This is a genomic window from Streptomyces sp. NPDC058671 (genome assembly GCF_042716475.1).
Lineage (GTDB): Bacteria > Actinomycetota > Actinomycetes > Streptomycetales > Streptomycetaceae > Streptomyces.
Window position 1 is genome coordinate 1 of sequence record NZ_JBHXSA010000003.1, and the last position, 52,747, is coordinate 52,747.

Consider the following 52,747-nt stretch of genomic DNA (forward strand, 5'->3'; position numbering starts at 1 on the left):
CTTTTTTAAAAAAAATTATTTTGGTGGCCTGGTTATTTTTTTTATAAGATCCGGGCGGGGCGCGGGGGCGGGTTTGTACCGCTATATCACGTCCACCCGGCGGCCGGGGGCCCCCGCGCGGGGGGCACCGGGCCTCGGTGATCAGCTACGAGCCTCGGTGATCAGCGATCACCGGTCGGCGTCAGTGCGAGTGGCCGTGACCGTGACCGTGGCCGTGGTCCGCCGGCTCCTCTTCCTTCTTCTCCACCACGAGGGTCTCGGTGGTGAGGAGGAGGGAGGCGATCGAGGCGGCGTTCTCCAGGGCGGAGCGCGTCACCTTCACCGGGTCGATGACGCCGGCCTTGACCAGGTCGCCGTACTCGCCGGTCGCGGCGTTGAAGCCCTGGCCCTTGTCGAGCTCCGCCACCTTCGAGGTGATGACGTAGCCCTCGAGGCCGGCGTTCTCGGCGATCCAGCGCAGCGGCTCGACGGCGGCGCGGCGGACGACCGCGACACCCGTGGCCTCGTCGCCGGTCTTGCCGAGGTTGCCCTCGAGGACCTTGACGGCGTGGACGAGCGCGGAGCCACCACCGGAGACGATGCCCTCCTCGACCGCGGCGCGGGTCGCGGAGATGGCGTCCTCCAGACGGTGCTTCTTCTCCTTCAGCTCCACCTCGGTGGCGGCGCCGACCTTGATCACGCACACGCCGCCGGCCAGCTTCGCGAGGCGCTCCTGCAGCTTCTCGCGGTCCCAGTCGGAGTCCGTGGACTCGATCTCGGCCTTGATCTGGTTGACGCGGCCGTGCACGTCCTCCGACTTGCCGCCACCGTCGACGATGACGGTGTCGTCCTTGGTGATGGTCACGCGGCGGGCGGTGCCGAGCACGTCGAGACCGGCCTGGTCGAGCTTGAGGCCGACCTCCTCGGCGATGACGGTGGCACCGGTGAGGGTGGCCATGTCGCCGAGCATCGCCTTGCGGCGGTCGCCGAAGCCGGGGGCCTTGACGGCCACGGCGTTGAAGGTGCCACGGATCTTGTTCACGACCAGGGTCGACAGGGCCTCGCCCTCGACGTCCTCGGCGATGATCAGGAGCGGCTTGCTGGCGCCGGCCTGGATGACCTTCTCCAGGATGGGCAGCAGGTCCTGGATCGAGGAGATCTTGCCCTGGTTGATCAGGATGTACGGGTCGTCGAGGACGGCCTCCATACGCTCCTGGTCGGTGACCATGTACGGGGACAGGTAGCCCTTGTCGAAGGCCATGCCCTCGGTGAAGTCGAGCTCCAGGCCGAAGGTGTTGGACTCCTCGACGGTGATGACACCGTCCTTGCCGACCTTGTCCATCGCCTCGGCGATGAGCTCGCCGACCTGCTGGTCCTGCGCGGAGAGCGCGGCGACGGCGGCGATGTCGGACTTGTCCTCGATCGGGCGCGCGGTGGCGAGGAGCTCCTCGGAGACGGCCTTGACGGCGGCGTCGATGCCCTTCTTCAGGGCGGCCGGGGAGGCGCCGGCGGCGACGTTGCGCAGACCCTCGCGGACCAGGGCCTGGGCCAGCACGGTGGCGGTGGTGGTGCCGTCACCCGCGATGTCGTTGGTCTTGGTCGCCACCTCCTTCACCAGCTGGGCGCCGAGGTTCTCGTACGGGTCGTCGAGCTCGACCTCGCGGGCGATCGTGACACCGTCGTTGGTGATGGTGGGGGCGCCGAACTTCTTGTCGATGACGACGTTGCGGCCCTTGGGGCCGATCGTCACCTTCACCGTGTCGGCAAGCTTGTTGACGCCGCGCTCAAGGGCGCGACGGGCGTCCTCGTCGAACTTCAGGATCTTCGCCATGGGAGCGGTTCAGCCCTCTCGGAATAGGGTGGAACGAACCGCGCCCCGGGGCGCCTGGAAGGGGCCTCGGGGCGCAGCTCTGAGCATCTGGTTCAGTGCTCGTACGTCGGTACTTCGGTACTTCGGTGAATTACTTCTCGACGATCGCGAGCACGTCGCGAGCCGAGAGGACGAGGTACTCCTCGCCGTTGTACTTCACCTCGGTGCCGCCGTACTTGCTGTACAGCACGATGTCGCCGGTCTGGACGTCGAGCGGCAGGCGCTCGCCGTTCTCGAAGCGGCCCGGGCCCACGGCAAGGACGACGCCCTCCTGGGGCTTCTCCTTGGCGGTGTCCGGGATGACCAGGCCAGAGGCGGTGGTCTGCTCGGCGTCGAGCGGCTGGACCACGATGCGGTCCTCGAGCGGCTTGATGGCAACCTTGGAGCTGGTGGTCGTCACGATCCGACCTCCCCCTTCGGAGATCACGGGGTTGACTGTCTGAGGTGGCGACCAGGTGGATCCGTCGTCGCGGGTGCCGGACCTGCCCGTCGCTGTGTTGGCACTCTCCGGTGGGGAGTGCCAGAGCCGAGACTATGACCGCGATTAGCACTCGGTCAAGCGGAGTGCCAATGACGCGCGATGTGGCGCTCCGGTCCCGGCAGGAGAACGGCGTCCCGGACCTCAGGGTTCCGCACGCGAGTTCGAGTCCCGGACGCCCGCGGCACCCTGCTCCGCGACCGTCGTCGCGTCCCGCGTCTGCGCCGGTCCCACCCGCTCCGCCGCCTTCCGCCCGAGCCGTTCGAGCGGGTCCACGGCCGAGGCGCACCCGGTGGCGGCGAGGAGCGCGACGGCCAGCACCGCTCCGGCCACCGACCGCCGCGTCCGGGACGGCGCGCGGCTCATACGTAGTCCTCCAGCTTGGCGACCGCGTACCCCTTGGCCGTGATCACGTTCATCACCCGGCGGATCATGTCGGGCATGGTCCCCTTCCAGTCGTCCTTGCCCCGGAAGTGGGTGAGCACGATGTCGCCGGGGTGCAGGTCCCGGTCCCACTCGCGCCACTCCATGTGGTCGGGGAACGCCTCGGACGCCCACAGCGGGACCGCCTTGACGCCGCAGGACCTGGCGGCGCGCAGGGTGTCCTCGTTGTAGTTGCCGTACGGCGGGCGGAAGAGCGGGGGGCGCTTGCCGAATCGTTTCTCGATGACGTCCTGCATGCCGCAGATCTCGCGCTTCTGCTGGCTGTACGACAGCCCCGGCAGGTACCGGTGGTTGAGGGTGTGGTTGTGCAGGGAGACCCCGCCCTCCTGGGACTTCTGCATCCGGGCGAAGTACCCGTAGTCGTCCTTGACGACGTAGTCGCTGATGAAGGCGCTGTAGGGGATCCGGAGTTCGTTCATCATCCGCAGCAGGGCGGGGTCCTTCTCGGCGCCGTCGTCGATCGTCAGGAAGACGATCTTCTGCTTGGTCGGCACGGTGGTGAAGACGGGCGGCAGGCCTTCGCCCGCCGTCTCGAAGCCCTTGCGGGTGGTGATCCGCGGCTTCACGGCGGGCGGGGCGGGCGCGTCGAGCGGGGTCCGGGCGAGGCCCCACTTCCTCGCGGCGACCACCCGGGCGGCGCGCTGCGCGCGGACCTTCTCGACGTACGCCGCGATCGCGCCGGACGCCTTCTGCCCCTGGGCCTGCTGGCCGGCGGCGGGAGCGGGGGCGCCCTTGGCCGGCTCGGTGCCGTCCCCGCAGGCCGTGGCGGCGGAGGCGAGGGCGGCGACGACGAGGGCGGCCCCGAGCACCCGGGACGAACGGCGCACACCTTTTGCCATCATATTTTCCTTTTGTCGTACGAGTCGTATCGCGCCGCATCCTGTCAGCGCGGACGCCCGTTCCCGGCCACGACACCGCCGTACCGCACCCCGCGTCCCCCGGCCGGCCCACACCACCGCAGGGCCCACAATGGGACGGGTGACCGACCTCGCCTCCTTCGCCCCCCTGCTCGGCCCCGAGGGTCAGACCCTCCTCACCGCCCTGCGCGACTACGACCCCGCCCGGGAACTGGCGGTCGCCTCCCGGCTGCGCCGCGACCACTCCGCGGAGCTGGTCACGGCGGCGATCGGGCAGGCACGGCTGCGGCAGCGGGCGGTCGCCAAGTTCGGCGCGGAGGACGCGTACCGGATGTACTTCACCCCGAACGGCGTCGAGCAGTCGACCCGCGCCTCGGTCGGCGCCCACCGGGCGGCCCGGCTGAAGGCGCTCGGCGTCCGCGGCGTCGCCGACCTCTGCTCGGGGATCGGCGGCGACGCGATCGCCCTGGCCCGCGCCGGGATCTCCGTCCTCGCCGTCGACCGCGACCCGCTGACCGCCGAGGCCGCCCGCGCCAACGCCGAGGCGCTCGGCCTCGCGGAGCTGATCGAGGTGCGGTGCGCGGACGTCACCGACATCGACACCGCGCCGTACGACGCGGTCTTCGTCGACCCGGCGCGGCGCGGCGGCCGGGGCCGCGTCTTCGACCCGGAGGCGTACTCCCCGCCCCTGTCCTGGGCGGTCCAGGCGGCCCGCAGGGCCCCGCACGCGGCCCTGAAGGTGGCTCCGGGCATCCCGCACGAGGCGGTGCCCGAGGAGGCCGAGGCCGAGTGGATCTCGGACGGCGGGGACGTCAAGGAGGCGGTCCTCTGGTTCGGTACGGAGCCGGGCGCCCGCCGGGCCACCCTGCTACCCTCGGGCGCGGCCCTCGCCGGCCGGGGCCTGCCCGACCCGGCGGTCCGCCCGGTCGGCCGCTACCTCTACGAGCCGGACGGCGCCGTCATCCGCGCGCACCTGGTCGCCGAGGTGGCGGAGGAGGTGGGAGGCGGCCTGATCGACGCGACGATCGCGTACGTCACGGCGGACGCGCTCGTCCCCACCCCGTACGCCGCCGCCTACGAGATCACCGACGAACTCCCGTTCAACCTGAAGAAGCTGAAGGCCCTGCTGCGGGAACGGGAGGTCGGCACCCTGACGGTGAAGAAGCGCGGCTCCGCGGTGGAGCCCGAGGAGATCCGCCGCAGGGTGAGGCCGAAGGGCCCGAACGCGGCGACGGTCCTGCTCACGCGGGTGGCCGGCGCCCCGACGATGCTGATCGGCCACCCGGCCGCCCGTCGGTGACCCCGGCCGAGCGCCCCCCTACGCGCCCCCGAGCGCCCGCGCCTTCGCCCGCAGCAGCGCCCGCTCGCCCTCGTTGCGGGTGAGGGCCGTGGCCCGCTCGAACTCCGCCCGCGCCTCCGCCTCACGCCCGAGCCGGGCCAGCAGGTCGCCCCGCACGCTCGGCAGCAGGTGATATCCGGCCAGGCCGGGCGCGGCGGAGAGGGCGTCGACGAGCGGGAGGGCCGCCTCGGGGCCCTCGGCCATCGACACGGCGACCGCGCGGTTCAGCTCGACGACCGGGGAGGGAGCGAGGACGCCCAGCCGCCCGTACAGCGCGGCGATGGTCGCCCAGTCGGTCTCGTCGTACGAGGGGGCCCGCGCGTGGCAGGCGGCGATGGCGGCCTGGAGGGCGTACGGCCCGTACGTACGCCCGTCACCGGCCCGCTCCAGGGCGGCGAACCCGCGCAGGACGAGCAGCCGGTTCCAGCGCCGCCGGTCCTGCGCGGCGAGCAGCACCGGCTGGCCGTCGGGTCCGGTCCTGGCCGCCGTCCGGGAGGACTGGAGCTCCAGAAGGGCGGCCAGGCCCTGCGCCTCGCCCTCCCGGGGCGCGAGGGCGGCGAGGGTCCGGGCGAGCCGCAGCGCGTCCTCGCAGAGCCCCGGCCGCAGCAGGTCGTCGCCCGTCGTCGCCGCGTACCCCTCGTTGAAGATCAGGTAGATCACTTCGAGGACGGAACCGAGCCGCGCCGCCCGGTCCTCCCCGTACGGCACCTCGAAGGCGACGCCCGCCTTCGCGAGCGTCCGCTTGGCGCGGGTGATGCGCGCCGCGAGGGTGGCCTCCGGTACGAGGAAGGCGCGGGCGATCTCGTCCGTGCGGAGCCCTCCGACGAGCCGCAGGGTCAGCGCGGCCCTCGCCTCGGCGGAGAGCACCGGATGGCAGGCGGTGAAGATCAGCCGCAGCACGTCGTCGTCGATGTCACCGGGGCCCGGGGGCTCGGGGTCGTACGCCTCCTCGGTGAGCGTCCTGCCCACCTCGGCGAGCTTCCGCGCGTACGTCTCGCGCCGCCGCACGAGGTCGACGGCGCGGTGTTTGGCGGTGGCCGTCAGCCAGGCTCCCGGCCGCTCCGGGACCCCTGTCAGCGGCCACTGCTCCAAGGCGGCGACGAGGGCGTCCTGGGCGATCTCCTCGGCGATGCCGACGTCCCTGACGATGCGCGCCGCCGTGGCGACGATCCGCGCCGACTCCATGCGGAAGACCGTCTCCAGTGTGCTGTCCGGCGTCACGCCTCCCATGACAGCACACCCGGGGTCAGCCCTCCGGCATCTCCTCGACCTCGCGGACCTCCAGGCCGACCTTCCACTGCGGCGGGTGGACGGCCAGGAAGCGCTTCCCCCACTCGACGGCCTCGGCCATGTCCTTGCACTGGAGCATGGCGTAGCCGCCGACGACCTCCTTGGTCTCGGTGAACGGTCCGTCGGTGTACGACAGCTTCCCGTCCGACCAGGTGATCCGGGTGGCCTCGGCGGTAGGCCTGAGCCCGGCCGTGTCCACCATGGCGCCGGCCTTGCCGATCTCCTCGAAGAGCGCGCCCATGCGCTCCTCGAAGCCGGGGTCGGCGCTCTCCATGTCGATGGTGTTCTCCTCGATGCGGACGAGGGACAGGAAGCGGGGCATGACGACTCCTCGGGGGTGCGGTGGCGGGGCCGTTCCCCGCCGTCCACACATACGTCGAACGGGCCGGACCCGCATCGACACCACGCCCGGAGAAATCTCCGGGCGTCCCGGGCAAGGCCCTAGACGTAGTCCTCCAGGCGCGCCACCGTGAAGCCCTGTTCCTGGATGCGGCGCAGCATCGTGGCCGTCATCTCCGTCATCGTGCGGCCCTTGAGCTCGGACGGGCCCCGGAAGTGGGCCAGGATGATGTCGCCGGGGTGGAGCTTCCGGTCGCCGCGCTGGTACTGCATGTTCTTGATCTGCATGGACTCCCGCCACAGCACGATCGCGTCCACGCCGCACTCCGCCGCCGCCGCGCGCGTGGCCTCGTTCCAGTTGCCGTAGGGCGGGCGGAAGAGGCGCGGGGCCGTGCCGAACCGTTTCGTCAGCTTCGTCTGCTGACCGCAGATCTCCCGACGCTGGGCGTCCTGGGACAGGGTGCGCAGGTTCGGGTGGGTCAGGGTGTGGTTGGCGAGCCCGTGGCCCTGGGCGACGAGCGGGGCGAAGTACGCGTAGTCGCCGCGGATGGCCGCGTCCGTGAGGAACATCGTGACCGGGACATCGAGGTCCTTCATCATCGTGACGAACTCGGGGTCCTTCTCCGCCCCGTCGTCGATCGTGATGAAGACGATCTTCTCGGTGGTGGGGATGTCGCTGATGACGGGGACCGGCCCGCCGGGCGGCCGGACGACCGGCTTGGTCGCGGGCGGGGCGGGCGGCGCCGCGAAGGGCTTGAGCCCCCACTTGCGGTACGCGGCCGCCCGGTCAGGGGCGCCGGGCGCCTTGTCCCCGGCACCCGTCCCCGCCGACGGGGCGTCCCCGCGCGCCGACGGCGTCCTCGGAGCGGGTGCGTCGGGGTCCTCCGCCGCGCAGCCGGTCACCAGCAGGGCGACGGCGGTGAGGGCGGCCCACAGCGCGATCTTCTTCTTCACACGTGGTGGGATGCCCGCACCGGTCGAAAGGTTGCCCGGGAATCGACTATTCCACCGATTCGAAACGCCAGCGGTGGACCGGACGGGCGATCAGCTCCGCGTCCGGCTCCGCCAGCTCGGGCAACTCCGCGTCGAAGGCCGCCGCCTCCCACCAGGTGAGGACGAGGACCCGGTCCTGGGGCGCGCGGAGGATCTCCCGGCGCTGCGGCTCGCGGGCGAGGACCTGGGCCCTGGCCCACTCCAGGAGTTCGGCGCCCCGGCCCTGGGCGGCCCGCGCCTCCCACATGAGCGTCACGGTGGTCACGAGTACAGGTTCTCCTTGCTGACCTCGTGCACGTGATCGTGATCGTGGGACGCCCCCGGCACGTGCGGGTCCGTCACCGGAAGCGAGGAGTCCGCGGAGAGTTCCAGGTCGGAGGCCGGCCGGTTGCGGGCGACCATCTCCGAGCCGAGGGCCGCGACCATGGCGCCGTTGTCCGTGCACAGGCCGGGGCGCGGCACCCGCAGCCGGATGCCGGCCCGCTCGCAGCGCTCCTCGGCGAGGGCCCGGAGACGCGAGTTGGCGGCGACACCGCCGCCGATCATCAGGTGGTCGACGCCCTCGTCCTTGCAGGCCCGGACCGCCTTGCGGGTGAGCACGTCGACGACGGCCTCCTGGAAGGACGCGGCCACGTCCCGTACCGGCACGTCCTCGCCGGCCGCCCGCTTGGCCTCGATCCAGCGGGCCACGGCGGTCTTGAGGCCGGAGAAGGAGAAGTCGTACGCGGGGTCCCGCGAGCCGCTCAGGCCGCGCGGGAACGCGATGGCGGCCGGGTCGCCCTCCCTGGCGAGCCGGTCGATGACCGGTCCGCCGGGGAAGCCGAGGTCGAGCACGCGGGCGATCTTGTCGAAGGCCTCGCCCGCCGCGTCGTCGATGGTGGCGCCCAGGGGGCGCACGTCGGAGGTGATGTCGGCGGAGAGCAGCAGCGAGGAGTGGCCGCCCGAGACGAGCAGGGCCATCGTCGGCTCGGGCAGCTTGCCGTGCTCCAGCTGGTCGACGCAGATGTGCGAGGCGAGGTGGTTGACGCCGTAGAGGGGCTTGCCGAGGGCGTACGCGTAGGCCTTGGCGGCCGAGACGCCGACGAGCAGCGCGCCCGCGAGACCGGGGCCCGCGGTGACGGCGACGCCGTCGAGGTCCTTGGCGGAGATCCCGGCCGTCTTCAGGGCGCGCTCGATCGTCGGGACCATCGCCTCCAGATGCGCGCGGGAGGCGATCTCGGGGACGACGCCGCCGAAGCGGGCGTGGGTGTCGACGCTGGACGCGACGGCGTCGGCGAGGAGCGTGGTCCCGTGGACGATGCCGACGCCGGTCTCGTCACAGGAGGTCTCGATGCCGAGTACGAGGGGTTCGTCAGCAGCCATCAGTCATTCCAGCCATGGGTCGGTACGGACATCAGATCTCGGTCTCGGTTCCTTGAACGGTCAGTCGCATCACGAGGGCGTCCACGTTCCCGGGCTGGTAGTAGCCGCGCCGGAAACCGATGGGCTCGAAGCCGAAGCGCTCGTAGAGCTTCTGGGCCCGGGTGTTGTCCACGCGCACTTCGAGGAGGACCTCGTCGCACTCGAAGGCGGTGGCGTGCTGCAGCAGGTCGGTGAGGAGCCGGGCGCCGAGACCGGTGCCCCACTGGTCGCGGGCGACGGCGATGGTCTGCACGTCGCCGAGTCCGCCGGCCGCCGCGAGCCCGGCGTACCCGACGAGCCGTCCGTCCGCGTCCTCGGCGACGAGGTAGCGGCGGCTGGCGCGCGGTCCGCGCGCGTGCGCGAGCTCCGACCAGAACATCCCCGCCGACCAGGCGTCCTCGGGGAACAGCTCGTCCTCGAGGGTCAGCACCGGCGGGATGTCCCACCAGCGCATCTCGCGCAGCTCCACGGCCCCGGTCACTGGGGTGTGACCACCTTGTAGTTCTTCGGCACCTGCGCGTCGGGGCGGCGCAGGTACATCGGCAGCGGGTCGAGGAACCCGTCCCCGCCGGCCGCCAGCTTCTCCGCGGCGAGCCCGGCGAGCGCCGCCGCCGACTGGTGCTCGGGGTCGCGGGCGTCGGGGAAGGCGTCCGGGTAGAGGCGGGCGCCGGCACCGACGACGGGCAGGCCGGTGAGCCGTTCGGCGATGTCGGCGGGCCGGTCGACGGCCGCGTCGGTCACCCGCGTACGGGAGTCGTCGTAGCGCGCCCAGTAGACCTCCTTGCGCCGGGCGTCCGTGGCGACGGCGAACGGCTCGTCGATCCCGGAGGCGTACGCGAGGCCGTCGAGGGTGCACAGTCCGTGGACCGGCGTTCCGAGGGCGGAGGAGAAGGCCGCGGCCGTGACGAGGCCGACGCGGAGGCCGGTGTAGGGGCCGGGGCCGACACCGACGACGAGGCCGGTGACCGCGTCGAGCGTCAGCCCGGCCTCCTTGAGGACCCGGTCGACGGCGGGCAGCAGCAGCTCCCCGTGGCGGCGGGCGTCGACCTGGCTCGACGAGGCGATGACGGCCTCGCCGTCGTGGAGGGCGACGGTGACGGCGGGGGTGGCGGTATCCAAGGCGAGCAACAGCACGCGAACAGCCTACGGCTCCCGGGCACGGTGCCCGGCCCACCGCTCCCCCGGCTGCTACCGTCACCCTTCGATACGTTCGTACGAGAGGTGGGCACGGTGGCACGGAGCAGCTCGGGATTCGTGGCCGGGCTCACGGCGGCGGCGGTCGCCGCCGTCGCCTTCCTCGCGTACCAGGCCTCGGCCAACGTCCCCGCCGATCTCGCGCAGAAGCCGCGGACGCCGAGCACCGCCGCGCCGTCGATCTCGCCGAGCGGCGGCCCCCGGCAGCCGGCCGCGAACCCCCTCGCCGTACCGGCGAACTCGGGCACCGGTGAGCGGGTCGTCTATTCGCTCTCCGACCGCAGGGTGTGGCTGGTCGACAAGAAGGGCAAGGCGACCCGTACGTTCACGGTGATGCCCAGCACGGTCGATCCGGCGCCCGGGGCGTACGCCGTGACCTCACGCTCGGGCTCGGTCCGGGGCTCGGACGGCGTGCAGATCGAGCACGTGGTGCGGTTCGCGACGGCCCAGGACGTGGCGATCGGCTTCAGCGCGGCGGTCGACGGCTCGACGCCGAGCCCGGACCCGACGAAGAAGACGGGCGGCATCCGGATGAAGCGGGCCGACGGCGACGCGCTGTGGATGTTCGCGGTGATCGGCGCGAAGGTCGTCGTCGTCGCCTGAGCCCGTAGCGGCGGCCGGCGGTGGCAGCCCGCAGCGGGGCGGCGGCGGTGGTCGGCCGTCCGCCCGGGTCGCGGGCGTCTCAGGCGGCCTCGTGCCGCACGTCGGCGGGCTCGTCCCGCCGGTCCCCCGCGGCCTGCTCCGGCTGCCGGTTCCGAGGTGGCGTGGAGAGGGTGCGGGCGGCCGCGCAGGACGCCAGCAGGTCACTCATCGAGACGTTGTCCCCGGTGTGGTCCGCGCGCTCGGGCTTCGCCATGCATGCCTCCCGTAGGTTAGGTTCACCTAACCAGTCTGTGCCTCCATGTGACCACGGCACGTACGAACGGCGCAACACCTTCCCGACACGTTGTCGGAATCTACGTACCCGGCCGTCCGGATCGATCAGAGCGCGCCCAGGTCCTCGTCGGCCCAGCGCCGGCCGATCCCGCGCAGCACGACCGTGCGCCGGTCGTCGTCGGTGTCGCCGGTCACCCGGTGGATCAGGAGGTGCAGCCGGTCGTCGGTCAGCTCCTCGACCTTGCCGTCACCCCACTCGACGACGATCACCGACTCGGGCAGGGAGACGTCCAGATCGAGGTCCTCCATCTCGTCGAGACCGCCGCCGAGGCGGTACGCGTCCACGTGCACCAGGGCCGGGCCGCCGACCAGGGACGGATGGACGCGGGCGATGACGAAGGTCGGGGAGGTGACGGCGCCCCTCACCCCGAGCCCCTCGCCGAGGCCCCGGGTGAGGGTGGTCTTGCCGGCGCCGAGCTCGCCGGTGAGCATGACGAGGTCGCCGGGGCGGAGGATCTTCGCGAGGCTGCGGCCGAGCTCCTGCATCTGCTGGGGGGAGTCGACGGAGAGGGTGGCGCCGGAGACGGGCGGGTGCGCTGCTTCCATACCCGCCAATTTATCCGTTGCGCGGGTCCGGTTCCGCCGTGCACGTCGTCGCCGCCGCCTCAGGGACGGCCCCCGCCCGTACGAGCAGGTCCGCGAGGCGGTCGGTGACCACCTCCGGGTGCTCCAGCATCACCAGATGGCCGCCGTCCGGGACGATGACGAGCTCCGCGTCCGGGAGCAGGTCCGCGATGGCCTCGGTGTGGGAACTGGGGGTCACCAGGTCGTGGTCCCCGGCGAGCGCGAGCACCGGCACGTCACGGAAGACGGGCAGGGCGGCCGTCTTGTCGTGCTCGGCGAAGGCCGGGTAGAACGCGGCGACGACGTCGATCGGGGTCGACTCGATCATCCGCTCCGCGAAGCGGGCGACCGCCGGATCCACGTCCCTCGACGCGAACGAGTACTTCTTGATCAGCCCGGCGAACAGGTCCACGGTCGCCCTGCGGCCCCGCTCCACCAGCTCCGCCTGGGCGCCGAGCGCCCGCAGCACCCCCGGCAGGACCCGGCGGACGGCGTTGACGCCGGCGATCGGCAGGCCGTACGACACCTCCGCCAGCTTCCCGGCCGAGGTGCCCACGAAAGCGGCGCCGACGACCCGGTCCCGGACGAACTCCGGGTACCGGTCGGCCAGCGCCATGATCGTCATGCCACCCATCGAGTGCCCGACGAGGACGACCGGACCCTCCGGCGCGGCGGCGTCCAGGACGGCCCGCAGGTCGCGGCCCAGCTGGTCGATGGCCACGGGCACCGCGGCGGGACCGGACTGCGAGACGCCCCGGCCGGAGCGGCCGTGACCGCGCTGGTCCCAGAAGACGGTACGGACGAGACCGCGCAGCGCCGCCCGCTGGAAGTGCCAGGAATCCTGGTTGAGGCAGTAGCCGTGGCTGAAGACGACGGTGACGGGCGCGGGCTCCTTGCGCCCGAAGAGCCTGCGGCGACGGGCGGGCGGCGCGTCCGCCTCGACCTCGTCCACCTCGTAGTACAGGACCGTCGAGTCGTCGGCGAGGGCCCGGCCCGGGGTCCCGCGCACACCGCCGTACGGGCCGGTGGAGTCGAGGGCGAGCCGCGCCTTCTGGCGTACGGAACGGCCCACGGTGAGCCGCTCGACGGCGACCCCGGCGGCCGCACCCGCGGCCAGGACGCCGATCGCGGCGCCGGCGAACCCGGCGCGCCGCCAGCTGCTGGTACCGGTCGCCTCGCCCACGTCGGCCCCCCTACTCGCCCAGGTACACGCGCGGGACGCGCGCGCCGATCCGGGTGACGATCTCGTACGCGATGGTGTCGGCCGCCACCGCCCAGTCCTCCGCGGTCGGCTCGCCCCGGTCGCCCGGGCCGAAGAGCACGGCCTCGGCACCCGCCCCCGGCTCCTCCCCGCCCAGATCGACGACGAACTGATCCATGGCGACCCGACCCGCGACCCGGCGCACCGTGCCGCCGACGAGCACCGGGCCACGGCCCGAGGCATGCCGGGGAACACCGTCGGCGTACCCCAGCGGCACCAGCCCCAGGGTCGTCTCCGCCTCGGTGACGTAGTGGTGCCCGTAGCCGACCCCGTGCCCGGCCGGGACCCGCTTGACCAGCGCGACACTCCCCTTCAGCGACATCACCGGCCGCAGCCCCAGCCCGGCGGCGGTCCCCAGGTCGGGGCTCGGCGAGATGCCGTACACCGCGATGCCGGGCCGGACCATGTCGAAGTGCGCCTCGGGAAGGGTCAGGGCCGCCGCCGAGTTCGCGATGTGCCGCACCTCGGGCACGACACCCGCCCGCTCGGCCAGGTCGAGCATCGAACGGAAGACGTCGAGCTGGGCGGCGATCGAGGGATGGCGCGGCTCGTCCGCACAGGCCAGATGCGACCACAGACCGGTGACCCTGACCAGGCCGTCGGCCTCCGCCTTCAGCGCGGCCTCCACCAGCTCCGGCCAGTCGGCCGGCTGGCAGCCGTTGCGCCCCAGCCCGGTGTCCGCCTTGAGCTGCACACGGGCCGTCCCCCCCGTACGGCGCGCCGCCTCCACCACCTCCGCCAGCGCCCACATCCCGCTCACCGACATGTCGAGACCCGCCTCGATACCCCGGTCCCACGGATCCCCCGGCGCCCACAGCCAGCACATCAGCGGCACACCCGTGATCCCCGCCGCACGCAACGCCAGCGCCTCCTGCGGAGTGGCCGTCCCCAGCCAGTCCGCACCCGCCTCCAGAGCGGCACGGGCACAACGCACCGCACCATGCCCGTACGCGTCGGCCTTCACCACCGCCATCACCCGGACATGGGGGCCCACACGGGCGCGCAGCGTGCGGACATTCGCACGCAACGCACCGAGATCGATCTCGGCACGGGCTCTGCGGGGCAGCGGTGTCTCAGTCATCGCGCCCAGTCTCTCAGGTGCCGACTCCCTGCCACCCCGCGCCAGGGCCGTCGGCGACGGCGAGCCGCCCGACCGACGGCCCGGGACGAACGCCTTGCCGACTCCCGAGGGCCCCGGACCGGGGCCGTCGGGGACGGCGAGCCGCCCGACCGACGCCGCTGGACGAACGCCCCGCGTACCTCGGAGGCAGGGAGGCCCGGGGCGGAGGCACCCTGGGACGGCCTGCCCGGCCCAGGCGCCCCGAAGCGGGCGCCGCCCGGGCTCGGGGACGGAGTCCCCCGCCGCACGGCCCGCCCGGCCCGCCACGCTCGGGGACGGAGTCCCCCGCGGCCCCGGGGACGGAGTCCCGGCACGGCCCCGTCCCGCCAGGCTCGGGGACGGAGTCCCCTGGGGAAGCTTGTCCGCCCGCCCCCGGCAGGGCTTCGGGAAGGGGTGGGTGGGGTGGGGTCCCGAGCACGAAGGGGACTACCCGGCCTCGCTCACGTCCCGCCACGCCCCGCCCAGCGCCCCCGCCACCTCCGACGCCGTCACCGGTCCCCGGCCCTCCGAGGCCCGTCGGGCCGCCAGGCCGTGGAGGTACGCGGCGCACGAGGCCGCGTCCACCGGGGGCAGGCCCGCCGCCAGGAGGGAGCCCGCGAGGCCCGAGAGGACGTCACCGCTGCCGGCGGTGGCCAGCCAGCCGGTGCCGGTGGGGTTCACCCTTACGGGGCCGCCCTCCGGCCCGTACACCAGCGTCGTCGAGCCCTTGAGCAGCACCGTCGCCCCGAACCGCCCCGTCAGTTCCCGTACCGCCGCCAGCCGCCCCGCCTCCACCTCCTCACGGGCCACGCCGAGCAGCGCCGCCGCCTCTCCCGCGTGCGGGGTGAGGAGCGTCGGCGCCGGGCGGGCCCGTACCAGAGCGGGGTCCAGGCCCCGCAGCCCGTCCGCGTCCACGAGGACCGGAACGTCCGAGGCGAGGACCTCCGCCACACCGGGTCCGTCGCCGAGCCCGGGGCCGACCACCCACGCCTGGACCCGGCCCGCCGCGGCCGGCGGCCCCGCGTGGACGAGGGTCTCCGGGTGCCGGGCGATCACCGCGTCCGCGGCGGGCCCGACGTACCGCACGGCCCCCGCCCCGCCCCGCAGCGCCCCCGCGACGGTGAGGACCGCCGCCCCGGGGTAGCGGGCGGAGCCGGCGACCACACCGAGGACGCCGCGCCGGTACTTGTCGCTCCCCGCGCCGGGCACGGGCAGCAGCCGCGCCACGTCCTGGTGCTGGAGCGCCTCCACCACGGGCACGCCCGGCAGTTCGTCGCCGAGTCCGATGTCGACGAGCCGCAGCGCGCCCGCGTACTCCCGTCCGGGGTCGACGAGCAGCCCCGGCTTGTACGTGCCGAAGGTGACGGTCACGTCCGCCCGTAGCACCTCCCCCGGCACCTCGCCCGTGTCCGCGTCGACTCCGCTCGGCAGGTCGACGGCGACGACGACGGCGTCGGAGCCCCGCGCGGCCCTGGCGACGGGTACGGCGTCGGGCCGGAGCCCGCCCCGCCCGCCGATGCCGGTGATGCCGTCGAGGACGAGGTCGGCGACGGCGAGCGGCTCGAACGGATCGTCCGCGACCCGGCCCCCCGCCGCCGCGAGGGCCGCGAGCCCGCCCTCGTGGGCGCGGGCGCCGAGCAGGACGGCGGTGACCCCCGCGCCGCGCCGGGCGAGCCGGGCGCCGGCGTACAGGGCGTCGCCGCCGTTGTCGCCGCTGCCCACGAGGAGGACGACCCTCGCCCCGTACACCCGCCCCTTGCCGAGGAGCGAGCAGCAGGCGGCGGCGAGTCCGGCGGCGGCCCGCCCCATGAGGGCGCCCTCGGGCAGCCGGGCCTTGAGAGCGGCCTCGGCGGCCCGTACGGTCTCCACGCGGTGAGCGGTTCGCATGGTCAGCAGTCTGCCGCAGTCGTCAGGCGCCTGCCGGGGGAAGCGGGACGACGTCCCCGCGACCACCCGCCACCCCGGGGGGCGCGGGTCGACGCCCCCGGGACCACCGGCCCGGCCCGCCCGGGGGACGCGGCTCGACGCCCCCACCCCACTCGCCGCCCCGGGGGGACGCGGCTCGACGCCCCCACCCCACCCGCCCCCCCGGGCACGCGGCTCGACGACCCTTTCCCGCCCGCCCCCGCACCCCGTCACGCCTCCGCGATGACCACCGCCGACGCCACCCCCGCGTCGTGGCTGAGCGAGACGTGCCAGGTCTTCACGCCCAGTTCCGCCGCCCGCGCCGCCACCGTCCCCCGCACCCGCAGCCGTGGCTGGCCGGTGCCCTCGACGTACACCTCGGCGTCCGTCCAGTGCAGCCCGCCCGGCGCGCCGAGCGCCTTCGCGAGCGCCTCCTTCGCGGCGAACCGCACCGCGAGGGACGCAGGCCCGCGCCGCTCACCGCTGGGGAGCAGCAGTTCCCGTTCGACGAAGAGGCGCTGGAGCAGCCCAGGCGTCCGTTCGATCGACGCGGCGAAACGGTCGATCTCCGCCACGTCGATCCCCACCCCAATGATCATTTCCCACTCACTCCACGGTCACGGATTTGGCCAGGTTGCGCGGCTGGTCCACCTCGTTGCCCCGCGCGGTGGCGAGCTCGCAGGCGAAGACCTGGAGCGGCACCGTGGAGACCAGCGGCTGGAGCAGCGTAGGCGTGGCCGGGATCCGGATGAGGTGGTCGGCGTACGGGACGACGGCGTCGTCGCCCTCCTCCGCGATGACGATGGTCCGCGCCCCGCGTGCCCGGATCTCCTGGATGTTGGAGACGATCTTGTCGTGGAGGACGGACCGGCCCTTGGGCGAGGGCACGACGACGACCACCGGCAGGTCCTCCTCGATGAGCGCGATCGGCCCGTGCTTGAGCTCTCCTGCGGCGAAGCCCTCGGCGTGCATGTACGCGAGTTCCTTGAGCTTCAGGGCGCCTTCGAGGGCGACGGGGTAGCCCACGTGGCGGCCGAGGAAGAGGACGGTGTCCTTGTGGGCGAGGGAGCGGGCGAGGGCGCGGACCGGCTCCATCGTCGCGAGGACCCGTTCGACCTCGTCGCCGATGCGGGCGAGCTCCCGGACGACGGCGTGGATCTCGTCGCCCCACTTGGTGCCGCGCACCTGCCCCAGGTACAGCGCGAGGAGGTAGCAGGCGACGAGCTGGGTGAGGAAGGCCTTCGTGGACGCGACGGCGACCTCGGGCCCGGCGTGGGTGTAGAGCACGGCGTCCGACTCGCGGGGGATGGTCGAGCCGTTGGTGTTGCAGACGGCGAGGACCTTCGCGCCCTGCTCACGGGCGTGCCGGAGCGCCATCAGGGTGTCCATGGTCTCGCCGGACTGGGAGATGGCGATGACGAGGGTGCGCCGGTCGAGGATGGGGTCGCGGTAGCGGAACTCGCTGGCGAGTTCGACCTCGCAGGGGATGCGGGTCCAGTGCTCGATGGCGTACTTGGCGATGAGTCCCGCGTGGAAGGCGGTGCCGCAGGCGATGATGACGACCTTGTCGGCCTCGCGGAGCACGTGGGCGGGGATGCGCACCTCGTCGAGGGTGAGCCGTCCCGTGCCGTCGATCCGGCCGAGGAGGGTGTCGGCGACGGCCTTGGGCTGCTCGGCGATCTCCTTGAGCATGAAGTGGTCGTAGCCGCCCTTCTCGGCGGCGGAGGCGTCCCAGTCCACGTGGTAGGCCCGTACGTCGGCGGGTGTGCCGTCGAATTCGGTGACGGTGACGCCGTCCCTGGTCAGCTCGACGACCTGGTCCTGGCCGAGCTCGACGGCGGAGCGGGTGTGGGCGATGAAGGCGGACACGTCGGAGGCGAGGAAGTTCTCGCCCTCGCCGACGCCGACGACGAGCGGCGAGTTCCGGCGGGCGCCGACGACCACGTCCGGCTGGTCGGCGTGCACGGCGACCAGGGTGAACGCCCCGTCGAGCCGCCGGCAGACGAGCCGCATGGCCTCGGCGAGGTCGCCGACGGAGGAGAACTCCTCGGCGAGGAGGTGCGCGACGACCTCGGTGTCCGTCTCGGAGAGCAGGTCGTGACCACGGTCCGCGAGTTCTTCGCGCAGCGCGGCGAAGTTCTCGATGATGCCGTTGTGGACGACGGCGACCCGTCCGGCGTTGTCGAGGTGCGGGTGCGCGTTGGCGTCGGTCGGCCCGCCGTGGGTGGCCCAGCGGGTGTGGCCGATGCCCACGGACCCGTCGGCCAGCGGCCGTTCCACCAGCTCCTTCTCCAGATTGAGGAGCTTGCCCGCCTTCTTGGCCGAGGCGAGCCCTCCGTCGGAGAGCACCGCGACCCCGGCCGAGTCGTAGCCCCGGTATTCGAGCCTCTTGAGGCCCGCGACCACCACATCAAGCGCCGACTGCCCGCCGACGTATCCCACGATTCCACACATGACGGAAGCGTAGGGCGGATGGCGCCCGGAGGGCCGGAGTCGGCGGGGTTCGACGGGTACGCGTCGGCGACCGGCGCCGGACCCTCGGCCCGCAGGGAGCACCCGGCGCCGGCCCCTCGGCCCCCCGGAGGCACCCGGCGCCGGACCCTCCACCGTTTCCGCGTGACCCACCCCACGACCCGCGGAGACCCACGACCGGCCCCGGACCCCCGACAATGGCCGTGTGATCACTTCGCCGCCACGAAGCCCCGACGGGGCCGGCCCCGCCCACGGCAACGGCCCCCCCGGCAACGGCGCCCCCGGCAACGGCTCCTCCCCCCGCCGTCCCTCCGAGGCGACCCCCTACGTCGACCTGACCCGGGCCGAGTGGAGCGACCTGAGGGACAAGACGCCGCTGCCGCTCACCGCCGACGAGGTGGAGCGGCTCCGCGGGCTCGGGGATGTCATCGACCTCGACGAGGTACGGGACATCTACCTGCCGCTGTCCCGGCTGCTCAACCTGTACGTGCAGGCCACCAGCGGTCTGCGCGGCGCCCTCAACACCTTCCTCGGCGAGAACGCGGAGCAGCGCGGCACCCCCTTCGTCATAGGGGTCGCCGGTTCGGTGGCCGTCGGCAAGTCGACGGTCTCCCGGCTCCTGCAGGCCCTGCTCGCCCGCTGGCCGGAGCACCCCCGCGTGGAACTGGTGACCACGGACGCCTTCCTCTTCCCGATGGAGGAGCTGAGGGCGCGGGGCCTGATGGCCCGCAAGGGTTTCCCCGAGTCGTACGACCGCCGGGCCCTGACCCGGTTCGTCGCGGACATCAAGGCGGGCAAGGAGGAGGTCACGGCGCCGGTCTACTCGCACCTGATCTACGACCGCGTGCCCGGTGAGCGGCTCGTCGTCCGCCGCCCGGACATCCTGATCGTGGAGGGGCTGAACGTCCTCCAGCCGGCGCTCCCCGGCAAGGACGGGCGGACGCGGGTCGGTCTCGCCGACTACTTCGACTTCTCGGTGTACGTGGACGCGCGCCCCGAGGACATCGAGCGCTGGTACCTGAACCGCTTCCGCAAGCTGCGCGACACCGCGTTCCAGAACCCGTCCTCGTACTTCCAGCGGTACACGCAGGTCTCCGAGGAGGAGGCCCTCGACTACGCCCGCACCATGTGGCGCACCATCAACAAGGTGAACCTCCTGGAGAACGTGGCCCCGACCCGCGGCCGGGCGACCCTGGTGGTCCGCAAGGGCTCCGACCACAAGGTGCAGCGGCTGAGCCTCCGCAAGCTCTGACCTTCCACAGGCCCCGGCCGTCCGTAAGCTCTTCCGCATGCTGCATCTCCGGATGATCGTCCCGCCCGAAAGCACCCAGACCGCGGTCAAGCTGATCGAGTCGACGGTCGGCACCACGCATCTGGTGGTGCTGCCGGGCGCGGCCCGGGACCCCGCGGGTGACGTCGTGATGTGCGACGTGGCCCGTGAGGCGGGCGACGAACTCCTCAGCGGCCTGCGTGAGCTGAGGATCGACCAGGACGGGTCGATCGCCGTCGGCGACATCGATCTCTCCCTCTCCAAGCGCGCGGACGCGGCCGAGAAGGAGGCGCCGGGCGAGGCCGCGGACGCCGTGCTCTGGGAGCAGCTGACGGAGGCGACCCACGAGGAGTCGTCGCTCTCGGTCACGTACTGCGCGTTCATGGTCCTGGCGACGATGATCGCGGCCTGCGGTGTCGTCCTGGACAACGCGGTCCTGATCGTGGGCGCGATGGCGGTCGGCCCGGAGTTCGGCCCGCTCGCCGGCGTGTGTACGGCGGTGGTGCGGCGCGCTCCGAAGCTTGCGGGGCGGTCGCTGATCGCGCTGCTCGTCGGCTTCGCGGCGGCGATCGCGGTGACGACCCTGTTCAGTCTGGGGATGGACGCCTTCGACCTGTTCACCAAGGAACGGCTGGACGCGGAACGCCCCAACACCAGTTTCATCTGGCAGCCGGACCCGTTCTCGTTCGTCGTGGCGCTGCTCGCGGGCGCGGCGGGCATGCTCTCGCTGACGTCCGCGAAGTCCGGCGCCCTGGTGGGGGTGGCGATCTCGGTGACGACGGTCCCGGCGGCCGCGAACGCGGCCGTGGCGCTGAGCTACGGCGAGGTGGGCCAGATGTGGGGGTCGATCGAGCAGCTCCTGCTCAACCTCTTCGGGATCATGCTGGCCGGGATCCTCACGCTGTACGCGCAGAAGCTGCTGTGGCGCACCCAGCGCGGCCAGTGGCGTCGCACGCCGAAGGCCTGAGCGCGCACTCCGGAGTCCCCCGTGCGCGGCGGAGGGCCCCCACCGTGCCGGTGGGGGCCCCCTGTGCATGACGATGCCTCAGAAAGCCTAGCCCAGTGCCGACTTCACGACGTCCGCGAGTCGCTGCGCGACCGCGCGGGCCTGCTCGATGTCCGCGGCCTCGACCATGACGCGGACCAGCGGCTCGGTGCCGGAGGAGCGGAGCAGCACGCGGCCGGTGGAACCGAGCTCGCGCTCGGCCTCGACGACGGCGGCGGCCAGGTCGCCGGAGGTGGAGACGCGCGACTTGTCGACGTCCTTCACGTTGATGAGGATCTGCGGCAGCCGCTCCATCACCGCGGCGAGGTCCGCGAGCGACTTGCCGGTGGCGGCGACCCGGGCGGCCAGCATGAGGCCGGTGAGGGTGCCGTCGCCGGTGGTGGCGTGGTCGAGGACGATGACGTGCCCCGACTGCTCGCCGCCGAGCGCGTAACCGTGCTCCTTCATGGACTCCAGGACGTAGCGGTCGCCGACCGCCGTCTGGACGAGGTTCAGGCCCTCGCGTTCCATGGCGAGCTTGAAGCCCAGGTTGGACATGACGGTCGCGACGACGGCGTCGCCGCGCAGCGTCCCGGCCTCGCGCATGGCGAGGGCGAGCACGGCCAGGATCTGGTCGCCGTCGACCTCGTTGCCCGCGGCGTCCACGGCGAGGCAGCGGTCGGCGTCGCCGTCGTGGGCGATGCCGAGGTCGGCGCCGTGCTCGACGACGGCGGCCTTGAGCAGCTCCAGGTGGGTGGAGCCGCAGCCGTCGTTGATGTTGAGGCCGTCCGGCTCGGCACCGATGGTGACGACCTCGGCGCCGGCCCGGGAGAACGCCTCGGGCGAGACGCGGGCGGCGGCGCCGTGGGCCTCGTCGAGGACGACCTTCAGACCGTCGAGACGGTTGGGGAGGACGGCGATGAGGTGGGCGACGTACGTGTCGAAGCCCTGCTCGTAGTCACGGACCCGGCCGACGCCGGCACCGGTCGGACGCTCCCAGGGAGCGCCGGTGCGGTGCTCCTCGTACACGGACTCGATCCGGTCCTCCAGCTCGTCGGCGAGCTTGTGGCCGCCGCGCGCGAAGAACTTGATGCCGTTGTCGGGCATGGCGTTGTGGCTGGCGGAGAGCATCACGCCGAGGTCGGCGCCGAGGACGCCGGTGAGGTGCGCCACGGCCGGGGTGGGCAGCACGCCGACCCGCAGCACGTCGACGCCGGCGCTGGCGAGCCCGGCCACGACGGCGGCTTCCAGGAACTCTCCGGAGGCGCGCGGGTCACGTCCGACCACGGCGACCGGCCGATGCCCCGCGAAGGTGCCCGCCTCGGCGAGCACGTGCGCCGCCGCGACCGACAGGCCGAGCGCGAGCTCCGCCGTCAGGTCCGCGTTGGCCACACCGCGTACGCCGTCCGTACCGAAGAGTCGTCCCACAGCTGTCCTCCGAGAATACGTGCCCAAGCCGATGAAAGAACTGAAAGATGAAAGGTGCAAAAGGTTATGAAAAAACGCACGCCCCGACGGCACGGGCAGTGCCGCCGGGGCGTACGAGAGCAGACCGAGCAGGCGATTAACGCTTGCTGTACTGCGGGGCCTTACGGGCCTTCTTGAGACCGGCCTTCTTGCGCTCGACCGCACGGTCGTCGCGGGAGAGGAAGCCGGCCTTCTTCAGCGCCGGGCGGTTGTTCTCGACGTCCGCCTCGTTCAGCGCACGGGCCACACCGAGACGCAGGGCACCGGCCTGACCGGAGACGCCGCCACCCGCGATGCGGGCGATGATGTCGTAGCGGTTGTCGAGCTCGAGCACCTTGAAGGGCTCGTTGACTTCCTGCTGGTGCACCTTGTTGGGGAAGTAGTCCTCAAGGGTGCGACCGTTGATCTTCCACTTGCCGGTGCCCGGGACGATCCGGACGCGGGCGATGGCGTTCTTGCGACGGCCCAGGCCGGCGGCCGGCTGCGGGTCGCCGAAGCGGGACGCGAGCGACTCGGAGGTGTACTCACCCTCGACGAGCTCGGTCTCGGTCGTGTACTCCTCAACGCCCTCGAACTCGTCGACGGGGGTTTCGGGGGTGGTCTCGGCCACGATTCTCCTCAGATTTCTTTCGTTCTTAGGGGGTGTGGCCGGAACTACTGCGCGACCTGGGTGATCTCGAACGGGACCGGCTGCTGAGCAGCGTGCGGGTGGTTCTCGCCCGCGTAGACCTTCAGCTTCGAGATCATCTGACGGCCCAGGGTGTTCTTGGGGATCATGCCCTTGATGGCCTTCTCGACGGCCTTCTCGGGGTTCTTGGAGAGCAGCTCGTCGTAACGGACGGAGCGCAGACCACCCGGGAAGCCGGAGTGGCGGTAAGCCAGCTTCTGGGTCTTCTTGTTGCCGGACAGGTGGACCTTGTCAGCATTGATGATGATGACGAAGTCGCCCATGTCCATGTGGGGGGCGTACACCGGCTTGTGCTTGCCTCGGAGGAGGTTCGCAGCCGTGGTCGCCAGACGGCCCAGGACAACGTCCTGCGCGTCGATGATGTGCCACTGGCGAGTGACATCGCCGGGCTTGGGGCTGTACGTACGCACTTCGTAGCCTTCGCTTCTTCAGTGGATGGAGTCCAGACACACCTGAAGCGATCATGCAGCTTGGGCCTGCACTGCCGGGAACACGCCCGTATGCGAGCCACTGGTAACTGCTCCAGGGAACCTGCGTATGGCCCTTCGCGTGAGAACGACGAAGCCAATACGCATAACAAACCGCAACAGTACCCGCGCCACCCCCGAGGGGTCAAAACGCCGCAGGACACCAGGTCAGCGCCGCCGCTCAGCGCTCCCGCTCGACCCGCCGCTCGTCCCACACGGGCTCGCTCGTCTCCCGTACGACCCCGTCCGAGCCGAAGACCAGGTAGCGGTCGAAGCTCTTCGCGAACCACCGGTCGTGGGTCACGGCCAGCACCGTCCCGTCGTACGACTCGAGCCCGTCCTGCAGGGCCTCGGCCGACTCCAGGTCGAGGTTGTCCGTCGGCTCGTCGAGCAGCAGCGCCGTCGTGCCCGCCAGCTCCAGGAGCAGGATCTGGAAGCGGGCCTGCTGCCCGCCGGAGAGCTTGTCGAAGGGCTGGTCGCCCTGCCGCTCCAGCTCGTACCGGCGCAGCACCGACATCGCCCCGCCCCGGTCCTTGGCGTGCTCCGTCCACAGGATGTCGACGAGCGGCCGCCCGGCCAGCTCCGGGTGCGCGTGGGTCTGCGCGAAGTGCCCCGGAACCACCCGGGCCCCCAGCTTCCAGTCACCGGTGTGGGCGACCGACGGGTCCCCCGCGAGCAGACGCAGGAAATGCGACTTGCCCGAACCGTTCGAACCGAGGACGGCGACCCGCTCCCCGTAGAAGATCTCGAGCGAGAACGGCTTCATCAGACCGGTCAGCTGAAGGTTCTCGCAGGTCACGGCCCGCACACCGGTCCGCCCGCCGCGCAGCCGCATCCGGATGTCCTGCTCGCGCGGCGGCTCGGGCGGCGGCCCCGCCTCCTCGAACTTCCTGAGCCGGGTCTGCGCCGCCGCGTACCGGGAGGCCATGTCGTGGCTGACCGACGCCGCCTGCCGCAGGTTGACGACGAGCCTCTTCAGCTGGGCGTGCTTCTCCTCCCAGCGCCGCTTCAGCTCCTCGAAGCGGGCGAACCGCTCCCGCCGCGCCTCGTGGAAGGTGTCGAAGCCGCCGCCGTGCACCCAGACGTCCGAGCCGGCCGGACCGGGCTCGACCGCCACGATCTTCTGCGCGCCCCGGGACAGCAGCTCACGGTCGTGCGAGATGAACAGCACGGTCTTGCGGGTCTCCCGCAGCCGCTCCTCCAGCCACCGCTTCCCGGGGACGTCGAGGTAGTTGTCCGGCTCGTCGAGGAGCAGCACCTCGTCTGAGCCGCGCAGCAGCGACTCCAGGACCAGCCGCTTCTGCTCGCCGCCGGAGAGCGTCCGGACCTGCCGGAACTGCGCCTTCTCGTACGGGACGCCGAGCGCCGCCATGGTGCAGATGTCCCAGCCGGTCTCGGCCTCGTACCCCTGGACCTCGGCCCAGTCGCTGAGGGCCTGCGCGTACCTCATCTGCGCGGCCTCGTCGTCGACCGTCATGATCAGGTGCTCGGCGTCGTCGACGGCCTTCGCGGCCTCCCGGATCCGGGGCGGGGCCACCGATACCAGCAGGTCGCGAACGGTGGACTCGTCCCGTACGGAGCCGACGAACTGCGGCATCACACCGAGGCCGCCGCTGACGGTGACGCTGCCGCCGTGCGGCTGGAGCTCCCCGGAGATGAGCCGGAGCAGTGTGGTCTTGCCGGCGCCGTTGGCCCCGACGAGGGCGACGACCGCCCCTTCACCCACCCGGAAGGAGACGTCCCCGAGCAGGACCCTCCCGTCGGGAAGGTAGTACTCAAGATGTGCGGCCTCGACATGTCCCATGGGGTGCATTGTCGCCGCCCGGGTCGGCTCGGCCCAACCGGTTTAGGATGCGCGGCATGAGCTTTGGGGGACCGCAGTGGCCGCACGAGCCGCAGCAGCAGGGACAGCAGGGGTACGGACAGCAGCCGGGACCGCAGGGATACGGACAGCAGCCGGGGTACGGCGGCGGGCAGCCGGACCCGTTCCCGGGCGCCCAGGGCGGCGGGCCGACCCCGGACTGGGGCGCCCTGGCCGACGCCTCGGCCTCCCGTGACCGGCGCAGGCGCTGGCTGATGATCGGCGGCGGAGCCGTGGCCGCCCTCGTCGTCGGAGCGATCGTGGCGACCGCCGTGGTGGCCACCGGCAAGAAGAACGACGAGGCCAAGAACAGCGCGGTACCCACCGGCACGGTCTCCCCCACCGGCTCGCCGACCCCCGAGCCGACCTTCTCCTCGGTGGCGCCGCCGCCCCCGCCGAACCCGAAGGACTACATCACGGACCCGAAGAAGGACAGGGCCCCCCTCACCGCCGAGGGCCTCTTCCCGGGCAGGAAGCTGACGATGGACAAGCGCCCGTACAAGAAGGGCGCGACCTCCGCGACGACGGACTGCGCGGCCGTCACCCAGGGCGGCCTCGGAGCCGTCCTCAAGAAGAACGGCTGCCGGCGGGTGCTCCGCGCCACCTATGTGAAGGACGGCGTGGCGATCACCGTCGGCGTCGCCGTCTTCCCGTCGGAGGCCGCCGCGCTCAGGGCGAAGAACCAGGCCACGGGCGGCGTCGCCCCGCTGGCCGGCGCGGGCGTGGAGGAGTTCTGCCGCGCCACGGTCTGCCTGCGCCGCTCGAACTCGGTCGGCCGCTACGCGTACTTCACCCAGGCCGGCTTCACCGACGGCAGGAAGGTCACCAAGGCCCACCGGCCGGTCTTCCAGGCCAGCGACGACCTCGGCACCTTCGCCTTCAACCAGATCTACGCCCGCGGCAAGGCCCAGGCCTCAGCAGCAGCCGGCGCTCCCGGGGAGTGAGCGCTTGTTCCTGGCCTCCAGATTGCGGGCGGCCAGGAGCTCGTCGGCCGGGTAGCCGACCTCTTCGAGGGTGAGGCCGTGCGGCCGGACGACATGCACGGCGGAGTCCCGCACCCCGGCGGCGAGCACCTTGCCGGGCCAGTCCACCGGCCGGTGCCCGTCCCCGACGAACAGCAGGGCGCCGACCAGCGAGCGGACCATGTTGTGGCAGAAGGCGTCGGCCTTCACGGTGGCTTCCATCACCCCGTCGGGGCGCCGTTCCCAGCGCAGCTCCTGGAGGGTGCGGATGGTGGTCGCGCCCTCGCGCCGCTTGCAGTACGCGGCGAAGTCGTGCTCGCCGACGAGCGCGGCCGCGGCCTCGTTCATGGCGTCCATGTCGAGGGCCCAGTCGTGCCAGAGGACGTGCCCGCGCTGCAGCGGGTCGACCCCGCCGGGGTTGTCGGTGACGCGGTAGGCGTAGCGGCGCCAGACGGCGGAGAAGCGCGCGTTGAAGCCCGCCGGGGCCTCCTCCACCCTCCACACCCGTACGTCGTGGGAGAGCCGCCCTGCGAGCCGCCTGAGCAGCTTGTCGCGGTGCTCCGCCCACAGCTCGACGGGCAGGTCGACATGGGCGACCTGGCCGCGGGCGTGGACCCCGGAGTCGGTCCGGCCGGCCACGGTCAGCTCGTACGTCTCCCGGGACCGGGTCACGGTCCGCAGGGCGTCCTCGATGTCCCCCTGCACGGTCCGCCGGCCCTGGGCCTGCTTGGCCCAGCCGGAGAAGTCCTTGCCGTCGTACGAGAGGTCGAGGCGTACCCGTACGAACCCGTCCTGCACGTCATCGCTCACGCGGAGATCCTTTCAAACACACGGGAGCGGGCCCGCACCCCAGGGGTACGGGCCCGCACACGAGAACGTCGGAAAAACGCTTACGCGTCCTTCGACTCTTCCTCGGTGGCCTCGGTCGTGGTGGCCTCGTCGGCCTCCTTGACGGCGCGCTTGGTGGCGGCCTCGGCCTCGGCGACGGTCGCCTTCTTGGCGATCTCGCCCTCGACCAGCTCGATCACGGCCATCGGGGCGTTGTCGCCACGACGGTTGCCGATCTTGGTGATACGGGTGTAGCCACCCGGGCGCTCGGAGTAGCGCGGCGCGATCTCGGTGAAGAGCGTGTGGACGATGCCCTTGTCGGTGATCGACTGCAGCACCAGGCGACGGTTGTGGATGTCGCCCTTCTTCGCCTTGGTGATCAGGCGCTCGGCGACCGGACGCAGGCGGCGGGCCTTGGCCTCGGTCGTGGTGATGCGGCCGTGCTCGAAGAGCGACTTCGCCAGGTTGGCGAGGAGCAGCTTCTCGTGCGCGGCGGAACCGCCGAGGCGGGCACCCTTCGCGGGACGCGGCATGGTGTTTCTCCTTGTGATCTGCACCGGCCGTATGAGGTACCGGTGTCAGTGTCCGAGCGGGCGGTCACCCGTCGGAGACCCGCGCCCCCGTGAAGGGGCGCGGGAAGGTATCGATCCGCGGCTGACGCCGCGTGGGCGCGACCGGCCGAAACCGGCCCGCCGACGATCTGCTAGTACTGCTCGGTCTCGACGAAGCCCGCGTCCACGTCGTCGTCGGCGCCGAAGGCGTCGGCGGCGGCGGTCGGGTCGAATCCGGGCGGGCTGTCCTTCAGGGCCAGGCCCATGCCGGCCAGCTTCGCCTTGACCTCGTCGATCGACTTCGCACCGAAGTTGCGGATGTCGAGCAGGTCGGCCTCGGAGCGCGCCACGAGCTCACCCACGGAGTGGATGCCCTCACGCTTGAGGCAGTTGTACGACCGAACGGTGAGCTCGAGCTCCTCGATCGGCAGCGCCAGGTCGGCGGCGAGGGCGGCGTCCGTCGGGGACGGGCCCATGTCGATGCCCTCGGCGTCGATGTTGAGCTCGCGCGCCAGACCGAACAGCTCGACCAGGGTCTTGCCGGCGGACGCCATGGCGTCACGCGGGCGCATGGCCTGCTTGGTCTCGACGTCGACGATCAGCTTGTCGAAGTCGGTGCGCTGCTCGACACGGGTCGCCTCGACCTTGTACGTGACCTTGAGCACCGGGGAGTAGATGGAGTCGACCGGGATACGGCCGATCTCCTGGCCCGCCTGCTTGTTCTGCACGGCGGAGACGTAACCGCGGCCGCGCTCGACCGTCAGCTCCATCTCCAGCTTGCCCTTGCCGTTGAGCGTGGCGAGGACGAGGTCGGGGTTGTGCACCTCGACACCGGCCGGGGGCGCGATGTCGGCGGCGGTGACCAGACCCGGGCCCTGCTTGCGCAGGTACATCACGACCGGCTCGTCGTGCTCCGAGGAGACGACCAGCTGCTTGATGTTGAGGATGAGGTCGGTGACGTCCTCCTTGACACCCGGCACGGTGGTGAACTCGTGCAGGACGCCGTCGACGCGGATGCTGGTGACAGCGGCACCCGGGATCGAGGAGAGGAGGGTACGGCGGAGGGAGTTGCCGAGGGTGTAGCCGAAGCCCGGCTCCAGCGGCTCGATGACGAACCGGGAGCGGAACTCGTCGACGACCTCTTCGGTCAGCGAAGGACGCTGAGCGATAAGCATGTCTTCAATCCTTCAGTCGTGGACGCCCACTATTTGACGCCCGACGGAGTACTGCGTAGTGCGTACTGCAAGGGTACGGGCGGCACGCCTCCGAGGAGCCGTACCGCCCGAAAGCCCGTGTCAAGCAGCCCGTGCGTCAGACGCGGCGGCGCTTGGGGGGACGGCAGCCGTTGTGCGGCGTGGGGGTGACGTCCTGGATCGAACCGACCTCGAGGCCCGTGGCCTGGAGGGAGCGGATCGCGGTCTCGCGGCCGGAGCCGGGACCCTTGACGAAGACGTCGACCTTGCGCATGCCGTGCTCCTGCGCGCGGCGGGCGGCCGACTCGGCGGCCATCTGCGCGGCGAACGGAGTCGACTTGCGCGAGCCCTTGAAGCCGACGTGGCCGGCGGAGGCCCAGGAGATCACGTTGCCCGAGGGGTCCGTGATCGAGACGATCGTGTTGTTGAACGTGCTCTTGATGTGCGCGTGGCCGTGAGCGACGTTCTTCTTTTCCTTGCGGCGCACCTTCTTGGCAGCGCCCTGACGACCCTTGGGGGGCATCTATATCTCCTACGGGAGGTGGTCGGTCCTACAAGCGAAGACCGCTTGATAAAGCGTCCGCTGAGGACTACTTCTTGCCCGGCTTCTTCTTGCCGGCGATGGCGCGACGCGGGCCCTTGCGGGTACGAGCGTTCGTGCTGGTGCGCTGACCGCGGACGGGCAGGCCACGACGGTGGCGAAGACCCTGGTAGCAGCCGATCTCGACCTTGCGGCGGATGTCGGCGGCGATCTCGCGGCGGAGGTCACCCTCGGTCTGGAGGTTGGCGTCCACGTACTCGCGGATCTTGACGAGGTCTTCCTCGGCAAGCTCGCGGACACGGGTGGACGGGTTCACGCCGGTCGCGGCGAGGATCTCCTCGGACCGGGTACGTCCGATACCGAAGACGTAGGTGAGTGCGACCACCACACGCTTTTCGCGCGGGATGTCAACACCGGAAACGCGTGCCATTCAATGGCTCCTGTGTTCTCGGGGGTCTGCTGCAGAACCGCTCCCGGCCGCCGACCTCTCTGGATGCAGAGAGGTGGTACGTCCGGGTCCCCGGCCCCCGCCGGAGGTGCCGTCAGCCGTGGAACACGGCCCGACGGGCTCTGCGTATGTACGTGTTGCTACTGCGTCGCGCGAAGAACTGCGAAGGTGCAGGTCGGTCGGCGTGCGTCAGCCCTGGCGCTGCTTGTGGCGCAGGTTGTCGCAGATGACCATGACCCGACCGTGACGGCGGATCACCTTGCACTTGTCGCAGATCTTCTTGACGCTCGGCTTGACCTTCATGGGATGTCAGGTTCTCCGGGTCAGTGCCACCACCGCGCGCGGAGGCGGGGTGCGGGCAAGATCTACTTGTACCGGTAGACGATCCGGCCACGCGTCAGGTCGTAAGGAGAGAGCTCCACCACGACCCGGTCGTCCGGAAGGATCCGGATGTAGTGCATCCGCATCTTGCCGGAGATGTGCGCGAGGACCTTGTGACCGTTCTGAAGTTCCACCTTGAACATGGCGTTCGGGAGGGACTCGATCACGGTGCCCTCGATTTCGATGGCACCTTGCTTCTTGGCCACGCTTCGCCCTTCGAATCGGCTACCTTGATCGACTCTCGCCGCCGCATGCGGACACACGGGTACACGAGAGCCGACGCATCAGTCTACGACAGGCCCCAGGAAAAGACGAATCGGGAAGTCTGCCCACCCCGACTGATCCTTAGTCCCTACGGAGCCAGCGGGTCCGGAGCGGCCGTGACGCCCAGTTCCGCCAGCTTCGCCCTGCCGCCGTCGACCGCCGTCAGGACCAGGGGGCCGTCCTCCGTGAGGGCCACCGAGTGCTCCCAGTGGGAGGACCAGGTGCCGTCCGTGGTGATGACCGTCCAGTCGTCCTTCAGGACCTCGGTCGCCGGCGTGCCGAGGGAGACCATCGGCTCGATCGCCAGGCAGAAGCCGGGCACCAGCTTGGGGCCCTTGCCGCGCTTGCGGGAGACGTAGTTCAGCAGGTGCGGGTCCATGTGCATCTCGGTGCCGATGCCGTGGCCGCCGTAGTCCTCGATGATCCCGTACCGACCGAGGCTGTGGTCGCCGACCGCAGGCCGCGGCTGCCGCTTGATGTACGTCTCGATCGCCCGGGAGACGTCCACCAGACGGTTGCCGAGCTTCATGGCGGCGATGCCGGCCCACATCGACTCCTCGGTCACCCGGGAGAGCTCGATCAGCTCCGGCGCGTGCCCGGTTCCCACGAAGGCCGTGTACGCGGCGTCGCCGTGCCAGCCGTCCACGATCGCGCCGCAGTCGATGGAGATGATGTCGCCGTCCTTGAGGACGGTCTTCTCGTCGGGGATGCCGTGGACGACGACCTCGTTCACCGAGGTGCAGATCGTCGCGGGGAATCCCCCGTACCCCAGGAAGTTCGACTTCGCCCCGTGCTCGGCGATGACCTTCCGCGCGACCTCGTCCAGGTCACGGGTGGTCGCGCCCGGCACGGCGACCTCGCGGGTCGCCGCGTGAATGGCGGCGACGACCAGGCCCGCCTCGCGCATCTTCGCGATCTGCTCGGGGGTCTTGATCTGCACCATCGTGGCCGCGGCCTTTCCATCGGGTAAGGGGAACAGAACAACGATACGGCCGCGGCGCCCCTGAGGGGCACCGCGGCCGTATCGGACGAACCGGGGTTACTTCTTGAGCGCCGCCATCGCCTTCGCGGTGACCTCGTCCACCTTGCCGAGCGCCGTGATCGTCACGACCAGGTTCTGCGCCCGGTAGTAGTCGATGATCGGCTCGGTCTGCGTGTGGTAGACCTCCAGCCGCTTGCGGACGGTCTCCTCGGAGTCGTCCGGACGCTGGTAGAGCTCGCCTCCGCAGGCGTCGCAGACGTCCTCGGTCTTCGGGGTGTTGTAGAGCACGTGGAAGACGTGCGCGCTGTCGTTGCGGCAGGTGCGACGACCCGCGATCCGCTTCACGACCTCGTCCTCGGGGACCTCCAGGTCCAGGACCGCGTCGAGCTGCATGTCCTCGGCCTTCAGGACCACGTCCAGGGCCTCGGCCTGCGCCACGTTGCGGGGGAACCCGTCCAGCAGGAAGCCGTTGGCGGCGTCCGGCTGTGCCATCCGGTCCTTGGCCATCCCGATGGTCACCTCGTCGGGTACCAGGTCGCCGGCGTCCATGAACGCCTTGGCCTTCAGACCCAGCTCCGTGCCCTGAGAGATGTTGGCACGGAACAGGTCACCCGTGGAGATGTGCGGGATGTCCAGGTTCTTGGCAAGGAACGCGGCCTGCGTGCCCTTGCCCGCACCGGGCGGTCCGACGAGGACGATTCGCATCAGCGGAGGAACCCTTCGTAATTGCGCTGCTGGAGCTGGCTCTCGATCTGCTTCACGGTCTCCAGCCCCACACCCACGATGATGAGGATGCTCGTCCCGCCGAAGGGGAAGTTGGCATTGGCGCCACCGAAGCCTGCCAACGCCATCGTCGGCACAAGAGCGATCAGACCCAAGTACAGCGAGCCCGGCCAAGTGATCCGGTTGAGCACGTAGCTCAGGTACTCGGCAGTAGGTCGACCAGCCCGGATGCCCGGGATGAAGCCACCATACTTCTTCATGTTGTCCGCGACTTCCTCGGGGTTGAACGAGATCGCCACGTAGAAGAAGGCGAAGAACACGATCAGGAGGAAGTACGTGGCGATGTAGTAGGGGTGGTCACCCTTGACGAAGTGGGCTTCGATCCAGGTCTTCCAGCCCGCGGTGGAACTGGAGAACTGCGCGATCAAGGCCGGGATGTAGAGCAGCGACGACGCGAAGATGACAGGAATCACACCTGCCTGGTTCACCTTCAGCGGGATGTACGTGGACGTACCGCCGTAGGAGCGCCGGCCGATCATGCGCTTCGCGTACTGCACCGGGATGCGCCGCTGGGCCTGCTCGACGAAGACCACGAGGGCCACCATCACGAAGCCGATCAGGATGACGGTGCCGAACTCGATCCAGCCCTTGGCGAGCTTGCCGCTCTCCTTGATGGCCCACAGGGCGCCCGGGAAGCCGGCGGCGATCGAGATGAACATGAGGATCGACATGCCGTTGCCGATGCCGCGGTCGGTGATGAGCTCACCGAGCCACATGACGACACAGGTACCGGCGGTCATCGTGACCACCATGGTGGCGATGACGAAGATCGACGGGTCGGGAACGACCTGATCGGCGACGTTGCAGCCGCTGAACAGCGCACCGCTCTTGGCGGTGGCGACGAGACCGGTGCCCTGGAGCACGGCGAGGGCGACGGTCAGGTACCGGGTGTACTGCGTGATCTTGGCGGTACCCGACTGTCCCTCCTTCTTGAGGGCTTCGAGGCGCGGGATCACGACGGTCAGCAGCTGCAGGATGATGCTCGCCGTGATGTACGGCATGATGCCGAGCGCGAAGATGGTGATCTGCAGCAGCGCCCCGCCACTGAACATGTTGACCAGGCCGAACAGGCTGTTGTTGCCTTCACTGGCCTGCTTGACACATTGCTGGACGGCCTCATAGCTGACGCCGGGGACCGGGATGTGGGCCCCGAGGCGGTACAGCACGATGATGGCGAGCGTGAAGAACAGCTTCTTGCGCAGGTCGGGCGTCTTGAACGCCCGGGCGAACGCGGTGAGCACGGTGCCTCCTGCGACCCCCGCGCTATGCGTCAAGGGTGACGGTCTTGAGGTTCGACGATTAGGTATCGGTCATCAATTCCGTGCGGGCATACCGCACGGAGCCTAGACAGTGCACGCCACCTTACCGGCGACCATGCCCCCCTAGGAACGACCAATCGGGGATGCCCCTTTTGAGAGGCATCCCCGATCGGATGTTCAAGCCATCGAGTCGTCTCAGACGAGCTCGGTGACGGTGCCACCGGCGGCGGCGATCTTCTCCTTGGCGGAGCCGGAGACGGCGTCAACCGAAACCTGCAGCGCCACGGTGATCTCGCCGGTGCCGAGCACCTTGACGAGGCTGTTCTTGCGCACCGCGCCCTTGGCGACCAGGTCGGCCACCGTGACCTCTCCACCCTCGGGGTAGAGAGCGCCGAGCTTGTCCAGGTTCACGACCTGGAACTCGGTGCGGAACGGGTTCTTGAAGCCCTTGAGCTTCGGCAGACGCATGTGGAGGGGCATCTGCCCACCCTCGAAGCGCTGCGGAACCTGGTAGCGGGCCTTCGTACCCTTGGTACCACGACCAGCCGTCTTACCCTTCGACGCCTCGCCACGACCCACACGGGTCTTGGCGGTCTTGGCGCCCGGGGCGGGACGGAGGTTGTGGGCCTTCAGCGGGCTGTTCTCCGCCATGTCAGTCAACCTCCTCGACCGTCACGAGGTGGCGGACGGTGTGCACCATGCCGCGGAACTCGGGACGATCCTCCTTGACAACCACGTCGTTGACCTTCTTGAGGCCGAGCGAACGCAGGGTGTCGCGGTGGTTCTGCTTGCTGCCGATGTACGACTTCGTCTGCGTGACCTTGAGGCGAGCCATTACGCACCCGCCCCAGCACGTGCACGGAGCAGAGCCGCGGGGGCGACGTCCTCGAGGGGCAGACCACGGCGAGCCGCGATCTCCTCGGGACGCTGCAGGCCCTTGAGGGCCGCCACGGTCGCGTGCACGATGTTGATCGCGTTGGAGGAGCCGAGCGACTTCGACAGGATGTCGTGAACGCCGGCGCACTCCAGAACGGCGCGCACCGGACCACCGGCGATAACACCGGTACCGGGGGAAGCCGGCTTCAGGAGCACGACGCCCGCGGCACGCTCGCCCGTGATCGGGTGAGGGATGGTGCCCTGGATGCGCGGAACCTTGAAGAAGTTCTTCTTGGCTTCCTCGACACCCTTGGCGATGGCCGCGGGAACTTCCTTGGCCTTGCCGTAACCGACACCTACGGTGCCGTCACCGTCGCCCACCACGACCAGCGCGGTGAAGCTGAAGCGGCGACCACCCTTGACAACCTTGGCGACGCGGTTGATCGCGACAACGCGCTCAACGTACGCGGTCTTCTCGGCGGCAGCGCCACCGTCGCGGCCCTTCCGGTCCCGCCGCTCGCCGCCACCGGCACCGCTTCCGCGGCGCTGGGGTCCAGCCATTGGATTTACCTCTCTCTGTTACGTCCGTTAGTCCCGGAACCGGGGCTTAGAACTTCAGCCCGGCTTCGCGGGCGGCGTCAGCCAGAGCGGCAATGCGCCCGGCGTACCTGTTGCCACCACGGTCGAACACGACAGTCTCGACACCAGCGGCCTTGGCGCGCTCGGCGACGAGAGCACCGACCTGCTTGGCCTGCGCGGACTTGTCACCCTCGCCACCACGGATCGACGCGTCCAGGTTCGACGCCGACGCAAGGGTGTGACCCTTGAGGTCGTCGATGACCTGAGCGGTGATACCGCGGTTCGAACGCGTCACGACGAGGCGCGGACGCTCCGCCGTACCCGACACGTTCTTGCGGATGCGGATGTGGCGGCGAGCCTTGGCCGCACGCTTGTAAGCGTCGCCCTTGGCGATCTTCACACCGTATGCCATGGCTACTTACCAGCCTTTCCGACCTTGCGGCGGATGACCTCGCCGGCGTACTTGACGCCCTTGGCCTTGTACGGGTCGGGCTTCCGCAGCTTGCGGATGTTCGCCGCGACCTCGCCGACCTTCTGCTTGTCGATGCCCTCGACCGAGAACTTCGTCGGCGACTCGACCTTGAACGAGATGCCCTCGGGCGCCTCGATCAGGATCGGGTGGCTGTAACCGAGCTGGAACTCCAGGCTGGAGCCCTTCGCGGCGACGCGGTAACCGACACCACTGATCTCGAGCGCCTTCACGTAACCCGTGGTCACACCGGTGATCATGTTGGCCACCAGCGTGCGGGACAGGCCGTGAAGGGCCTTGTTCTGACGCTCGTCGTTCGGACGGGTGACGTTGAGCACGCCCTCGTCGCCCTTAACGATGTCGATCGGCGCGGCGACGGTGTGGCTCAGGGTGCCCTTGGAACCCTTCACCGTGACCGTGCGGCCCTCGATGGTGACGTCCACGCCGGCGGGAACCTGGATAGGCAGCTTGCCAATACGCGACATGAGCTTTCCTTCCTTTCCCGACTACCAGACGTAGGCGAGGACTTCCCCACCTACGCCCTTCTTGCCTGCCTGCTGGCCGGTCAGGAGACCGTGGGACGTGGAGATGATCGCCACGCCCAGGCCGCCGAGGACCTTCGGCAGGTTGGTGGACTTCGCGTAAACACGGAGGCCCGGCTTCGAGATCCGCTTGATGCCCGCGATGGAGCGCTCACGGTTCGGACCGAACTTGAGCTCGAGGACGAGGTTCTTGCCGACTTCGGCGTCCTCGACCTTCCAGCCCGTGATGAAGCCCTCCTGCTGGAGGATTTCCGCGATGTGAGACTTGATCTTGCTGTGCGGCATCGTCACGGAGTCGTGGTATGCCGAGTTCGCGTTACGCAGACGAGTCAGCATGTCCGCGATCGGATCAGTCATGGTCATGAATTGGCCTTCGGCCTCTCTCGCCGGGGTTTCCTGTATGCGCCATCCCTCTCCCCACACAGGGGCGGGACGGGTGCGGCGCGGGGACCTACGGCGTAGTAAGTCGTACGGGCGGCGGACGCCCAACCCTCCTAGCCTAAGCCATGGAGGCCTGGGCATCCGCCAACCCAGTGCTTACCGAGAGACTCCGGTCATCCCAAGTAAGGGATTACCAGGAGCTCTTGGTCACGCCCGGCAGCTCGCCACGGTGAGCCATCTCACGAAGGCACACGCGGCACAGGCCGAACTTTCGGTACACGGAGTGGGGACGACCACAACGCTGGCAACGCGTGTAGCCGCGCACGCCGAACTTGGGCTTGCGGGCAGCCTTCGCGATGAGAGCCTTCTTCGCCATCTCGCTTACGCCTCCTTGAACGGGAAGCCGAGGTGACGCAGAAGGGCACGGCCCTCGTCGTCGTTGGTCGCCGTGGTCACCACGGTGATGTCCATACCCCGGACACGGTCGATCTTGTCCTGGTCGATCTCGTGGAACATGACCTGCTCCGTGAGACCGAAGGTGTAGTTGCCACGCCCGTCGAACTGCTTGGGGGACAGACCACGGAAGTCGCGGATGCGCGGAAGCGCGAGCGACAGGGTGCGGTCCAGGAACTCCCACATGCGGTCGCCACGGAGGGTGACGTGCGCACCGATCGGCTGGCCCTCACGCAGCTTGAACTGCGCGATGGACTTACGAGCCTTGGTGACGGCCGGCTTCTGGCCGGTGATCGTGGTCAGGTCACGGACGGCACCGTCCATGAGCTTCGAGTCACGGGCGGCGTCGCCGACACCCATGTTGACCACGATCTTGACGAGGCCGGGAACCTGCATGACGTTCTCGTACGAGAACTCCTCACGCAGCTTGCCCGCGATCTCCTCGCGGTACTTCGTCTTGAGACGCGGAGTGGTGGTAGCCATCAGATGTCCTCACCCGTCCGCTTGGCAACGCGGATCTTGTTGCCCTCGTCGTCGAAGCGGAAACCGACACGCGTGACGACCTTCTTGCCGTCCTTCTCCACGACCAGCTGGACGTTGGAGACGTGGACCGGAGCCTCGGTCGTGACGATGCCACCGGCCTGCGACGGGCCGGCCTTGGTGTGCTTCTTGACCCGGTTGACACCCTCGACGAGGACGCGGTTCTCGCGGGGGAAGGCCGTGATGACCTTGCCCTGCTTGCCCTTGTCCTTACCGGTGATGACCTGGACCAGGTCGCCCTTCTTGATCTTCATGCTTACAGCACCTCCGGCGCGAGCGAGATGATCTTCATGAACTTCTTCTCGCGCAGCTCACGGCCCACCGGGCCGAAGATACGGGTGCCACGAGGGTCGCCGTCGTTCTTGAGAATGACAGCGGCGTTCTCGTCGAAGCGGATGTACGAGCCGTCCTGGCGGCGGCGCTCCTTGACGGTGCGAACGATGACCGCCTTGACGACGTCACCCTTCTTCACGTTGCCACCGGGGATCGCGTCCTTGACGGTGGCGACGATGACGTCACCGATGCCCGCGTAGCGGCGACCCGAGCCACCGAGAACACGGATGCAAAGGATCTCCTTGGCACCAGTGTTGTCGGCGACACGCAGTCGCGACTCCTGCTGGATCACGTCTATCTCCTGATTGTCTGCCGGTTCCCGGCGGGGTTCGCCACTGTCTGGCGAACCCCGCCGAGCCTGGCGGAACTGACCTGAGGGAAACCCCTCAGGCTGAACTTTTGGATTCCCCTGGCGGGAAATTCCCTACTTGGCCTTCTCGAGGATCTCGACGACGCGCCAGTGCTTCGTCGACGACAGCTTCCGGGTCTCCATCAGGAGGACGCGGTCACCGATGCCGGCAGCGTTCTGCTCGTCGTGAGCCTTGAGCTTGTTGGTACGGCGGATGACCTTGCCGTACAGCGCGTGCTTGACGCGGTCCTCGACAGCGACGACGACGGTCTTGTCCATCTTGTCGCTGACGACCAGGCCCTCGCGGACCTTGCGAGCGTTGCGCTCGGTCTTCTGCTCAGTCACGTTGCTCTCGCTCATCAGGCGTTCTCCACCGTCTCGATGCCCAGCTCGCGCTCACGCATCAGGGTGTAGATCCGGGCGATGTCCTTACGGACGGACTTGAGCCGACCGTGGTTCTCGAGCTGACCAGTCGCCGCCTGGAAGCGGAGGTTGAACAGCTCTTCCTTGGCCTCGCGGAGCTTGTTGAGAAGCTCCTCGTTGCCCAGCTCGCGCAGCTCGGACGCCTTGGTACCGGCCGACATCACAGCTCACCTGCTTCGCGCTTTACGATCTTGCACTTCATCGGCAGCTTGTGGGCCGCACGGGTCAGGGCCTCGCGCGCGATCTTCTCGTTCGGGTAGGACAGTTCGAACATCACCCGACCCGGCTTGACGTTCGCGATCCACCACTCCGGAGAACCCTTACCGGAACCCATGCGGGTCTCGGCAGGCTTCTTCGTCAGCGGGCGGTCCGGGTAGATGTTGATCCAGACCTTGCCGCCACGCTTGATGTGGCGGGTCATCGCGATACGGGCCGCCTCGATCTGGCGGTTGGTCACGTACGCCGGCGTGAGGGCCTGAATGCCGTACTCGCCGAACGCAACCTGCGTACCACCCTTGCTCATACCCGAGCGCTTGGGGTGGTGCTGCTTGCGGTGCTTGACCCTACGGGGGATCAGCATTTCGGTCAGGCCTCCGTTCCGGTGCTCTCAGCCGGAGCGGCAGCGGCGGCGGGAGCGTCGGCCTTGGGGGCCTCGGCAGCCGGCGCGGACTGCTGCTGCGGCTTGCGGCCGCGGCCGCCACGCTCGCCACCGCGGCCACCACGGCCGGCGGGACGGTCGCCAGCGCCACCCGCACCACGGGCCGGGCGGTTACCCGCACGGGCCGCAGCGTTCTCGGCGCGGACCTCGGCGATGTTCTTGACGTCGCCCTTGTAGATCCAGACCTTCACGCCGATGCGGCCGAAGGTCGTCTTGGCCTCGAAGAAGCCGTAGTCGACGTTCGCGCGGAGCGTGTGCAGGGGCACACGGCCCTCGCGGTAGAACTCCGAGCGGGACATCTCGGCGCCGCCGAGGCGACCGCCGCACTGGATCTTGATGCCCTTGGCGCCGGCCTTCATCGTGCCCTGCATGCTCTTACGCATGGCGCGACGGAAGGAGACGCGGGAGGAGAGCTGCTCGGCAACGGCCTGGGCGACCAGCTGAGCGTCCATCTCGGGGTTCTTGACCTCGAGGATGTTCAGCTGGACCTGCTTGCCCGTGAGCTTCTCGAGGTCGCCGCGGATGCGGTCGGCCTCGGCGCCACGGCGGCCGATGACGATGCCGGGACGCGCGGTGTGGATGTCCACCCGCACGCGGTCACGGGTGCGCTCGATCTCAACCTTCGAGATGCCGGCGCGCTCCATGCCGGACGTCATCATCCGACGGATGGCGACGTCTTCCTTGACGTAGTCCTTGTACAGCTTGTCGGCGTACCAGCGGGACTTGAAGTCCGTGGTGATGCCGAGCCGGAACCCATGCGGGTTAACCTTCTGGCCCATTACCGGGTTCCTTCCTTGCTGCTGACGACCACGGTGATGTGGCTGGTCCGCTTACGGATCCGGTAGGCACGGCCCTGAGCACGCGGACGGAACCGCTTCAGGGTCGGGCCCTCATCCACGTACGCCTCGCTGATGACCAGCGAAGAGGCGTCAGTGTGGTCGTAGTTGTGTGCAGCGTTGGCGATGGCGCTGTCCAGCACCTTGCCAACCGGCACGCTCGCGGCCTGCGGGGCGAAACGCAGGACCGCCTGAGCCTCCGTGGCGTCCATGCCACGGATAAGGTCCACCACGCGGCGGGCCTTCATGGGCGTGACGCGGATGTACCGCGCCTGGGCCCTGGCTTCCATGGTTGTCCTTCCAGTGTCTGTCATGGTCGATTCCACCCCGCTACTAGCGGCGCTTCGACTTCCGGTCGTCCTTCACGTGACCCCGGAAGGTGCGCGTCGGCGAGAACTCGCCGAGCTTGTGGCCGACCATCGACTCGGTGACAAACACCGGAATGTGGGTCTTGCCGTTGTGCACCGCGATCGTGTGGCCGAGCATGGCCGGGATGATCATCGAGCGACGGGACCAGGTCTTGATGACGTTCTTGGTACCGGCTTCGTTCTGTACGTCCACCTTCTTTACGAGGTGGCCGTCAACGAAGGGTCCCTTCTTGAGACTACGCGGCATCTAAACCCGCTCCTAGCGCTTCTTGTTCGTCTTGCGGCGGCGGACGATGTACTTGCTCGAAGCCTTCTTCGGCGAGCGAGTACGACCCTCCTTCTGACCCCACGGGGAGACCGGGTGGCGACCACCGGAGGTCTTACCCTCACCACCACCGTGCGGGTGGTCCACCGGGTTCATCGCCACACCGCGAACGGTCGGGCGAACGCCCAGCCAGCGCTTGCGGCCGGCCTTGCCCCAGTTGATGTTCGACTGCTCGGCGTTGCCGACCTCGCCGATGGTGGCGCGGCAGCGGGCGTCGACGAGACGGATCTCACCGGACGGCATACGAAGGTGGGCCATCGTGCCCTCCTTCGCCAGCAGCTGCACGGAGGCACCAGCGGAGCGCGCGAACTTGGCGCCGCCACCGGGACGGAGCTCGATCGCGTGGATCGTGGTACCGACCGGGATGTTGCGGAGGGCCAGGTTGTTGCCGGGCTTGATGTCAGCGCCGGGGCCGTTCTCGACGCGGTCACCCTGCGTCAGACCCTTGGGGGCGATGATGTAGCGCTTCTCGCCGTCCACGTAGTGGAGCAGCGCGATGCGCGCGGTGCGGTTGGGGTCGTACTCGATGTGAGCGACCTTCGCCGGCACGCCGTCCTTGTCGTGACGACGGAAGTCGATCACACGGTAGGCGCGCTTGTGGCCGCCACCCTGGTGTCGAACCGTGATCCGACCGGTGTTGTTACGGCCGCCCTTGCTGTGCAGGGGGCGGACCAGCGACTTCTCCGGCGTGGACCGCGTGATCTCGACGAAGTCGGCTACGGAGGAGCCACGGCGGCCCGGCGTAGTCGGCTTGTACTTGCGGATTCCCATTTCTCAGTCCTCGTCCGATTCCGGACGATCCAGACCGCCGTTAGGCGGTCGGACCGCCGAAGATGTCGATACGGTTGCCCTCGGCAAGGGTCACGATGGCGCGCTTGGTGTCCTTGCGCTTACCGAAACCGGCCTTGGTGCGCTTGCGCTTGCCCTGGCGGTTGATCGTGTTGACCCCGGTGACCTTGACCGAGAAGACCGCCTCGACGGCCTGCTTGATCTGGGTCTTGTTGGAGCCAGGCGCGACGATGAACGTGTACTTGTTCTCGTCCAGCAGGGCGTAGCTCTTCTCCGAGACGACCGGCTTGATGAGAATGTCGCGCGGGTCCGAGAAGGTCTTGCTGGTGACGACGGCCTCAGTCATCAGGCGTCGCTCCCTTCGGTCTCAGCGGTCTGGGGGCCAGACACGAAGGACTCGAAGGCGGCCTGGGTGAAGACCACGTCGTCGGAGACGATCACGTCGTACGTGTTGAGCTGGCCCGGCTCCAGGATGTGCACCTGGGGCAGGTTACGAGCGGACAGCCACGCGGCCTCGTCGGAGCGCTCGACGACCAGGAGCAGGTTCTTGCGCTCCGAGATCTTGCCGAACAGCGTCTTCGCGGCCTTGGTGGAGATCTCACCCTCGACCACGCCGGTGACGACGTGGATGCGGGAGTGGGTGGCCCGGTCCGAGAGGGCACCGCGGAGGGCGGCGACCTTCATCTTCTTGGGGGTCCGCTGCGAGTAGTCACGCGGCTGCGGGCCGTGGACGACGCCACCACCGGCGAACTGCGGGGCGCGGGTCGAACCCTGACGGGCGCGGCCGGTGCCCTTCTGGCGGTACGGCTTCTTGCCACCACCGCGGACTTCGCCACGGGTCTTGGTCTTGTGCGTGCCCTGACGGGCCGCGGCCAGCTGCGCGACGACGACCTGGTGGATCAGCGGAATGCTGACCTTGGCGCCGAAGATCTCCTCGGGGAGGTCGACGGTCCCGGCCTTGTCGCCTGCCGGCGAAAGGATGTCAATGGTGCTCATCGGTTCCTCAAACCCCCTTGGCCGCGGTGCGGACCAGGACGAGGCCACCGTTGGGGCCGGGGACGGCGCCCTTGATGAGCAGCAGACCCTTCTCGGCGTCAACGGCGTGGACGGTCAGGTTCTGGGTGGTCACACGCTCGTTGCCCATGCGACCAGCCATCTTCATGCCCTTGAAGACACGGCCCGGGGTGGCACAGCCACCGATGGAACCGGGCTTGCGGTGCACGCGGTGGGCACCGTGCGACGCCTTGCCACCACGGAAGTTGTGGCGCTTCATGACGCCGGCGAAGCCCTTGCCCTTGCTCTTCGCGGTGACGTCGACCTTCACGCCGGCCTCGAAGAGCTCGGCGGTGATCTCCTGGCCGAGCGTGTACTCGGAGGCGTCAGCGGTGCGGAGCTCCACCAGGTGGCGGCGCGGGGTGACGTCGGCCTTGGCGAAGTGACCCTTGAGGGGCTTGTTCACCTTGCGAGGGTCGATCTCGCCGAAGGCGATCTGGACCGACTCGTAGCCGTCGACGTCGTTCGTACGGACCTGGGTCACGACATTCGGGCCGGCCTTGACGACGGTCACCGGGACGACCCGGTTGTTCTCGTCCCAGACCTGCGTCATGCCGAGCTTCTCGCCCAGGATGCCCTTGATGTTCTTAGCCATCTCGCGCGTCACCTCAGAGCTTGATCTCGATGTCGACGCCCGCCGGCAGGTCGAGGCGCATGAGCGAGTCAACCGTCTTCGGCGTGGGGTCGAGGATGTCGATGAGGCGCTTGTGCGTGCGCATCTCGAAGTGCTCGCGCGAGTCCTTGTACTTGTGCGGCGACTTGATGACGCAGTACACGTTCTTCTCAGTGGGCAGCGGCACCGGGCCCGCGACCGACGCACCAGTGCGCGTCACCGTCTCGACGATCTTCTTCGCCGAGGAGTCGATGACCTCGTGGTCGTAGGCCTTGAGCCGGATGCGGATCTTCTGTCCCGCCATGGCTACTAGTAGTCCTTTGTCTCGTAACGCTCTGGAACCCGGTCGGCTGTGCTTGATGGACAGCGCCGTCCTGTCTCCGACCCACGCGGTCGGGCGTGTCGCACTCCCTCTACGCAGAAACCCGTAAGGATTTCCCAACCAAGGGGGTGCGGTCGCCATGACCGCCGGCCGGGGGCGGACACCCACCGGGTGCCTGGCCGGTACCCCGCTGACGCTTCCCAGAAGATTCCCGTACGTCCGCCCCTGAGAAGGGGCGACGAGTACTGTGGGACTCGCTTCCGGTCCTCCCGACGGGAGGCGCGCAGCATCGGCACTCAACCGAGCAACCCCGACAGTCTGCCATACGGGGGCATCCGGCCGCCAATCAGAACCGGAGACTGTACCCCACGTCACGTACGGTCATGCGCCGGGCGCGAGCGCCCGGTCCTCGCGCCCCCTCCGATTCACGCCAACCGACGTGCGCGTTCCGTGAGATGACGCCGCTCCGGGGCGCTCGTCGTCCGACGGGCCGCCTCCCGGTACGCCGCGGACGCGGCCTCCTTGTCGCCGAGGAGTTCGAGCAGATGCGCCCGGGTGGCGAGCAGCCGGTGGTGCCGGGCCGTGCGCCTGTCCTTCGTCAGCTCGTCCAGGAGGGCGAGACCGGCTCCGGGACCGTGGACCATCGCGACGGCCACCGCCCGGTTGAGGGTGACCATCGGGTTCGGCCCGGTCAGCTCCAGGAGCTCGTACAGCGCGAGGATCTGCCGCCAGTCCGTGGCCCCGGCGGACTCGGCCTCGTCGTGGACGGCCGCGATGGCCGCCTGGAGCTGGTACGGGCCCACCCGGCCGCGCGGGAGGGCGCGGCTCAGCAGTTCGACGCCCTCCGCGACGAGCCCGGTGTCCCAGCGCCCGCGGTCCTGTTCCGCCAGCGGGACCAGCTCTCCGTGCGGGCCCGTGCGGGCCGGCCTGCGGGCGTCGGTGAGCAGCATCAGGGCGAGCAGGCCGGCCGTCTCGGGGTCCTCGGGCAGCAGCCGGTGGAGCAGCCGCGCGAGCCGGATCGCCTCCGTGGACAGTTCGGGCGCGGTGAGCTCGTCCCCGGCGCTGGCCGTGTAGCCCTCGTTGAACACGAGGTAGAGCACGTGCCGCACCTCGGCGAGCCGGGCCGCCCGGTCCTCCCCCTCGGGCAGGGTGAGCGAGCCGCCGGCCGCCTTGATCGTCTGCTTGGCCCGGCTGATCCGCTGCGCCATGGTCGCCTCGGGTACGAGGAAGGCGGCGGCGATCTGCGCGGTGGTGAGGCCGCCGACCGCGCGCAGGGTGAGCGCGATCCGGCTGGCCGGCGACAGGTCGGGGTGGCAGCAGAGGAAGAGCAGGGGGAGCGAGTCGTCCCGGTCGGTGCCCGGCGCGTCGTCGGCGGCGGGCGCGAGGAGCTCGGAGTCCGGGGTGGCGAGGGCCACGGTGTCCTCGCGGCGCCTGCGGGCGGCCTCGCTGCGCACCAGGTCGATGTACCGGCGGCCGGCGACGGTCACCAGCCAGCCGCGCGGGTTCGTGGGGACACCCTGCTCCGGCCACTGCGCGGCGGCGGCGATCAGGGCCTCCTGGACGGCGTCCTCGCAGAGGTCGAAGTCGCCGTACCGCCGTACGAGCGTGCCGAGGACCTGCGGCGCGTGGGTGCGCAGCAGGTCCTCGACCGGGTCCGGCCCGGTCACACGTCCGCCGCGGACTCGTGCAGGACGGGCCACAGTTCGACGGGGTCGACGTCCGCGAAGGGCATGTCCGCGGCGATCTCCTGGGCCCGCTCCAGGCTGTCGCAGTCGAGCAGGTAGAAGCTGGCCAGGTACTCCTTGGTCTCCAGGTACGGCCCGTCGGTGACGGCGGGGGCGCCGCCCTCGCGCCGGACGAGCCGGGCCGCGGCCGCGTCGGCGAGCCCGTACGCGCCGAGCAGTTCACGGCTCTCCCGGTACCTGCGGTTGAAGGCCTCCTGGCGGGCGATCGCCTCGGGCCAGGCCTCGGCGGGGAAGGAGTCCCACTTGGCCTGGTTGCCGTAGATCACCGCGACGTACTTCATCTCGGGTGTCCTCCCCGTCCCGCGCGCCCTCGTGGCGCGCTGTCACCCTTCGGTCGGAACCATGATCGCCCCCTCGACATCCGTCCGCGGGATTCGCGGACTTTTTCTCCGGCCCGTCCTCCGCACAACCTCTTCGCACACAGATTCGTCTTCCAGGCGACCACTGAGCGAAGGACCCGCACGTGCAGCCCACCCCTCCCCGCCGGCGAGCGGTACTCGCCGCAGCCCTCGCGGTCACCACGGCCGCCGCCGGGTGTTCCGTACCGGAGCCGCGCCGGACGGCGCCGACCGCCGATCCGGCGCCGGGGAAGCCGATCGCCCCCGCGCGGGCCCGGCGGGCACTGCTCATGCAGTTCTCCGCCCATCCGGACGACGACCTGTACTTCATGAACCCGGACACGCAGCGGCTGATCGACGCGGGTGTCCCGCTCGTCTCCGTGTACGTGACGGCCGGCGAGCACACCGGCCGGAACCGGATCGCGGGGATGCCCGAGACTCCCCCGGACCGGGCGGCCTACGCGTCGGCCCGGCACCAGGGTCTGCGCCAGTCGTACGCCGTGGCGCTCGGCCTTCCGATGTTCACCCCGTGGCGGCGGGAGGCGCTGACGCTGCCCGGCGGGCGGCGGGCCGAGGTCGACACGCTCACCCACGGGGGCCGCCGCATCGAGCTGGTCTTCCTCAACCTGCCGATGCACACCTCCCGCCGCTACATGGCCATGCCCGCGCTCTGGGGCGACCGCGCCCTGGAGGTACGGACCCAGCTGCCGGCCGGCTCTCCCGTCACCCGCGCGGACACCTACGACTACGACCAGCTGATCGCCGCCCTCGCCCGGCTGCTCGCCCGCCACCGGCCCACGGTGGTGCACACCCTCGACCCGGACCCGGACGTCCAGGACGGCGACGACGCCACCCGGCGGCGGAACTCCGAGCAGCCGGGGTACTCGGACCACGGCGACCACACGGCGGTCGCCTGCTTCACCTGGGCGGCGCTCGCCCGCTGGGTCTCGGACGCGGTCCGCGACGGCCAACCGATACCCGCGTTCACGACGAGGGCCTTCCGGGGCTACTACAACCGGCACTGGCCGAAGAACCTCCCCCCGGCGGTCCTGGAGGAGAAGGCCGCGCGTCTCGTCCCGTACGGAGGCGACCCGGACTGGCGGTGCGGGAACCCCTCGGGCTGCGGCGACTACGGCGTCGGCGGCGACCGGCCGCTCACCAACCGCAAGGGCTGGGTCCGCTCCACCCACCACCGCTGGCCGTCGGCGGGCCCCGCGCTCGCCGAGGAGCCCGACGGACGGCTCACGGCGTACGGCGTCCTCGGGCTGCGGGCGGTCCGCTGGCGGGAGTCGGCGCCGGGCTCCTGGGGCGAGCCGGCGGATCTCGGCGGCGGCCCGCTCGCGCCCGCGCTCGGCTCCGCGGTGCTCGGTGACGGCCGGGCGCTGCTCTTCGGGGTGCGGTTCGCCGCTCTCGACGGGCACGGCGGGGCCAACCGGCGCGAGGTGGTGCTCCTGGAGCAGCGCTCCCCCGGCGGCCCGTTCCTGGCCTGGCGGGGGCTCGGCGGCCCGGAGAGAGGCGACGACCGGGGGCGGCGGATCGGCGCCCCGGTGGCGGTCACGGCCCCCGACGGCCGGGTCCACCTCTTCGTACGGAACGCGGACAAGGGCGTGTCGACGCGGGTACGGGCGGCGGACGGCACCTGGGGCCCGTGGCAGACGCTCCCCGGTGGGGCGGAGGTCCAGGACGGTCTGGCCGTCTCGGTGGACGCGGCGGGCCGGGTGCATCTGTACGCGGCGGGGCGGGAGTCCGTACGGCACTGGGTGGACGGGGAGGAGCGGGCGGGCGGGCTGCCGCGCTCCGGGTCCACGGTGGCGAGCGCGGGTGGCGCGCTGTACCACCGGCCCCCGGCCGCGGCGAAGCTGCTCGGTCCCGGCGGGGACACCGGTCTCGACGGGTACGGAGGGGTGGTCGCCGCGCGCTCGGCGGCGCTCGGGACGGTGCTGCTGGGGACGGACGCGCGGGGCCGGGTGACGGTACGGGCAGGCGGCCGGTCGCGTACCCGTACGAAGGGCCCGGCGGCGGTGTCGGCCTCGCTGCACCTGGGCGCGCGGGGGGCGACCGTGGTGGGCGTCGGCGCGGACGGGCACCCCTGGAGCTGGCGGCCGTGACAAGGAACGGGAACGCGAGAAGGCCCCGCACCGAGAGGTGCGGGGCCTTCCTTCACTGCTAGCAGCTCGTCCGAGCTACCAGGTCAGTTCAAGATCAGGCGTTGATCTTGACGACCTGGCCGGCGCCGACGGTCCGGCCACCCTCACGGATGGCGAACTTGAGGCCCTCCTCCATGGCGATGGGCTGGATCAGCTCAACGCTCATGGCGGTGTTGTCGCCCGGCATGACCATCTCGGTGCCCTCGGGGAGGGTCACGACGCCGGTCACGTCCGTGGTACGGAAGTAGAACTGCGGGCGGTAGTTGTTGAAGAAGGGGGTGTGACGGCCACCCTCGTCCTTCGACAGGATGTAGGCCTGGGCCTCGAAGCTCGTGTGCGGCGTGACCGAACCCGGCTTGATGATGACCTGGCCGCGCTCGACGTCCTCGCGCTTGATGCCACGGAGGAGCAGACCGACGTTCTCGCCCGCCTGGCCCTCGTCGAGCAGCTTGCGGAACATCTCGATACCGGTGACCGTGGTGGTGGTCTTCTCGGTCTTGATGCCGATGATGTCGACGGTCTCGTTGACCTTGAGGATGCCGCGCTCGATACGACCGGTGACGACGGTGCCACGACCGGTGATCGTGAAGACGTCCTCGATCGGCATCAGGAACGGCTTGTCGACGTCGCGCTCGGGCTGCGGGATGGACTCGTCGACGGCCTTCATCAGACCGAGGAGCTTGTCCGCCCACTCCTTGTCGCCCTCGAGCGCCTTCAGCGCCGAGACGCGGACGACCGGCAGGTCGTCGCCCGGGAACTCGTACTCGGAGAGGAGCTCACGCACCTCGAGCTCGACGAGCTCCAGGATCTCCTCGTCGTCCACCATGTCGGCCTTGTTCAGGGCGACGACGATGTACGGAACGCCGACCTGGCGGGCCAGGAGCACGTGCTCCTTGGTCTGCGGCATCGGGCCGTCGGTGGCGGCGACCACGAGGATGGCGCCGTCCATCTGCGCCGCACCCGTGATCATGTTCTTGATGTAGTCCGCGTGACCGGGGCAGTCGACGTGGGCGTAGTGACGCGACTCGGTCTGGTACTCGACGTGCGCGATCGAGATGGTGATACCGCGCTGGCGCTCCTCGGGAGCCTTGTCGATCTGGTCGAAGGCCGAGGCCTCGTTCAGGTCCGGGTACGCGTCGTGCAGCACCTTGGTAATGGCGGCCGTGAGGGTCGTCTTACCGTGGTCGATGTGACCGATGGTGCCGATGTTGACGTGCGGCTTAGTCCGCTCGAACTTCGCCTTCGCCACGGGGGTCCTCCTGGAGAGTGGTTCTGTACGCCTTGCTTCATCGGCGCCACAGGTGATCTTTGCTGGGATGCCAGTCGCCGGGGCCCGTTCCTCGGGTTGCGGGGTCTTGGCCCCGACGACTGGTGTCAAGCCTAAAGCGTGAACTCGGGAGAGTTACTCGCCCTTGGCCTTCGCGATGATCTCCTCGGCGACGTTCCGCGGAACCTCGGCGTAGGAGTCGAACTGCATCGAGTAGCTTGCGCGACCCGAGGTCTTGCTGCGGAGGTCGCCGACGTAGCCGAACATCTCCGAAAGGGGCACGAGGCCCTTCACGACGCGAGCGCCGCTGCGCTCCTCCATGGCCTGGATCTGACCACGGCGGGAGTTGATGTCGCCGATGACCTCACCCATGTAGTCCTCGGGCGTGGTGACCTCGACGGACATCATGGGCTCGAGGATGACCGGCGAAGCCTTCCGCGCGGCCTCCTTGAAGGCCTGCGAACCGGCGATCTTGAACGCGAGCTCGGAGGAGTCGACCTCGTGGTAGCCACCGTCGAGAAGAATGACGCGGACGCCGGTCATCTCGTAGCCGGCCAGGATGCCGAACTGCATGGCCTCCTGCGCACCCGCGTCGACCGAAGGGATGTACTCCTTCGGGATGCGGCCACCGGTGACCTTGTTCACGAACTCGTACGAGGCGTCGCCGCCCTCGATGGGCTCGATCGCGATCTGCACCTTGGCGAACTGACCGGTACCACCGGTCTGCTTCTTGTGGGTGTAGTCAAGTCGCTCGACGGCCTTGCGGATCGTCTCGCGGTACGCGACCTGCGGCTTGCCGACGTTCGCCTCGACCTTGAACTCGCGACGCATGCGGTCGACGAGGATGTCGAGGTGAAGCTCGCCCATACCACCGATGATGGTCTGGCCGGTCTCCTCGTCCGAGTGCACCTGGAAGGAGGGGTCCTCCTCCGCGAGACGCTGGATGGCGACACCCAGCTTCTCCTGGTCACCCTTGGACTTGGGCTCGATGGCGACCTGAATGACCGGGGCCGGGAAGTCCATGGACTCCAGGATGACCGGGTTCTTGTCGTCACACAGCGTCTCACCGGTGGTGGTCTGCTTGAGGCCCATGACGGCGACGATGTCGCCGGCGCCCACCGAGTCGATCTCCTCACGCTTGTTCGCGTGCATGCGGTAGATCTTGCCGATGCGCTCCTTCTTGCCCTTGACGGAGTTCAGCACCGCGGTGCCGGCCTCCAGGCGACCGGAGTAGATCCGGACGAAGGTGAGCTTGCCGAGGTGCGGGTCGCTCGCGATCTTGAACGCGAGGGCCGACAGCGGCTCGTCGTCGGACGGCTTGCGCCGCACGATCTCCTCCGCGTCCTTGACGCTGTGGCCCTCGATGGCCTCGACGTCCAGGGGGGAGGGGAGGTAGCGCACGACCGCGTCGAGCAGGGGCTGGACGCCCTTGTTCTTGAACGCGGTGCCACAGAAGACGGGGGTGATCGTCTTCTCGCCGCCACCCTTGCCGGAGGCAATGGTGATGCGACGGACGGCTGCGTAGAGCTGCTCCTCGGTGGGCTCGACGCCCTCGAGGAAGAGCTCCATGATCTCTTCGTCGTTCTCCGCGACGGTCTCGACCAGCTTGCCGCGCCATTCTTCGGCGAGCTCGGTGTGCGAGGCCGGGATGTCGACGACGTCGTACATCTCACCCTTGCTGGCCTCGGCGGACCAGACAAGAGCCTTCATGCGGACGAGGTCGACGACGCCCTGGAAGTCCATCTCGGCGCCGATCGGGAGCTGCATGACGATCGGGACGGCGCCGAGGCGCTCCACGATCATGTCGACGCAGCGGAGGAACTCGGCGCCCGTGCGGTCGAGCTTGTTGACGAAGCAGATGCGCGGGACGCCGTAGCGGTCCGCCTGTCGCCAGACAGTCTCGGACTGGGGCTCGACACCGGCCACACCGTCGAACACGGTGACAGCACCGTCGAGCACGCGCAGCGAACGCTCCACCTCGACGGTGAAGTCGACGTGACCCGGCGTGTCGATGATGTTGATCGTGTGATCGACGTCCTCGAGCGGCCAGTGACAGGTCGTCGCGGCGGACGTGATCGTGATGCCGCGCTCCTGCTCCTGCTCCATCCAGTCCATCGTGGCAGCGCCGTCGTGGACTTCACCGATCTTGTACGAGACGCCGGTGTAGAACAGGATCCGCTCGGTGGTGGTCGTCTTGCCCGCGTCGATGTGCGCCATGATGCCGATGTTGCGCACCTTGGCAAGGTCAAGCGAAGTGGTAGCCATATCGGCTCAGTCTTCTCTCGGTCTCGATGTGGGTTGCGACTACCAGCGGTAGTGCGCGAAGGCCTTGTTGGACTCGGCCATCTTGTGCGTGTCCTCGCGCTTCTTGACGGCCGCACCGAGGCCGTTCGAGGCGTCGAGAAGCTCGTTCATGAGTCGCTCGGTCATGGTCTTCTCACGACGGGCACGGGAGTAACCCACGACCCAGCGGAGCGCCAGGGTCGCAGCGCGACCCGGCTTGACCTCGATCGGCACCTGGTAGGTGGCGCCACCGACACGGCGGGACTTGACCTCGAGCGACGGCTTGACGTTCTCAAGCGCGCGCTTCAGCGTGATGACCGGGTCAGCGCCGGTCTTCTCGCGGAGGCCTTCCATGGCACCGTAGACGATGCGCTCGGCGGTGGAACGCTTGCCGTCCAGCAGGATCTTGTTGATCAGCGAGGTGACAAGAGGAGAGCTGTAGACCGGGTCGATGATGACCGGGCGCTTCGGGGCGGGGCCCTTACGAGGCATTCTTACTTCTCCTTCTTGGCGCCGTAGCGGCTGCGAGCCTGCTTACGGTTCTTGACGCCCTGCGTGTCGAGGGAACCGCGGATGATCTTGTAGCGAACACCCGGCAGGTCCTTCACACGGCCACCGCGCACGAGCACGATCGAGTGCTCCTGCAGGTTGTGACCCTCGCCCGGGATGTAGGCCGTGACCTCGATGCCCGAGGTCAGACGCACACGCGCGACCTTACGGAGGGCCGAGTTCGGCTTCTTCGGGGTGGTCGTGAACACACGCGTGCAGACGCCGCGACGCTGAGGGGAACCCTCGAGTGCGGGCGTCTTGTTCTTCTCGACCTTGTCCTGCCGGCCCTTCCGGACCAGCTGCTGGATCGTAGGCACTACTTCTCCGGTTTCTGTGTGCCGTCGTCAAACTAACCTGGAACCTCCACCGACCCACGCGGTCGGGTGTGTCGAATCGCGCGGACCCCCACCGCCGAGGCGGAGGAGGCGCGGATCACGGTGGCCGGTATCTGACTCGCTGTGCGGTTGAGGACACGCACGCGAGCCCAGGCACACCCCAGGCACAAGGCTTGAGCGTACCTATCGCATGGACTCCGGTCAAAACAAATGCCCACGCGCTCGCGGTCCCGGCCGAAGCGGGCCGGGACCGGACAAGATCACCCCAGGTCAGTCCCGGGCGGTACGGCGCGGTTCGACGGGCTCGGCGGGCCGCTCCGTCCCGGTCTCGGGCTCCAGGAACTGATTGACGACCTTGACGAACACGCCCATGCGCTCGTCCGGCACCCCGAGCCAGCGGGCGAAGTCCTCCAGGGAGGGCTGCCAGTCGGTCGGCGGCAGCAGGTCCGCCGCCATCGGCAGTTCCTCCGGGGTCACACGCCCGGACCGGACCAGCATGTCGCGGACGGAGACGCCGAGCAGCGGGGCGATCCTGCGCATGGTCTCCAGGTCGGGCATGCTCTGCCGCTGCAGCAGGCGCGTCACGGCGGCGCGGTGCACGCCGGCCTCGTCGGCGATACGGGACTTGCCGCCGCCCCGGGGACTGTCGATGTCGTATCCGCGTGCTCTCATCAGGCCTTCGACCCAGCCTGCGAACGCGTCGAGCCCTTGACTGCTCATGTGTACCGCTCCCTTACTCCCCACCCTCCGGATCCCTTACCTTAGCGTGCTTGCGCGCACAGAATTACGTGCTTTCGGGCACGCAATCGTGTCGAATCGATGA

General features: G+C 69.9%; 66 protein-coding genes. 6 read left to right on the forward strand and 60 right to left on the reverse strand.

The genetic code is table 11. The features are described from left to right. Window positions 1–181 precede the first annotated feature (181 nt). From groL to ACFWV2_RS04305, 4 genes are all read right to left on the reverse strand, one after another. Entirely contained in the window at window positions 182–1,810 is a 1,629-nt protein-coding gene (gene groL / locus ACFWV2_RS04290) for a chaperonin GroEL (protein WP_384401500.1), read from the reverse strand. A 130-nt stretch (window positions 1,811–1,940) separates the two neighbouring features. Continuing rightward, entirely contained in the window at window positions 1,941–2,249 is a 309-nt protein-coding gene (groES, locus tag ACFWV2_RS04295; protein ID WP_073810087.1) for a co-chaperone GroES, read from the reverse strand. A gap of 222 nt (window positions 2,250–2,471) precedes the next feature. Beyond that, on the reverse strand, window positions 2,472–2,693 hold the full coding sequence (locus tag ACFWV2_RS04300) for a hypothetical protein (protein WP_384401503.1): 222 nt from the start codon (window positions 2,691–2,693) through the stop codon (window positions 2,472–2,474). Further along, on the reverse strand, window positions 2,690–3,610 hold the full coding sequence (locus ACFWV2_RS04305) for a polysaccharide deacetylase family protein (RefSeq protein ID WP_384401506.1): 921 nt from the start codon (window positions 3,608–3,610) through the stop codon (window positions 2,690–2,692). Before ACFWV2_RS04305 ends, ACFWV2_RS04300 begins: the two co-directional genes overlap by 4 nt. Window positions 3,611–3,740: 130 nt before the next feature. On the opposite strand from ACFWV2_RS04305, the gene ACFWV2_RS04310 reads away from it, so the two are divergent. After that, window positions 3,741–4,928, forward strand: a complete 1,188-nt coding sequence (locus ACFWV2_RS04310) for a methyltransferase domain-containing protein (RefSeq protein ID WP_384401509.1) — start codon at window positions 3,741–3,743, stop codon at window positions 4,926–4,928. A gap of 18 nt (window positions 4,929–4,946) precedes the next feature. Here the strand turns inward: ACFWV2_RS04310 and ACFWV2_RS04315 are convergent, their stop codons facing one another. The 7 genes from ACFWV2_RS04315 to tsaB all read right to left on the reverse strand — a co-directional run bounded on the left by ACFWV2_RS04315 (window position 4,947) and on the right by tsaB (window position 10,124). Continuing rightward, window positions 4,947–6,197 (reverse strand): RNA polymerase sigma factor, encoded by a 1,251-nt coding sequence (locus tag ACFWV2_RS04315; RefSeq protein ID WP_384401512.1) that lies wholly within the window; start codon window positions 6,195–6,197, stop codon window positions 4,947–4,949. A gap of 16 nt (window positions 6,198–6,213) precedes the next feature. Then, the gene (locus ACFWV2_RS04320) at window positions 6,214–6,579 is read right to left on the reverse strand and encodes a YciI family protein (RefSeq protein WP_384401516.1); all 366 of its coding nucleotides are present in this window, start codon (window positions 6,577–6,579) and stop codon (window positions 6,214–6,216) included. Window positions 6,580–6,698: 119 nt separating this feature from the next. Then, window positions 6,699–7,550, reverse strand: coding sequence for a polysaccharide deacetylase family protein (locus ACFWV2_RS04325; protein ID WP_384401519.1), 852 nt, complete (start codon window positions 7,548–7,550; stop codon window positions 6,699–6,701). Between the two features lie 46 nt (window positions 7,551–7,596). After that, window positions 7,597–7,836 (reverse strand): hypothetical protein, encoded by a 240-nt coding sequence (locus tag ACFWV2_RS04330; RefSeq protein ID WP_384402450.1) that lies wholly within the window; start codon window positions 7,834–7,836, stop codon window positions 7,597–7,599. Window positions 7,837–7,850: 14 nt separating this feature from the next. Further along, window positions 7,851–8,951, reverse strand: coding sequence for a tRNA (adenosine(37)-N6)-threonylcarbamoyltransferase complex transferase subunit TsaD (gene tsaD, locus ACFWV2_RS04335; RefSeq protein WP_384401522.1), 1,101 nt, complete (start codon window positions 8,949–8,951; stop codon window positions 7,851–7,853). 31 nt (window positions 8,952–8,982) lie between these two features. Further along, window positions 8,983–9,444 carry a ribosomal protein S18-alanine N-acetyltransferase gene (gene rimI / locus ACFWV2_RS04340; RefSeq protein WP_384402453.1) on the reverse strand — a complete coding sequence of 154 codons (462 nt, stop codon included), beginning with the start codon at window positions 9,442–9,444 and terminating at the stop codon, window positions 8,983–8,985. Window positions 9,445–9,467: 23 nt separating this feature from the next. Next, the gene (gene tsaB, locus ACFWV2_RS04345) at window positions 9,468–10,124 is read right to left on the reverse strand and encodes a tRNA (adenosine(37)-N6)-threonylcarbamoyltransferase complex dimerization subunit type 1 TsaB (RefSeq protein ID WP_384401525.1); all 657 of its coding nucleotides are present in this window, start codon (window positions 10,122–10,124) and stop codon (window positions 9,468–9,470) included. Between the two features lie 120 nt (window positions 10,125–10,244). On the opposite strand from tsaB, the gene ACFWV2_RS04350 reads away from it, so the two are divergent. Continuing rightward, entirely contained in the window at window positions 10,245–10,787 is a 543-nt protein-coding gene (locus ACFWV2_RS04350; RefSeq protein ID WP_384402456.1) for a hypothetical protein, read from the forward strand. A gap of 79 nt (window positions 10,788–10,866) precedes the next feature. On the opposite strand, the gene ACFWV2_RS04355 is transcribed toward ACFWV2_RS04350, so the two are convergent. From ACFWV2_RS04355 to glmS, 7 genes are all read right to left on the reverse strand, one after another. Further along, entirely contained in the window at window positions 10,867–11,040 is a 174-nt protein-coding gene (locus ACFWV2_RS04355) for a hypothetical protein (protein ID WP_384401528.1), read from the reverse strand. Window positions 11,041–11,165: 125 nt separating this feature from the next. Then, the gene (tsaE, locus tag ACFWV2_RS04360; protein ID WP_384401531.1) at window positions 11,166–11,666 is read right to left on the reverse strand and encodes a tRNA (adenosine(37)-N6)-threonylcarbamoyltransferase complex ATPase subunit type 1 TsaE; all 501 of its coding nucleotides are present in this window, start codon (window positions 11,664–11,666) and stop codon (window positions 11,166–11,168) included. 10 nt (window positions 11,667–11,676) lie between these two features. Continuing rightward, window positions 11,677–12,867 (reverse strand): alpha/beta fold hydrolase, encoded by a 1,191-nt coding sequence (locus ACFWV2_RS04365; protein ID WP_384401534.1) that lies wholly within the window; start codon window positions 12,865–12,867, stop codon window positions 11,677–11,679. Between the two features lie 10 nt (window positions 12,868–12,877). After that, window positions 12,878–14,026 (reverse strand): alanine racemase, encoded by a 1,149-nt coding sequence (gene alr, locus ACFWV2_RS04370; protein ID WP_384401537.1) that lies wholly within the window; start codon window positions 14,024–14,026, stop codon window positions 12,878–12,880. A gap of 465 nt (window positions 14,027–14,491) precedes the next feature. Next, a complete protein-coding gene (locus ACFWV2_RS04375) occupies window positions 14,492–15,931 on the reverse strand; it encodes an NAD(P)H-hydrate dehydratase (protein ID WP_384401540.1) in 1,440 nt (479 codons plus the stop codon). Between the two features lie 248 nt (window positions 15,932–16,179). After that, on the reverse strand, window positions 16,180–16,548 hold the full coding sequence (locus ACFWV2_RS04380; protein ID WP_384401543.1) for a holo-ACP synthase: 369 nt from the start codon (window positions 16,546–16,548) through the stop codon (window positions 16,180–16,182). Window positions 16,549–16,555: 7 nt separating this feature from the next. Next, on the reverse strand, window positions 16,556–18,403 hold the full coding sequence (gene glmS, locus ACFWV2_RS04385) for a glutamine--fructose-6-phosphate transaminase (isomerizing) (protein WP_384401546.1): 1,848 nt from the start codon (window positions 18,401–18,403) through the stop codon (window positions 16,556–16,558). Window positions 18,404–18,626: 223 nt separating this feature from the next. Between glmS and coaA the strand changes: the two genes are divergently transcribed. Together coaA and ACFWV2_RS04395 are read left to right on the forward strand one after the other, a co-directional pair. Beyond that, window positions 18,627–19,673, forward strand: a complete 1,047-nt coding sequence (coaA, locus tag ACFWV2_RS04390) for a type I pantothenate kinase (protein ID WP_384401549.1) — start codon at window positions 18,627–18,629, stop codon at window positions 19,671–19,673. Between the two features lie 37 nt (window positions 19,674–19,710). Next, window positions 19,711–20,658 (forward strand): DUF389 domain-containing protein, encoded by a 948-nt coding sequence (locus tag ACFWV2_RS04395; protein ID WP_384401552.1) that lies wholly within the window; start codon window positions 19,711–19,713, stop codon window positions 20,656–20,658. Between the two features lie 87 nt (window positions 20,659–20,745). On the opposite strand, the gene glmM is transcribed toward ACFWV2_RS04395, so the two are convergent. The 4 genes from glmM to ACFWV2_RS04415 all read right to left on the reverse strand — a co-directional run bounded on the left by glmM (window position 20,746) and on the right by ACFWV2_RS04415 (window position 25,102). Beyond that, window positions 20,746–22,104 (reverse strand): phosphoglucosamine mutase, encoded by a 1,359-nt coding sequence (glmM, locus tag ACFWV2_RS04400; protein ID WP_384401555.1) that lies wholly within the window; start codon window positions 22,102–22,104, stop codon window positions 20,746–20,748. Between the two features lie 136 nt (window positions 22,105–22,240). Further along, window positions 22,241–22,753: a 30S ribosomal protein S9 gene (gene rpsI, locus ACFWV2_RS04405; protein WP_041130789.1), complete on the reverse strand. Its 513-nt coding sequence runs from the start codon at window positions 22,751–22,753 to the stop codon at window positions 22,241–22,243. A 44-nt stretch (window positions 22,754–22,797) separates the two neighbouring features. Further along, window positions 22,798–23,241, reverse strand: coding sequence for a 50S ribosomal protein L13 (gene rplM, locus ACFWV2_RS04410; RefSeq protein ID WP_360785364.1), 444 nt, complete (start codon window positions 23,239–23,241; stop codon window positions 22,798–22,800). 238 nt (window positions 23,242–23,479) lie between these two features. Continuing rightward, window positions 23,480–25,102: an ABC-F family ATP-binding cassette domain-containing protein gene (locus ACFWV2_RS04415; RefSeq protein WP_384401560.1), complete on the reverse strand. Its 1,623-nt coding sequence runs from the start codon at window positions 25,100–25,102 to the stop codon at window positions 23,480–23,482. A gap of 56 nt (window positions 25,103–25,158) precedes the next feature. On the opposite strand from ACFWV2_RS04415, the gene ACFWV2_RS04420 reads away from it, so the two are divergent. After that, complete coding sequence (locus tag ACFWV2_RS04420; RefSeq protein ID WP_384401563.1) at window positions 25,159–26,103, forward strand: hypothetical protein; 945 nt, start codon at window positions 25,159–25,161, stop codon at window positions 26,101–26,103. Here ACFWV2_RS04420 and truA read toward each other — a convergent pair. The 33 genes from truA to ACFWV2_RS04585 all read right to left on the reverse strand — a co-directional run bounded on the left by truA (window position 26,074) and on the right by ACFWV2_RS04585 (window position 45,286). After that, window positions 26,074–26,931, reverse strand: coding sequence for a tRNA pseudouridine(38-40) synthase TruA (truA, locus tag ACFWV2_RS04425; RefSeq protein WP_384401566.1), 858 nt, complete (start codon window positions 26,929–26,931; stop codon window positions 26,074–26,076). The genes ACFWV2_RS04420 and truA overlap by 30 nt on opposite strands. An 80-nt stretch (window positions 26,932–27,011) precedes the next feature. After that, window positions 27,012–27,482: a 50S ribosomal protein L17 gene (rplQ, locus tag ACFWV2_RS04430; protein ID WP_360785357.1), complete on the reverse strand. Its 471-nt coding sequence runs from the start codon at window positions 27,480–27,482 to the stop codon at window positions 27,012–27,014. A 170-nt stretch (window positions 27,483–27,652) separates the two neighbouring features. After that, window positions 27,653–28,675: a DNA-directed RNA polymerase subunit alpha gene (locus ACFWV2_RS04435; protein WP_360785355.1), complete on the reverse strand. Its 1,023-nt coding sequence runs from the start codon at window positions 28,673–28,675 to the stop codon at window positions 27,653–27,655. 136 nt (window positions 28,676–28,811) lie between these two features. Next, window positions 28,812–29,216 (reverse strand): 30S ribosomal protein S11, encoded by a 405-nt coding sequence (gene rpsK, locus ACFWV2_RS04440; RefSeq protein ID WP_003956432.1) that lies wholly within the window; start codon window positions 29,214–29,216, stop codon window positions 28,812–28,814. A 67-nt stretch (window positions 29,217–29,283) separates the two neighbouring features. Then, window positions 29,284–29,664 carry a 30S ribosomal protein S13 gene (gene rpsM, locus ACFWV2_RS04445; RefSeq protein WP_030214048.1) on the reverse strand — a complete coding sequence of 127 codons (381 nt, stop codon included), beginning with the start codon at window positions 29,662–29,664 and terminating at the stop codon, window positions 29,284–29,286. 207 nt (window positions 29,665–29,871) lie between these two features. Then, the gene (rpmJ, locus tag ACFWV2_RS04450; RefSeq protein WP_003956441.1) at window positions 29,872–29,985 is read right to left on the reverse strand and encodes a 50S ribosomal protein L36; all 114 of its coding nucleotides are present in this window, start codon (window positions 29,983–29,985) and stop codon (window positions 29,872–29,874) included. A 62-nt stretch (window positions 29,986–30,047) separates the two neighbouring features. Beyond that, window positions 30,048–30,269, reverse strand: a complete 222-nt coding sequence (infA, locus tag ACFWV2_RS04455) for a translation initiation factor IF-1 (protein ID WP_003956442.1) — start codon at window positions 30,267–30,269, stop codon at window positions 30,048–30,050. A 146-nt stretch (window positions 30,270–30,415) separates the two neighbouring features. Beyond that, window positions 30,416–31,270 carry a type I methionyl aminopeptidase gene (map, locus tag ACFWV2_RS04460; protein WP_384401571.1) on the reverse strand — a complete coding sequence of 285 codons (855 nt, stop codon included), beginning with the start codon at window positions 31,268–31,270 and terminating at the stop codon, window positions 30,416–30,418. 96 nt (window positions 31,271–31,366) lie between these two features. Further along, the gene (locus ACFWV2_RS04465) at window positions 31,367–32,014 is read right to left on the reverse strand and encodes an adenylate kinase (RefSeq protein WP_384401574.1); all 648 of its coding nucleotides are present in this window, start codon (window positions 32,012–32,014) and stop codon (window positions 31,367–31,369) included. Continuing rightward, on the reverse strand, window positions 32,014–33,333 hold the full coding sequence (gene secY, locus ACFWV2_RS04470) for a preprotein translocase subunit SecY (RefSeq protein WP_360785350.1): 1,320 nt from the start codon (window positions 33,331–33,333) through the stop codon (window positions 32,014–32,016). The genes ACFWV2_RS04465 and secY overlap by 1 nt, the downstream gene beginning before the upstream one ends. Window positions 33,334–33,546: 213 nt before the next feature. After that, on the reverse strand, window positions 33,547–34,002 hold the full coding sequence (gene rplO / locus ACFWV2_RS04475; protein ID WP_024755416.1) for a 50S ribosomal protein L15: 456 nt from the start codon (window positions 34,000–34,002) through the stop codon (window positions 33,547–33,549). 1 nt (window position 34,003) lies between these two features. Further along, complete coding sequence (rpmD, locus tag ACFWV2_RS04480; RefSeq protein ID WP_015035589.1) at window positions 34,004–34,186, reverse strand: 50S ribosomal protein L30; 183 nt, start codon at window positions 34,184–34,186, stop codon at window positions 34,004–34,006. After that, window positions 34,186–34,788, reverse strand: coding sequence for a 30S ribosomal protein S5 (gene rpsE / locus ACFWV2_RS04485; RefSeq protein WP_030214033.1), 603 nt, complete (start codon window positions 34,786–34,788; stop codon window positions 34,186–34,188). Before rpsE ends, rpmD begins: the two co-directional genes overlap by 1 nt. Window positions 34,789–34,834: 46 nt before the next feature. Next, a complete protein-coding gene (gene rplR / locus ACFWV2_RS04490) occupies window positions 34,835–35,218 on the reverse strand; it encodes a 50S ribosomal protein L18 (RefSeq protein ID WP_351793016.1) in 384 nt (127 codons plus the stop codon). 2 nt (window positions 35,219–35,220) lie between these two features. Further along, window positions 35,221–35,760: a 50S ribosomal protein L6 gene (gene rplF / locus ACFWV2_RS04495; protein WP_360785347.1), complete on the reverse strand. Its 540-nt coding sequence runs from the start codon at window positions 35,758–35,760 to the stop codon at window positions 35,221–35,223. A 21-nt stretch (window positions 35,761–35,781) separates the two neighbouring features. Further along, window positions 35,782–36,180, reverse strand: coding sequence for a 30S ribosomal protein S8 (gene rpsH, locus ACFWV2_RS04500; protein ID WP_015035585.1), 399 nt, complete (start codon window positions 36,178–36,180; stop codon window positions 35,782–35,784). 208 nt (window positions 36,181–36,388) lie between these two features. Further along, window positions 36,389–36,574 carry a type Z 30S ribosomal protein S14 gene (locus tag ACFWV2_RS04505; protein WP_003948630.1) on the reverse strand — a complete coding sequence of 62 codons (186 nt, stop codon included), beginning with the start codon at window positions 36,572–36,574 and terminating at the stop codon, window positions 36,389–36,391. A 5-nt stretch (window positions 36,575–36,579) separates the two neighbouring features. Next, complete coding sequence (rplE, locus tag ACFWV2_RS04510) at window positions 36,580–37,137, reverse strand: 50S ribosomal protein L5 (RefSeq protein WP_106975815.1); 558 nt, start codon at window positions 37,135–37,137, stop codon at window positions 36,580–36,582. Beyond that, entirely contained in the window at window positions 37,134–37,445 is a 312-nt protein-coding gene (gene rplX, locus ACFWV2_RS04515; protein ID WP_024755412.1) for a 50S ribosomal protein L24, read from the reverse strand. Before rplX ends, rplE begins: the two co-directional genes overlap by 4 nt. A 2-nt stretch (window positions 37,446–37,447) precedes the next feature. Beyond that, window positions 37,448–37,816 carry a 50S ribosomal protein L14 gene (gene rplN / locus ACFWV2_RS04520; RefSeq protein WP_003956455.1) on the reverse strand — a complete coding sequence of 123 codons (369 nt, stop codon included), beginning with the start codon at window positions 37,814–37,816 and terminating at the stop codon, window positions 37,448–37,450. Between the two features lie 132 nt (window positions 37,817–37,948). Beyond that, entirely contained in the window at window positions 37,949–38,233 is a 285-nt protein-coding gene (rpsQ, locus tag ACFWV2_RS04525) for a 30S ribosomal protein S17 (RefSeq protein ID WP_053646167.1), read from the reverse strand. Continuing rightward, window positions 38,233–38,457 (reverse strand): 50S ribosomal protein L29, encoded by a 225-nt coding sequence (rpmC, locus tag ACFWV2_RS04530; protein ID WP_017239580.1) that lies wholly within the window; start codon window positions 38,455–38,457, stop codon window positions 38,233–38,235. Before rpmC ends, rpsQ begins: the two co-directional genes overlap by 1 nt. Then, entirely contained in the window at window positions 38,457–38,876 is a 420-nt protein-coding gene (gene rplP, locus ACFWV2_RS04535) for a 50S ribosomal protein L16 (protein ID WP_015035580.1), read from the reverse strand. The genes rpmC and rplP overlap by 1 nt, the downstream gene beginning before the upstream one ends. Window positions 38,877–38,881: 5 nt before the next feature. Continuing rightward, window positions 38,882–39,733, reverse strand: a complete 852-nt coding sequence (gene rpsC / locus ACFWV2_RS04540) for a 30S ribosomal protein S3 (protein ID WP_030214015.1) — start codon at window positions 39,731–39,733, stop codon at window positions 38,882–38,884. Further along, a complete protein-coding gene (gene rplV / locus ACFWV2_RS04545; protein WP_004571827.1) occupies window positions 39,733–40,080 on the reverse strand; it encodes a 50S ribosomal protein L22 in 348 nt (115 codons plus the stop codon). The genes rpsC and rplV overlap by 1 nt, the downstream gene beginning before the upstream one ends. A gap of 43 nt (window positions 40,081–40,123) precedes the next feature. Beyond that, window positions 40,124–40,405, reverse strand: coding sequence for a 30S ribosomal protein S19 (rpsS, locus tag ACFWV2_RS04550; RefSeq protein WP_024755409.1), 282 nt, complete (start codon window positions 40,403–40,405; stop codon window positions 40,124–40,126). Between the two features lie 12 nt (window positions 40,406–40,417). Next, window positions 40,418–41,254 (reverse strand): 50S ribosomal protein L2, encoded by an 837-nt coding sequence (gene rplB / locus ACFWV2_RS04555; RefSeq protein ID WP_030318653.1) that lies wholly within the window; start codon window positions 41,252–41,254, stop codon window positions 40,418–40,420. Between the two features lie 40 nt (window positions 41,255–41,294). Next, window positions 41,295–41,618, reverse strand: a complete 324-nt coding sequence (rplW, locus tag ACFWV2_RS04560; RefSeq protein ID WP_015035575.1) for a 50S ribosomal protein L23 — start codon at window positions 41,616–41,618, stop codon at window positions 41,295–41,297. Further along, on the reverse strand, window positions 41,618–42,268 hold the full coding sequence (rplD, locus tag ACFWV2_RS04565; RefSeq protein ID WP_384401582.1) for a 50S ribosomal protein L4: 651 nt from the start codon (window positions 42,266–42,268) through the stop codon (window positions 41,618–41,620). The genes rplW and rplD overlap by 1 nt, the downstream gene beginning before the upstream one ends. Window positions 42,269–42,275: 7 nt before the next feature. After that, window positions 42,276–42,920 carry a 50S ribosomal protein L3 gene (gene rplC, locus ACFWV2_RS04570; RefSeq protein ID WP_317877596.1) on the reverse strand — a complete coding sequence of 215 codons (645 nt, stop codon included), beginning with the start codon at window positions 42,918–42,920 and terminating at the stop codon, window positions 42,276–42,278. Window positions 42,921–42,933: 13 nt separating this feature from the next. Then, window positions 42,934–43,242 carry a 30S ribosomal protein S10 gene (gene rpsJ / locus ACFWV2_RS04575; protein ID WP_003948644.1) on the reverse strand — a complete coding sequence of 103 codons (309 nt, stop codon included), beginning with the start codon at window positions 43,240–43,242 and terminating at the stop codon, window positions 42,934–42,936. A gap of 443 nt (window positions 43,243–43,685) precedes the next feature. Continuing rightward, on the reverse strand, window positions 43,686–44,927 hold the full coding sequence (locus ACFWV2_RS04580; protein ID WP_384401586.1) for an RNA polymerase sigma factor: 1,242 nt from the start codon (window positions 44,925–44,927) through the stop codon (window positions 43,686–43,688). Continuing rightward, a complete protein-coding gene (locus ACFWV2_RS04585) occupies window positions 44,924–45,286 on the reverse strand; it encodes a YciI family protein (RefSeq protein WP_384401589.1) in 363 nt (120 codons plus the stop codon). Before ACFWV2_RS04585 ends, ACFWV2_RS04580 begins: the two co-directional genes overlap by 4 nt. A 182-nt stretch (window positions 45,287–45,468) precedes the next feature. Between ACFWV2_RS04585 and ACFWV2_RS04590 the strand changes: the two genes are divergently transcribed. After that, entirely contained in the window at window positions 45,469–47,451 is a 1,983-nt protein-coding gene (locus ACFWV2_RS04590; RefSeq protein WP_384401592.1) for a PIG-L family deacetylase, read from the forward strand. Between the two features lie 94 nt (window positions 47,452–47,545). On the opposite strand, the gene tuf is transcribed toward ACFWV2_RS04590, so the two are convergent. The 5 genes from tuf to ACFWV2_RS04615 form a co-directional block, all read right to left on the reverse strand. Then, the gene (gene tuf / locus ACFWV2_RS04595; protein WP_360785336.1) at window positions 47,546–48,739 is read right to left on the reverse strand and encodes an elongation factor Tu; all 1,194 of its coding nucleotides are present in this window, start codon (window positions 48,737–48,739) and stop codon (window positions 47,546–47,548) included. Window positions 48,740–48,892: 153 nt separating this feature from the next. Beyond that, window positions 48,893–51,022, reverse strand: a complete 2,130-nt coding sequence (gene fusA / locus ACFWV2_RS04600) for an elongation factor G (protein ID WP_360785335.1) — start codon at window positions 51,020–51,022, stop codon at window positions 48,893–48,895. Between the two features lie 39 nt (window positions 51,023–51,061). Next, window positions 51,062–51,532 carry a 30S ribosomal protein S7 gene (gene rpsG, locus ACFWV2_RS04605; RefSeq protein WP_018101248.1) on the reverse strand — a complete coding sequence of 157 codons (471 nt, stop codon included), beginning with the start codon at window positions 51,530–51,532 and terminating at the stop codon, window positions 51,062–51,064. 2 nt (window positions 51,533–51,534) lie between these two features. Then, a complete protein-coding gene (gene rpsL, locus ACFWV2_RS04610; RefSeq protein ID WP_003948652.1) occupies window positions 51,535–51,906 on the reverse strand; it encodes a 30S ribosomal protein S12 in 372 nt (123 codons plus the stop codon). 288 nt (window positions 51,907–52,194) lie between these two features. Beyond that, the gene (locus ACFWV2_RS04615; protein ID WP_384401597.1) at window positions 52,195–52,644 is read right to left on the reverse strand and encodes a helix-turn-helix domain-containing protein; all 450 of its coding nucleotides are present in this window, start codon (window positions 52,642–52,644) and stop codon (window positions 52,195–52,197) included. Between the last annotated feature and the right edge of the window lie 103 nt (window positions 52,645–52,747).

Excerpts from the sequence above, each read along its gene's own strand:
- groL (WP_384401500.1), bottom strand. The coding sequence starts at position 1,810 with ATGGCGAAGATCCTGAAGTTCGACGAGGACGCCCGTCGCGCCCTTGAG.
- ACFWV2_RS04300 (WP_384401503.1), bottom strand. The coding sequence starts at position 2,693 with ATGAGCCGCGCGCCGTCCCGGACGCGGCGGTCGGTGGCCGGAGCGGTG.
- ACFWV2_RS04305 (WP_384401506.1), bottom strand. The coding sequence starts at position 3,610 with ATGGCAAAAGGTGTGCGCCGTTCGTCCCGGGTGCTCGGGGCCGCCCTC.
- ACFWV2_RS04310 (WP_384401509.1), top strand. The coding sequence starts at position 3,741 with ATGGGACGGGTGACCGACCTCGCCTCCTTCGCCCCCCTGCTCGGCCCC.
- ACFWV2_RS04315 (WP_384401512.1), bottom strand. The coding sequence starts at position 6,197 with ATGGGAGGCGTGACGCCGGACAGCACACTGGAGACGGTCTTCCGCATG.
- ACFWV2_RS04320 (WP_384401516.1), bottom strand. The coding sequence starts at position 6,579 with ATGCCCCGCTTCCTGTCCCTCGTCCGCATCGAGGAGAACACCATCGAC.
- ACFWV2_RS04330 (WP_384402450.1), bottom strand. The coding sequence starts at position 7,836 with ATGTGGGAGGCGCGGGCCGCCCAGGGCCGGGGCGCCGAACTCCTGGAG.
- tsaD (WP_384401522.1), bottom strand. The coding sequence starts at position 8,951 with ATGGCTGCTGACGAACCCCTCGTACTCGGCATCGAGACCTCCTGTGAC.
- rimI (WP_384402453.1), bottom strand. The coding sequence starts at position 9,444 with ATGCGCTGGTGGGACATCCCGCCGGTGCTGACCCTCGAGGACGAGCTG.
- ACFWV2_RS04355 (WP_384401528.1), bottom strand. The coding sequence starts at position 11,040 with ATGGCGAAGCCCGAGCGCGCGGACCACACCGGGGACAACGTCTCGATG.
- tsaE (WP_384401531.1), bottom strand. The coding sequence starts at position 11,666 with ATGGAAGCAGCGCACCCGCCCGTCTCCGGCGCCACCCTCTCCGTCGAC.
- alr (WP_384401537.1), bottom strand. The coding sequence starts at position 14,026 with ATGACTGAGACACCGCTGCCCCGCAGAGCCCGTGCCGAGATCGATCTC.
- ACFWV2_RS04375 (WP_384401540.1), bottom strand. The coding sequence starts at position 15,931 with ATGCGAACCGCTCACCGCGTGGAGACCGTACGGGCCGCCGAGGCCGCT.
- ACFWV2_RS04380 (WP_384401543.1), bottom strand. The coding sequence starts at position 16,548 with ATGATCATTGGGGTGGGGATCGACGTGGCGGAGATCGACCGTTTCGCC.
- glmS (WP_384401546.1), bottom strand. The coding sequence starts at position 18,403 with ATGTGTGGAATCGTGGGATACGTCGGCGGGCAGTCGGCGCTTGATGTG.
- ACFWV2_RS04395 (WP_384401552.1), top strand. The coding sequence starts at position 19,711 with ATGCTGCATCTCCGGATGATCGTCCCGCCCGAAAGCACCCAGACCGCG.
- ACFWV2_RS04415 (WP_384401560.1), bottom strand. The coding sequence starts at position 25,102 with ATGGGACATGTCGAGGCCGCACATCTTGAGTACTACCTTCCCGACGGG.
- ACFWV2_RS04420 (WP_384401563.1), top strand. The coding sequence starts at position 25,159 with ATGAGCTTTGGGGGACCGCAGTGGCCGCACGAGCCGCAGCAGCAGGGA.
- rplQ (WP_360785357.1), bottom strand. The coding sequence starts at position 27,482 with ATGCCGCGTCCCGCGAAGGGTGCCCGCCTCGGCGGTTCCGCCGCGCAC.
- ACFWV2_RS04435 (WP_360785355.1), bottom strand. The coding sequence starts at position 28,675 with ATGCTTATCGCTCAGCGTCCTTCGCTGACCGAAGAGGTCGTCGACGAG.
- rpsK (WP_003956432.1), bottom strand. The coding sequence starts at position 29,216 with ATGCCCCCCAAGGGTCGTCAGGGCGCTGCCAAGAAGGTGCGCCGCAAG.
- rpsM (WP_030214048.1), bottom strand. The coding sequence starts at position 29,664 with ATGGCACGCGTTTCCGGTGTTGACATCCCGCGCGAAAAGCGTGTGGTG.
- rpmJ (WP_003956441.1), bottom strand. The coding sequence starts at position 29,985 with ATGAAGGTCAAGCCGAGCGTCAAGAAGATCTGCGACAAGTGCAAGGTG.
- map (WP_384401571.1), bottom strand. The coding sequence starts at position 31,270 with ATGGTGCAGATCAAGACCCCCGAGCAGATCGCGAAGATGCGCGAGGCG.
- ACFWV2_RS04465 (WP_384401574.1), bottom strand. The coding sequence starts at position 32,014 with ATGCGAATCGTCCTCGTCGGACCGCCCGGTGCGGGCAAGGGCACGCAG.
- rplO (WP_024755416.1), bottom strand. The coding sequence starts at position 34,002 with ATGGCGGAGAACAGCCCGCTGAAGGCCCACAACCTCCGTCCCGCCCCG.
- rpmD (WP_015035589.1), bottom strand. The coding sequence starts at position 34,186 with ATGGCTCGCCTCAAGGTCACGCAGACGAAGTCGTACATCGGCAGCAAG.
- rpsE (WP_030214033.1), bottom strand. The coding sequence starts at position 34,788 with ATGGCTGGACCCCAGCGCCGCGGAAGCGGTGCCGGTGGCGGCGAGCGG.
- rplR (WP_351793016.1), bottom strand. The coding sequence starts at position 35,218 with ATGGCATACGGTGTGAAGATCGCCAAGGGCGACGCTTACAAGCGTGCG.
- rplF (WP_360785347.1), bottom strand. The coding sequence starts at position 35,760 with ATGTCGCGTATTGGCAAGCTGCCTATCCAGGTTCCCGCCGGCGTGGAC.
- rpsH (WP_015035585.1), bottom strand. The coding sequence starts at position 36,180 with ATGACCATGACTGATCCGATCGCGGACATGCTGACTCGTCTGCGTAAC.
- ACFWV2_RS04505 (WP_003948630.1), bottom strand. The coding sequence starts at position 36,574 with ATGGCGAAGAAGGCTCTCATCGCGAAGGCTGCCCGCAAGCCCAAGTTC.
- rplX (WP_024755412.1), bottom strand. The coding sequence starts at position 37,445 with ATGAAGATCAAGAAGGGCGACCTGGTCCAGGTCATCACCGGTAAGGAC.
- rpsQ (WP_053646167.1), bottom strand. The coding sequence starts at position 38,233 with ATGAGCGAGAGCAACGTGACTGAGCAGAAGACCGAGCGCAACGCTCGC.
- rpmC (WP_017239580.1), bottom strand. The coding sequence starts at position 38,457 with ATGTCGGCCGGTACCAAGGCGTCCGAGCTGCGCGAGCTGGGCAACGAG.
- rplP (WP_015035580.1), bottom strand. The coding sequence starts at position 38,876 with ATGCTGATCCCCCGTAGGGTCAAGCACCGCAAGCAGCACCACCCCAAG.
- rpsC (WP_030214015.1), bottom strand. The coding sequence starts at position 39,733 with ATGGGCCAGAAGGTTAACCCGCATGGGTTCCGGCTCGGCATCACCACG.
- rplV (WP_004571827.1), bottom strand. The coding sequence starts at position 40,080 with ATGGAAGCCAGGGCCCAGGCGCGGTACATCCGCGTCACGCCCATGAAG.
- rpsS (WP_024755409.1), bottom strand. The coding sequence starts at position 40,405 with ATGCCGCGTAGTCTCAAGAAGGGACCCTTCGTTGACGGCCACCTCGTA.
- rplB (WP_030318653.1), bottom strand. The coding sequence starts at position 41,254 with ATGGGAATCCGCAAGTACAAGCCGACTACGCCGGGCCGCCGTGGCTCC.
- rplW (WP_015035575.1), bottom strand. The coding sequence starts at position 41,618 with ATGACTGAGGCCGTCGTCACCAGCAAGACCTTCTCGGACCCGCGCGAC.
- rplD (WP_384401582.1), bottom strand. The coding sequence starts at position 42,268 with ATGAGCACCATTGACATCCTTTCGCCGGCAGGCGACAAGGCCGGGACC.
- rplC (WP_317877596.1), bottom strand. The coding sequence starts at position 42,920 with ATGGCTAAGAACATCAAGGGCATCCTGGGCGAGAAGCTCGGCATGACG.
- rpsJ (WP_003948644.1), bottom strand. The coding sequence starts at position 43,242 with ATGGCGGGACAGAAGATCCGCATCCGGCTCAAGGCCTACGACCACGAG.
- ACFWV2_RS04585 (WP_384401589.1), bottom strand. The coding sequence starts at position 45,286 with ATGAAGTACGTCGCGGTGATCTACGGCAACCAGGCCAAGTGGGACTCC.
- fusA (WP_360785335.1), bottom strand. The coding sequence starts at position 51,022 with ATGGCTACCACTTCGCTTGACCTTGCCAAGGTGCGCAACATCGGCATC.
- rpsG (WP_018101248.1), bottom strand. The coding sequence starts at position 51,532 with ATGCCTCGTAAGGGCCCCGCCCCGAAGCGCCCGGTCATCATCGACCCG.
- ACFWV2_RS04615 (WP_384401597.1), bottom strand. The coding sequence starts at position 52,644 with ATGAGCAGTCAAGGGCTCGACGCGTTCGCAGGCTGGGTCGAAGGCCTG.